Source organism: Marinobacter koreensis (assembly GCF_023156285.1).
Classification (GTDB): Bacteria; Pseudomonadota; Gammaproteobacteria; order Pseudomonadales; family Oleiphilaceae; genus Marinobacter; species Marinobacter koreensis.
Genome location: NZ_JAKZAJ010000004.1, coordinates 227,828 through 285,064 on the forward strand (window position 1 = coordinate 227,828; position 57,237 = coordinate 285,064).

The following is a 57,237-nucleotide window of genomic DNA, read 5'->3' on the forward strand; positions in this document are numbered from 1 at the left end:
GGTACCGGCGGCATTGGCCAGGCCATGGTCAATCCCCTGGTGGAAGCGGGCGCCCGGGTCATCGTTGCGTCCCGGCATCCGGAAAAGCTGGCCCACCGGGAAGGCGTGTCTCCGGTACACCTGGACCTCGCCGCCGCCGATCTGGACGGGCAGCTCCAGCGCCTGAGTGATGCCTATCCGGACATCGATGGTGTCATCCACTGTGCGGGCCAGAACCGGTTCGCCAGCCTGGAGCATATGACGGTGGCCGAACTGGACGCGCAAATGGCTGTGAATCTCCGCTCCGCGATGCTGGTCGCGCGTCATTTCGCGCCACTGTTCGAGAAGGCCGGTTCCGGCGCACTGGTGTTTGTGGGGTCAACGTTCGGCAGCATTGGCTTTCCCGGTTACACCGCCTACTGCGCCACCAAATTCGGACTGCGCGGATTTTCAGAGGCGCTACGTCGCGAGCTGGCGGACACGCCGATACAGGTGGTCTATGTCGCCCCCCGGGCCACTGCAACGGACATGAACCCGCAGGCGGTCAACGAGTTGAACCGGGCCCTTGGTAACACCATGGATGCCCCGGAGGCGGTGGCGGCACAGATCCTCAAGGCTATGGAGAAAGACGATCAACGACGTTTCCTGGGATGGCCGGAAAAGCTGTTTGTCGTTCTCAATGGCATCCTGCCAAGAATGGTTGACAAGGCAATGCTGAAACAGCTTCCGGTGATTCGGCGTTTTCTCAAGCCAGAGGCAATGTCCGGGTCCTGAGAGTTCGCTCGCTCCCGAACGCTGGACTAGACTGAATACAGGAAATCCAGCATTCGGGAGACGGTGCCCGCATGGCCAAATCCTTTGTTCCGGTCGCCGGTCCGGAAACACCCGACGAGTTGTTCGGGAAACTTTCCGCCGGGGTGCCGGGCATCCTGTTCTGTTACTGGCTGAGTGCCGACGGAGGGCAGCATTGTTTCCCTTTTGTCGGCGAGCAGATTACGGAACTGTTCGGGATTGAACGCAGCAGCCTGCAGACCTCTGCGGATCCCCTCTTCCAGCGGATACATCCCCAGGACTTCGCGTCTATTGAAAGCTCCATCATCGAATCTGCCACCCGACTCAATCCCTGGCGGTACCAGGCCCGCCTGTGTCTGAGTGACGGCAACTACCGCTGGTTTGAGGCGTACTCCCAGCCCGAGCGTCAGCCCGATGGCAGTACCGTATGGTACGGGGAGTTTCATGATATTCAGCATTACAAGGACCTGGAATCAGAGCTCCGTGAAAGTGAGGCGGAGCATGCGTTTCAGGCCCGATTCCAGAACCTGATTGCCCATCTGTCCGCGGAGTTTATCAATCTGGGGTTCGAGCATATCGACCTGTGTATTGAGGAACTGTTGAGCACCATTGGCGAATTCTTTGGTGTCGATCGCTCTTACCTGTATCAGTTCTCCGACGATTATCAATGGATGTACAACCGACACGAATGGTGTGCTCCCGGAGTTGATCGCAAGCGGGATTCGTCCCGTGCAATTTCCGTGACCGAGCTGCCGTGGTGGAACCGGCAGGTACAATCGATGATAGAGCAGAACCGGGTGATGTTCGTCGAGGACGTTGACGGTTTGCCTGTCGATGCCCCTGATGAAAAAAAGCTGCTTCAATCCCAGGGCGTCAGTTCACTGTTCTGTGTCCCGATCCGGATTCGGGGGCGGGTTTGTGGGTTTTTCGGTGTTGAGTCGCTCAGTCGCCGGAGTTGGAGAACCGACCAGGAAGACCTGTTGATGATTGTTTCAGGTCTGTTGTCCGGCGCGCTGGAACGAAATCGCCTGGAACAGGAGCTTCTGAACCAATCCATCAGAGACCCGTTGACGGGCCTTCACAACCGGCGTTACCTCATGCCCCGTCTGACCGAAATGCTGGGGCGCCGTAACCGCTATGGTGAGAGCTTTGCTCTGGCCATGTTCGATCTTGACCATTTCAAGGACATCAATGATTCCCTTGGCCACCTGGGTGGCGACTATATTCTGCAGCGTTTCGCCGAGGAACTGCGGGAGCAGACCCGATCTACCGATGTGGTCGCCCGGTTTGGCGGTGAGGAGTTTGTGGTCGCGTTCAGTGCGGTCAGACGGCCTGAAGAGGTGAGGGAGTTGGTTGAAAGAATCCTTCAGTCTATTGCGTCCACTACTTTTGCCTATAACGACAGTGACGTTCACCTGACGGCCAGCGCCGGCCTTGCCTGTATTAACGAGTTGTCCAGTGGGCCGGCATCACCGGACGCGTTGATTGACCTGGCGGATCATCGCCTTTACCTGGCGAAAAAGTCCGGACGGAACTGTCTCGTGGATGCATCAGGAACTCTGCGTATATGAGGAATTGGCATTTCCCTCAATATTACCTTTTACTATATCCTTAGATTAAATTTGTTCGGATAGATCTTCGGGGTGACTGTCATGCGCAATCCAGTGGTTCAACATTTTTTCGACGAGCCGACCAATACCTTCAGTTACGTGGTTCGGGATCCTGACTCGAATGCCTGCGCGATTCTCGACTCGGTGCTTGATTTCGACTATGCCGCGGGTACAACCGATGTGCGATCGGCAGATGAAATCATTCAGTACGTGCACGACAATGACCTGAAGGTAGAGTGGATTCTGGAAACCCATGTCCACGCCGATCATCTGTCTGCTGCTCCCTATCTTCACGAGAAACTTGGTGGCAAAACCGGCATCGGGGCGCACATCATTGATGTGCAGACAATTTTCGGCAAGGCCTTCAATGCAGGTACCGAATTCGCCCGGGACGGCAGCCAGTTCGACCAGCTTTTCAAGGACGGCGATACTTTCCTGATCGGCCAGCTTGAAGGCCGGGTCCTGCACACTCCCGGTCACACGCCGGCCTGCCTGACCTACGTCATCGGAGATGCAGCCTTTGTTGGCGATACCCTGTTCATGCCGGACTTCGGGACCGCCCGGTGTGACTTCCCCGGCGGTGACGCCCGTACGCTGTTCCAGTCCATTCAGAAAGTACTCGCGTTGCCCGCGGAGACGCGGCTGTTCATGTGCCACGACTACAAGGCGCCGGGACGGGATCACTACGAGTTCATGACCACCGTTGGCGACGAGCGCAAGGCCAACATCCATGTTCACGAAGGCGTCTCCGAGGAGGAATTCGTCAGGATGCGGACCGAACGGGACGCAACCCTTGAGATGCCGAGGCTGATTCTGCCTTCGGTTCAGGTCAACATGCGGGCGGGACACATGCCGCCGGCTGAGGACAATGGGCAGGTGTACCTGAAAGTGCCGGTCAACCTGTTCTGATTCGGGAATGACTGGCCTCAAACGGTATTTGCCCATCCTCCAGTGGGCATCACAGTATCGTCGTGACCAGGCCACCAGTGATCTGGTGGCCGCCATGATCGTTACCGTGATGCTCATTCCCCAATCGCTGGCGTACGCGGTTCTTGCCGGTTTGCCGGCTCAGGTGGGACTCTACGCCAGCATGCTGCCGTTGGTGGCCTACACCATCTTTGGCACCAGCCAGACGCTCTCCGTGGGCCCCATGGCGGTCACCTCGCTGATGACCGCAGCTGCCCTCACGCCCATTGCCGAACCCGGCACCGCGACCTATCTCACCGGGGCGTTGATCCTGGCCCTTCTCTCGGGGGTCATGCTGACACTGATGGGCGTCTTCCGGCTGGGATTCCTGGCCAATTTTCTCAGCCATCCGGTGATTTCCGGGTTCATGACGGCGTCGGCGATCATCATCATCGCCAGCCAGCTCAAGCACATACTGGGCGTTGAAGAGTATGGCCAGAACCTTCTGGTCATGGGTCGGTCTCTGCTGGACCATGTCGACAACACCAATCCGGAGTCGCTGGCAATCGGAATCGGCACGCTGGTGTTTCTCTGGCTGGCCCGCAGTCGTCTGGAGTCGTGGCTGTGTCGTTGGGGCCTGTCCGGGACCTGGGCAAGGGTGGTGTCGAAAACCGCGCCTCTGATCGCCGTCATCCTCAGCATCCTCGCCGGGTGGGGGCTCAACCTGGACGCCGCCGGTGTCCGTCTGGTCGGCGATATTCCATCCGGACTGCCATCGCTGGTCCTGCCGGACTTCGGTGGACCGCTCTGGGGCGATCTGGGGACGAGTGCGCTGCTCATCAGCATTGTCGGGTTTGTGGGATCGGTCTCGGCCGGACAGACATTGGCCGCCAAGCGTCGTCAGCGGATTGATCCGAACCAGGAGCTGATCGGGCTTGGCACCGCCAACCTGGCGAGTGGACTGTCCGGGGGCATGCCGGTTACCGCCGGCCTTTCACGGTCGGTGGTGAATTTCGATGCCGGGGCGAAAACCCAGGCGGCGGGTGCCTACGCCGCGGTTGGTATTGCGCTGGCGACCCTGTTTCTCACCCCCGCCATTGCCTGGCTGCCAAGGGCGACCCTGGCCAGTACGATCATCATTGCTGTGGTCACGCTGATTGACCTGAAAACCCTCCGGACCACCTGGCGCTACTCGAAATCGGACTTTGGCGCCATGCTGGCCACGATTGTGCTTACCCTGGTGCACAGTGTGGAGGCCGGCATCATTGCCGGTGTGGCCCTGTCGATCGGCCTTTTCCTGTATCGCACCAGCCGGCCTCACTGCGCCGTTGTCGGGCGGGTGCCGGGAACCGAGCATTTCCGCAATGTTCTGAGGTATGACGTCGAACTCTGCCCGAAAGTGACCTTTTTGCGGGTGGATGAGAGCCTCTATTTCGCCAATGCACGCTTCCTGGAGGAAACGGTGCTGGATCTGGTCAACCGGGAACCGGAACTCCGGGATCTGGTTCTGATGTGCCCGGCGGTGAATCTCATTGATGCCTCGGCCCTGGAAAGCCTTGAGACCATCAACGAGCGCCTCAGGGATGCCGGCGTGCGCCTCCATCTGTCTGAAATCAAAGGGCCGGTGATGGATCGCCTGAAAGAGACCGACTTGCTCGCCCATCTGGGAGGGACGGTGTTTCTCAGTACCTTTGATGCGTGGCGGTCGCTGACCGGCCACCGTCAGGCGCTGGACAAAACCGCCTGAGCAGGACCTTTGGTAAACTGTCCGGGTAACCCGCTATCATTGGGTTTCACGCACACGCACCGGACTCGGGAACCCGACTGCCATGGGGATGACGGAAAACCTGCTCTCAACCGGCCAGTGGCTGGTGACCGCTGTCCTGTTCCTGCTGGTGCTTGTCCAGGCAGCACGTTCGGTCGACTGGCGGGAATTCAGCCGGGACAATGCACTTCAGCACTCCTTCTTTGGCGCCGCCGTGGCCCTTGGCTTCCTGTGGCAGTTACGCGCGGGCATTTCCCCGGGCCTGGCCATCCATATCTTCGGAATGACCGTGATCACCCTGATGCTCGGCTGGGCGCTCGCGGTTTTCAGTGGCCTGCTTGCGTTGGTCATTACGGTGATCACCGGCCGGGAGCCGGCAACGATGTTTGCCGCCAACGGCTTGATTACCGTTATGGTGCCGGCACTGGTGAGCCACGGAATCATGCTGTGGGAGCGGCGTCGGAATTTCCGTAACTTTTTCGCCTACATTTTTTTCTGCGGCTTCTTCGGGGCCGGGTTGGCCGTCGCGGCGGCGGGAACCGTCATGTGCCTGTTGCTCTGGAGCAGCGGGACCTACGACTTCGAGGATCTGGTCAACGAATACATCCGGTATCTGCCCCTGTTCATGCTGCCAGAGGGCTTTGTGAACGGCACCATCGTGACCGGACTGATGGTGTTTCATCCGGACCGGCTGACCACGCTGGATCAGAATCGGTATCGTTAGATTCCCTCGCCGCCGGCGACCACGGGCGATAGCAGGTCGTCGTCACGGCTTTCACGCCGCTTGATCTCCCAGCCCTGGACCCAGTCGGAAAGGTCTGTGGCGGGCATGGGCCGGGCAATGCCATATCCCTGAACCAGGTTGCATCCCATGTCCCGTAGCAGTCGCGCGTGTTCCATGGTTTCCACGCCCTCGGCCAGGACCGGGTGGGCAAACCGCTGTGCCAGGAAAATCACACTCTCGACGATCGCCCGATCGTTGGCGTCCTCCAGCATGTTCAGCACGAAGCTCTGATCAATCTTGATCACGTCCACCGGCAGGGTACGCAGGTAGGTCAGCGAGGAGAAACCGGTGCCGAAATCGTCCAGGGCGACCTGCAGGCCCAGCGAGCGACACCGGTTCAACACGTTACTCGCCCGGTTGGTGTCCTCCAGGGCCGCCGATTCCAGGACTTCCAGGGTCACCCTCGAGGGATCCAGTTCCGGATGGCTGTGAAGGTAGCTTTCCAGGTAATCAACAAAGCTGCGATCCATCAGGTGGCGGGCACTGATATTGATGCTCACCGCCAGGGGTAAACCCTCGGCCTGCCACGCGTTCATCTGGTGTATGGCTTCCTTGAGGACCCACTGACCCAGCGGGACTTCCAGGTGGCTGTTGTCGACCGCCGGCAGGAACTGTGCCGGGCTGAGCAGGCCGTGGTCCGGATGCTGCCACCGGATCAGGGCCTCGACCCCGACAATGGCGCCATTGTCCACCTGTATCTGGGGTTGGAAGTAGAGTTTGAACTCGTCGTTTTCCAGTGCCCGGGTGATTTCAGTTAGCTGATTGCGCCGTTGCCGCCGGTGTTCGTCGAGCCCCGGATCGAAGAAGTGGAACTGGTTGCGGCCTTTTTCCTTGGCGGAATACATGGCCTGGTCCGCATGCCGGATCAGGCCTTCCGGGTCGGCGTTGTCGTCCGGATAGCGTGTGATCCCGAGGCTGGCCGTGAGAGCGACGTCCTTGCCACCGATCTCCATGACCTCGGAGACGGTCGCCAGGATGCGCTGGTATACGTGCTCACTGGCATCACTCTGCAGCATCAGGATGAACTCGTCACCGCCGATACGGGCCACGGTATCGCCGCTTCGGAGTGTTCGGGTGAGGCGTTCCGCGACGGTCCGAAGGGCCTGGTCGCCGGCGGCATGCCCAAGGCGTTCATTGACCGCCTTGAATCCGTCGATATCCAGGTAACAGACCGAAAGCGTCCGTTGCTGGCGGTCGGCGTGCTGGCTGGCGGTCCGCAGGCGGTCTTCAAGAAGTTGCCGGTTCGGCAGCCCGGTGAGATCGTCGTAGTTCGCGGCACGGTCCAGTTCCCGGGCATGGTTCTTCAGCGCGGTAATGTCTGAGAAGGCGGCGACGTGGTAGTACTGCCCCGGCTCCTCCAGGTGAACGCGACTGATCGACAGCAGTTCGACGTACTCCTCGCCGTTCTTGCGGCGGTTCCAGATCTCGCCGCGCCAGTGGTCGGTCTTTTCGATCGATTGCCACATGGAACGGTAATAGCCCGGCGAGTGGCGGCCGGAGCTGAGGATGGCCGGAGTGAGGCCAAGCACTTCCTCCCGGGCATAGCCCGTAATCCGGGAAAAGGCCGGATTGACATCGAGGATCCGGTTGTTGCGGTCGCTTATGAGAATGGCTTCGTGACTCTTGTCGAAGACACTGGCGGCGATCCTCAGCCCGCGCTCGCTGTGCTTGCGATCCGAGATGTTGTTCTGGATAACGATGTAACCCGGGGCGACACCCTGCTTCTCGCCGATTGGCATGCAAAAGGTGTGAACCCAGTAGGGTGTGCCCGAACGGGTGTAATGCAGGATGTCTTCTTCGAAAACCTCTCCGAGGTGCAGTTTCCGGTTGACCCGTGCGACGGTTTCCGGATCGGTATCGGGCCCGTAAAGAACGTCCTTTGGCTGCTTGCCCCGGATGTCTGCCAGCAGGTGACCGGTGTGCTCCTCGAAACTGGGGTTTACCCAGTCGATGCAACCGGCTGCGTCCAGGATAAGCAAGAGGTTGGGCGTTGCAGCGGCGACCAGGGCGAGTCGGTCGGCGTCAATACCCTCGGGAGATTTCAACAGGTCCGTCGATTTCGGCATCTGCTTTGCCTTTGGCCCTTTGCCTGGTTAGTGAAAACTGCGGCCTCCGTCCGACTCCTGGCCCTGAGTCTAACAAAGTACGGGGGAATGCCTCGAACAGCCGTCGACGGCGGGGCTTGTGCGTGGTTTCCCTGTCCAGATACTGCAACGGGCGCGTTATCTGAAGCATGCTACACGAAGTGGCCCGTATTGCCATTGGCGTTTCAGCGGAATTGTTTGATGAGAATCAAATTTGACTCAGTTGCGCCATCGCGAGTGCTTCTGCAGTTTTCGCTGCAGGGTCCGGCGATGCATGTTCAGCGCCCGGGCGGTCGCGGAAATATTTCCCTCGTGCTCGTTCAGTACCCGCTGGATATGTTCCCATTCCATCTCTTCTACCGACGGTGGTTCTTCCCGGAGCCCGGGAGGTGCCTCCAGTGCCTCGAAACCTTTCAGCAGCTGACTGACGGTGACCGGTTTGCACAGATAGTTGGTGGCGCCCCGTCGCATTGCCTCCACGGCGGTGGCGATGCTGCCATAACCGGTCAGCACCAGGATCTGGAGCTCTGGACGGCGTTCCAGCAATCGGGGTAACAGCTGCAGCCCGCTTTCACCAGCCAGGTTCAGGTCCAGGACGCAATAGCGGATCCGGTGATCGGAGAGCGCCGTCAGTGCCATGGAACCGGAGGTCGTGGTCACCGACTCGATGTCCTGCCGGGCGAGAGAACGTTGCAGAATATGGAGGAAGGCTTCGTCGTCATCAATAAGAAGCCAGACGGCGGAATCGTTCATGAAGGCTCTCCCGGGGAGTTGGCTGGCGGCAAGTCGATGATCATGGTGGTGCCCTGTTGGTCGGACTGCGCTTTCAGCTCACCGCCCAGCCGCTGGATGGTGGCGTTGGACAGAAACAGCCCGACGCCCAGTCCCTGCCGGGATTCGACAATGTCCTCGCCGGGCGCGCCATCCAGAGTCGTGCCGAGTCCGTCGCCACGATCCTCGACCACAAGCTCGACATGGCCATTGTCACCGTTTCTGGCGGTGACTCGCACCCATTCCGGACTGGCGGTAAGGGCGTTGGCCAACAGGTTCAGAACGGCCTGGTCCAGCGTCGCGTCAACGGCAATGGGAGTGTCCGGGAAGGTGGGTTGCCACTCGATGGGACCGGACGGCCAGAGCAGGGTGGCCGATTCCCGAAGTCGCTTCACCCAGTCTCCGGCCGCCACGACCTGGCGCTGTGCAGCTTTGGCTTCGATTGCGGCATGGGTTAACTGCTGGAGATGCTGTCCGCACAACTGGAGCTGCTGTTCCATGGTGTCCAGATCCTCCTCCAGAACCTTCGATGGTTCCGGTCGGGTGGCCTCGGAGCGGATCTCCTCAAGCAGGAGTGTCAGGGTGTTCAGCGGGGTGCCCAGGCGATGGGCAACAGCGGCGGCCGAGAGCCCCAAGGCAATGATCTGCTCGTCGCGGAGGCGGTTTTCGCGGAATTGCGCAAGCTGGAACTGCTGTCGCCGCAGCCGGCGGGACAGGGTTCCCACAATCAGAAGCAGGATAAGCGCGGTCAGGGCGAAGGTCGCCCACATCCCGACCAGATGGAGCTGCGCCAGCTGGGTGGCAACGTGTTTGTGGGTGAGCGGGGTATGCCACACCACCAGCGCCGTGTAGCCGCCGATGCCCGCAAGGGTCACCAGCATACTTTGCAGCGACGGCACCAGGATGATGGCAACCGCAATGGGAAGGAGCAGCAAGGACACCAGTGGATTGGTGTAACCGCCGGTCAGGAACAGCCAGAGCGCGATCAGGGCGATGTCCGCGACCAGTCCGCCACTGACCGCCAGGGAAGACGCCGGCGGTCGGCGCGTGAACCATATCCAGGCCAGCGTCGCCAGGACGCCATAGAGCAGGCTGACCAGCAGGGCCTCGGCCCGGTAGGCGAGGTGGATGAATGAATCCATGACCGCAATCGCGACCAGTTCGATCGCGATGATGGCCAGGCGCATGCCCAGTAGGTAACGAGCCGACTGCTGGTTGCCGGTTTGTGAGTGTGTGAGCCATTCCATGCAGGGATTCTAGCGGCGACCGTTGAGCGGGGGTACCCCTTTCGGGGTGCGGCATTCTGTCCCAAGCCGGCTGCAGGGGCAGTGTTTATCATGGCCCGCCTCTGATGCCCGTTTAAAATCCGTTGCCAAGGAATGTCTTACCATGATTGTTAAACCCCTCGCACGCAGCATCGGACTGATTGTCTGCGGATGCGCTGCACTTCCGGCTTTCGCCCAGATGTCCGACAACGGCGAGATGATTATTCGCGTTACCGAAGGCCAGTCCGCAGAACTTGAGCGGTTGTCGGACGCCGCACTGGCATCAGAACCGGTGTCCCGACTGGATTCCGACCCGGCGGTTTCGCTGTCCCGGCTGGGCGGCCGGGGACTGGATCCTGTGGTGCGGGGGCAGGGACAGGAGCGTGTGGATGTGTTGCTGGACGGTATGCGGGTGGAAGGCGCATGCCCCAATCGCATGGACCCGCCTACCAGTCGACTCAGCACAGCGCTACCCCAGATTCTCGAGGTGCGCACCAGTAACCGCACCTTGCGGTGGGGACCCATTGCGGGCGGTCAGGTCATTGCCACCACAGCGGATCCCGTATTTGGTGACTCCGGCACTACCGGGCACCTCACCGTCGGAGGTTCCGACAACGGCAATGGACGGCTGGTCAACGGCAGTGCCGCCGTGGGGAATGACGATGGCTTCGTTCGTCTTGCGGCCGGGTATGAGGAAGCGGACGACTACGAGGATGGCGACGGTGAAACCGTTCGCAGCGCGTTCAAGAATTCGGAAGGCCGGCTGGACGGCGCATGGCGCGCCGACAACGGGTTCCATGTGAAGGCAACGATCAGTCGTCAGGAAGAGCGCGACGTGAAATACGCCTCCCTGATGGATGCCCCGAAAACGGACACCGACATGGCCCGGCTCGAACTGGGCGCGCCGGTTGCCAACGGTGAATGGAACCTGATGACCTGGCGAGCCGATGTCGACCACACCATGGACAACTTCAGTCTGCGCGACGCCATGATGAAAATGCAGACCGACTCCGAAACCCGGACGCGGGGGGCGAGGCTGACTCTGGATCAGGCCCTCGATACCACCAAGGACATCGCCCTGGGCGTGGATGTCGAGAGTAATGACTGGGATGCGACCATGTATAACGGCATGGCACTGGACAACGTTGGCTCACTCTTGTGGCCTGGCGTGGAGCGTGATCGGGTCGGGTTGTTCGTCGAGGGTTTCCATCGGATCCGGCCGACGATCCAGCTGGGAGCCGGAGTCCGGTATGACCGGGTCACGATGGATGCCACCCGGGCGGAAGAGTCCTTCACCATGAAGCCGGGCATGATGGCGATGACGCCGGGGGGGATCTACCAGACGGTCTATGGCGTGTCCGATACCGAGGCCACCGACGACAATGTCAGTGGTTTTCTGTCCGGGGAATGGCGCTTCTCGGCGATCCAGACGCTGGATGTGACGGCCAGTCGCAGCGTTCGATCGCCCGGCGTGAATGAACGCTATGTGGTGAAGGGTACTGCCTGGGTCGGGAACCCGGACCTCAAGACCGAAAAGCACCACAAGCTGGAGCTCGGACTTACCGGCCAGCAGGACGAATGGCATTGGCGCCCGGCGGTCTGGATCGATGAAGTGGATGACTTTGTCCTGCGGTACGAGCCGTCTCCGGATGTGATTCGCTACACCAACGTGGATGCCCGGCTGATCGGCGTTGAAGGCCAGTTGGGCTGGAGCGACGGTACCTGGAGCGTGGACGGCAGGCTTGCCACGGTTCGTGGCACCAACCAGAGCGATGGTCGGCCCCTGCCGCAGATTCCGCCAGTCCAGTACACCCAGACCATCGGTTGGCAGTACCACGGCAACAGCATTCAGGCGGAATGGCGGCTGGCCCGACGCCAGGACCGGATCGACCCGGAATCCGGGCTGGATCCGAGTACCTCGCCCGGTTACGGCGTGGTCAATCTCTCCGGTCGTCACCCTCTGCTCGATAACCTCACGCTGAGCTGGGCGGCGGACAACCTGTTTGACAAGACCTGGGCGCCTCATGTCAGCCGTGAGGATGTGTTTACCGGCGACGCCTATCGGGTGAACGAGCCCGGTCGGACGTTCAAGGTGGCTCTGACTGCCCGATGGTAATGGGTGGTATGGCGGTCATCCGCTTCTCATAGCCGGCGGATGACATTCGGCCCTGCATGGAAAATGGGTTCATGCAGGGCATTTTTTTGTGGCAAGTCAAGGTGCCCGCATGCCCGTCTACTATGCTTGCAGTGGACGGACCGCCACGTTTAAGGCGATCGTTACCGCTGTTATGATGTGGTTATTAGCAAATAATCAAAAGGAATCAGCTGCCCATGTTGACTGCATTGCGTTCCTGGCGCTGGCTTGCCGTGCTCATTCTGTGGATGCCACTGAAACTCTGGGCCCAGACTTCGGATCTGTCAGTGACTCCGGTTGCGCGGGTGACCTTTGACGAAAACGTCCGGCTGGATGGTGTGATCGAGGCCGTCCAGCAAAGTACTGTGTCGGCGCAAACCAGTGGCACGGTTCAGAAGCTGCCTTTTGACGTGGACGATTCGGTCGCTGCGGGTCAGCTGATTGTTCAACTGGAGGACAGCGAGCAACGGGCAAGGCTGAATCAGGCTCAGGCGGGATTGGAAGAAGCACAGGCGGCCCTGGTGGATGCCCGCCAGCGATTCAAGCGTATCGAAGCGGTGCACGAACGGGGACTGGTCTCCCGGCAGGAATTTGATCAGGCCCGGAACAATCTCGCCGCCGCCCAGGCCCGGGTCGAGCGGGCCCAGGCCGGCGTTGACGAAGCGCAGAAACAGTTGGGCTATACCCGTATTGTCGCGCCCTACAGTGGCATTCTGACCGAGCGCCATGTCCAGATTGGCGAATCGGTTCGACCGGGCCAGCCGCTGCTCAGCGGGCTCTCCCTGGAACAGCTCCGGGTTGTGGTGAGCCTGCCCCAGAAATACGCCGATCTGGCCCGCTCCCAGCGCCAGGCAACTGTGACCCTCGGGGACGGCCGCGTGCTGCAAACCGGGGAAATGACCTTCTACCCCTACGCCGATCCCGCCACCCACACGTTTCGCCTGCGCATGCGACTGACCGAACCCAACGGCTCCCTCTTTCCCGGCATGCTGGTCAACGTCCGGGTGCCTGTCGGTAGTCGTGAGTCGCTGATGGTGCCGGCGGAGAGCCTGGTCCGGCACGGCGAGCTTCGTGCCCTATATGTGCTGGACGAGCAGGGCCGGCCCCGGCTGCGTCAGGTTCGCGTCGGAGCCCGCCAGGGAGACCGACTGGAGATCCTTTCTGGTGTCGGCGAGGGCGAAAAGGTGGTGACCGACCCGGCGGCCCTGGTAGGCAGCCCCTGGCTGGATAACGGTGAAACCGGGGAGGCACCACGGTGAGTGAAAAGCGCACTCCGGTGGGGCCGTCGGGCAGTATTGCCCGGGCGTTTCAGGACAGTCGCCTGACACCGCTCATGGCCATGCTGGCCATTGTCCTGGGGGTGTTGGCGGTGATTGTGACCCCCAAGGAAGAAGAGCCCCAGATCGACGTCACCATGGCGGATATCATGGTGGGCTTCCCCGGCGCCTCCACCCGCGAGGTGGAGAGTCTGATCGCCACCCCTGCCGAACAGGTGATGAGCGAGATTCAGGGCGTCAAACATGTGTATTCGGTCTCCCGACAGGGACAGGCGGTGATCACGGTTCAGTTCAAGGTCGGGGTTCCCCGTCAGGAAGCGCTGGTCCGGCTTTACAATCAGGTTTTTTCCAACCAGGACTGGCTGCCGTCAAACCTCGGTGCCACACAACCGGTAATCAAACCCAAGGGTATCGACGACGTGCCGGTGATGTCGCTGACGCTGTACGATCCGGCTCATGGTCATACCGGTGAAGAACTGACCCGACTGGCCCATGCCCTGGAAGTGGCGCTCAAACGGATCCCGGGTACCCGGGATGTCTACACGGTCGGAGGTATTCCGGACCGGGTGGACGTGCGTTTTGATCCGGCGCTTCTGGCCGGCTTTGGCCTGACGGTGAACGACCTCCAGCAGGCCCTGCAGTCTGCGAACACCAGCAGTCAGGAATCCCGGGTGACCCGGGACAACCTGTCGATTCCGGTACAGGTGGGCACCCTGCTGGAAACGGTCGAGGATGTGCGCCAGCTTGTGGTGGGCATGCATGATGGTGCCGCAGTGCGTCTGGAAGACGTCGCGGATGTGCGACGGGGTGGCACGGTGCCGGAGCAGAGCGTGATGGCCGGTTTTGGCCCGGGGGCCGAAGGCGAGGGCTCACCCGGGGAGGTATGGCCGGCAGTGACCCTGGCGATCGCGAAAAAGCCGGGTGAGAACGCCATCGACATTACTTCAGCCATCCAGAAGCGCCTGGGGGAATTGCGAAACCGGCTTCTCCCGGACGGCGTTGAAGTCCTCGTTACCCGGGATTACGGCCAGACGGCCTCGAAAAAGGCGCAAAAGCTGATCTCCGATCTCGTGTCTGCCACCCTGGCGGTCATGCTGCTGGTGCTGGCGGCCATGGGCTGGCGCCAGGCTCTGATTGTCGGTGTTGCGGTGCTGGTCACGCTGTTGCTCACGCTGGTTTTCTCCTGGGCCTGGGGCTTTACGCTCAACCGGGTGTCCCTGTTCGCACTGATTTTCTCCATCGGCATCCTGGTCGACGACGCCATCGTGGTGACCGAGAACATCAACCGGCGCATCCAGAGTTCCCACCAGCCGGTGGCCAGTGTCATCCCTATCGCCGTGGAAGAAGTGGGGACGCCCACGATCATGGCGAGCCTGACCATCATGGCCGCGCTGATTCCGATGGCGTTTGTCACCGGATTGATGGGCCCCTACATGAGTCCGATTCCGATCAACGCCTCGGCGGGCATGTTCATTTCGCTGATCGTGGCCTTCGTGGTCTCGCCCTGGCTGGCCTTCCGACTGCTCCGGCACCGCAAGGGTCAGACCGCCGGAGAAGGGGACGATGCGACCAGTGCTGCCGAAGGTGTCAGCCCCATTTCCCTGAAGATTTTCCGGCGGTTGCTGTCGCCGTTTCTCGGAGATCATCCCTGGCGTCGGCGGCTGCTGGCACTCGGAGTCGTACTGCTGACGCTGGGGGCGGCCTCGCTGCCGGTCTTCCAGTCCGTGATCCTCAAGATGCTGCCGTTCGATAACAAGTCCGAGCTGCAGGTCGTCGTGGACATGCCCGAGCGAACGCCCATGGAACAGACCCAACGGGTGCTGACCGAGATGGGTCATTACCTGGAAGGTGTGGATGAAGTGGCCAACTGGCAGGCCTATGCCGGAACCGCGTCTCCGATCAATTTCAACGGTCTGGTGCGCCAGTATTACCTGCGGCAGGCACCCTACCAGGGGGATATCCAGGTCAACCTGGTAGACGAGGAACATCGGGACCAGCAGTCCCACCATATTGCCCAGTCCCTGCGAGCACCCCTGACGGCGATCGGAGACCGGTACGGCGCCGAGGTCAAGATCGTGGAGGTGCCGCCGGGACCGCCGGTGCTGTCGCCGGTGGTGGCGGAGGTCTATGCCAGTGATCCGGAACATCGTGCGGCCCTGGCCCGCCGGCTCGAAAAGGATATGACCAATGTGAAGGGGCTGGTGGATATCGACACCACCCTGGAAGCGCCAACCCGTCAGTGGGAGGTGGTGGTCGACCGGGATCGTGCCGCGCGACTGGGTGTCTCCCAGGCCCAGGTCGTCGGCGCCCTGCAGACCACGCTGGGCGGTCGCGGTGTGAGCTTCCTGCACGATGATCACGCCAAATACCCAGTGCCCATCCGGATCATCCTGGGCGAGGGCGAGAAGGCCCAGCCCGAGGCCCTGTTGTCGGTGAAGGTACGCAGCCGTAGCGGTGAGCTGGTTCCCCTGGCCAGTGTCGCGGATGTCCGCGAGGCGGACTGGATGGGGGCGGTCTATCACAAGGACCTGTTGCCGGTTACCTATGTCACCGCCGACATGACCGGAGCCGTGGATTCACCGCTCTATGGCATGTTTGCCATGGTGGATCGGCTGGATTCCTGGTCGGATCCGCCGCAACAGTACTTCATCAACCCGCCGACATTGCCCAAAGACGGTGCCCTGAAGTGGGACGGCGAGTGGCAGATTACCTACGATACCTTCCGTGACATGGGCGTGGCCTACAGTGTGGGTATCTTCATGATTTTTGTCCTGCTGGTGGCCCAGTTCCGGTCCTACCTGCTGCCCCTGGTAGTCATGGCGCCCATTCCCCTGACGCTGATCGGCATCATGCCTGGGCACGCGCTGCTCGGGCGAGAATTTACCGCCACCAGCATGATCGGGATGATTGCCCTTGCGGGCATCATCGTGCGTAATTCCATTCTCCTGGTGGTGTTCATCCGGCAACTGGTGGACGAAGGAGTGGAGCTGGGTGAGGCGGTGATACTCGCCGGCGCCGTCCGGATCAAGCCAATAGCCCTGACGGCGATCTCGGCGATGATCGGTGCCTATTTCATACTGAGCGACCCGATCTTCAGCGGCCTGGCGGTTTCCCTGGTGTTTGGTCTGGCCATGTCGACCCTGTTCACCATTATTGTGGTTCCGCTTCTCTACTACACGCTGGCAAGGTGCAAGTGGCTATAACGCCCGGTCTGGCCCGCCTTAACGGGTGGGCCAGTAGCGTTGCATTTCCACGTACAGGAAAGACGCGCTCCAGGTGATCAGGACCAGACCGGTCAGGCCTTCGATGCCGGTGAGGTAGCGCAGCGGTCCGAGCGCTTCGATGTCGCCGTAGCCCAGGGTAGTGAAGGTGGTAAACGAAAAGTAGACGCAGTCCAGGAGCGTACCGCTGAAGTTGCCGATGAGCTGGCCCCAGCCATCGGCGTGGTGCATGTAAAAGTAGGCGGCGGCGAAAAGCCAGACCTCCACCGCGTGGGCGGCCAGGCAGCCAAGTACGGCGACGATCAGGCGAAACTGGTGGCGCAGGCGCATCTGGGCGAGAATGCCGCTCAGACGGATCAATACCTGATTGTGCAGCACCACAACGAGACACACGATGGCGATGTTCAGCAGGGTGACCAGAAGAAGATTGACGTGGTTTTCCATGAACATTGACTCCACCGTGCGAACTTTGACCCATTCCTCACGAAAAGGGGATCTGAAACCCGCCCCTGATTGTATAGTAGATTCACACGCTTCGCGCCGTGTTCCGGATTCACACTGATTGGCTACTCACTGATGCTTAAACGTTTTTTACCGATTCTGATTCTTGCAGTCGGCATTGCCGGTTTTCTTGTTCTGAAAGCGACGCGGCCCGAACCGGCCGAAGTCAGCCCGACGGAGCGGAGCTGGCGGGTGGAGACCGAAAACGTCGAACCCGGGATGCATACGCCGGTCCTTCCGCTCTATGGCCAGATTGTCGCGCCGGAGCAGGTGGATGTGTCGGCCACCCTGGCGGGGCGGATTGCTGAACGCCCGGTGTCCGAAGGTCAGCAGGTCCGGAAAGGGGATCTCCTTCTGGCACTGGACCAGGCAGACATCGAACCGGTGCTGGCTCAGGCGAAGGCCCAGGTTGCGGATCTGGAAGCCCAGGTCCGTTCCGAACAGGTGCGGTTCCGGAATGACCAGACGGCGCTGGACAGCGAAAAAGCGATTCTCGACAACGCCCAGAACCAGTTCGACCGGATTCAGTCCCTGATGAAGCGGAACCTGGCCTCCCGGGAAAACCTGGAAGCGGCCACCGATGGCCTGGCCCGGGCCAAACTGACCGTCAGTAGCCGGCAACGGGCTATCGAGGAACACCCCTCCCGGCTGCACAGCCTGCAGGCCCGGCTGGATCAGGCAAAAGCCAACCTCGCCTCAGTGGAACGGGACGGCGATCGGGCCCGTGTGCGGGCACCGTTCGATGGCGTTGTGACCAACGTGCAGGTTGCCCCTGGCGATCAGGTCGCCCGTAATGCGCCTCTGCTATCGGTATACCCGCTGGCGGGGCTGGAGCTGCGGGCCCGGGTGCCAGAGCGCTTTCAGGCTGAACTTCTGACTGCGCTGGACAAGGGAGCATCACTGATTGCCACCGCCCCGGAGTCCGGTCAACGATTTCGTCTGGTCCGGTTTGCCGGGCTATCGGATCCGGCGGGCGCCGAAGCCATCCTGTCGCTTCAGGGGGACCCATCAGGCCTTCGGCCCGGGGCGCTTCTGCCGGTGGTGTTGCAGCGTCCGTCCCGTGACCGGTCGGTGGTGGTACCGTTCAGTGCGTTGTACGGGGCAGATACCGTCTATCTGATGGACGATGACCACCGCATGCAACGGGTGGAAGTCGAACGGATCGGAGAAGTGCAGAACCCGGGTGGCGAACGGATGCTTCTGATCGCCGGTGATCGGCTGAAGAACGGTCAGCAACTGATTACGACCCATCTGCCCAATGCGATATCCGGTCTCAAGGTGGAAGTCGCCGCGCCGGCCGGGGAGTCAGGCCAATGAAGCGCAAGCAGGGCGTCATTGGATTTTTCGTCCATCACCGGGTTGCCGGCAACCTGGTGATGCTGGTCATGCTGCTGGGGGGCTTCCTGGCGCTGACACGGATGAATATTCAGTTTTTTCCCACGTTTGCACTCGATGTCGTCAGCGTTCGGGTAGTCTGGAGTGGCGCCTCGGCGGAGGATGTGGAACAGGGCATCACGGATCCGCTTGAACAGCGACTGCGCAGTGTCAACGGTCTGAAAAAAATGACCTCCACCTCGGCCCAGGGCGTCTCCTCGATTACCCTGGAATTTCATGAGGGCACCGACGCCATCCAGGCACTGGATGACGTGCGCCAGCAGGTGGCGGAGTTCAACAATCTGCCGGCCGACGCGGAGGAACCCCAGGTCACCCGGGTTGAGCGATACGAACCCGTAGCCCGCCTGCTGATCTATGGCGACGTGGATCGCAGCGAACTGCGGGAACTGGCGTATCGGTACGAGGACGAGTTGCTCGACCGGGGCATTGACCGGGTCAATATTCGCGGATTGCCGGAACAGCAGATCAGTATCGACGTGCCGGTGGAACGCCTGGAATCCCTGAATCTCTCACTGGAGCAGATCGCCGACCGGGTCGCCTCCATTTCGAGGGATCTGCCCGCCGGCCTTCTGGCCCAGCAGGACACCACCCGGGAGTTGCGATCCGTGGAACAGCGCCGCAGCCCCCAAGCCTTCGAGACCATTCCGGTGCTCAGTGGTGACCGCATCCAGCTCCGTCTCGGTGACATCGCTACCATCCGGCAGGAGTCCCGGGACAACCAGACCACCCTCGAGACCAACGGTCAGCCCGCGGTGGAACTCCAGCTTCAGCGGACCGAGAACGGCAACTCCCTGGACGCGGCCCAGGCGTTCTCGGAATGGCTGAAAGATACCCGACCGGTCCTGCCGCCGTCCGTCAAACTCAAGGTATACGACGAGACCTGGCAGTTACTGAGTGATCGCATCTCGCTGCTGGTGACCAATGGTCTGGGTGGCCTGGTGCTGGTGGTGTGTCTGCTCTACCTGTTCCTGCCCGGACGCGTGGCCTTCTGGGTGGCCGTCGGGATCCCCACCGCCTTTCTGGCGGCCATGGCGGTGCTCTGGCTGGTCGGTGGTTCCATCAACATGATCTCCCTGTTTGCGCTGATCATGGCGCTGGGGGTCATCGTGGATGACGCCATCGTGGTCGGGGAGGATGCGGACGCCCACGCCCGCATGGGTGAGGCCTCCATGTACGCGTCTGAGGGGGCTGCAAAACGGATGGTCTGGCCGGTACTGGCTTCGTCACTGACCACGGTGGCGGCGTTCATGCCCTTGCTGGTAGTCGGCGGCGTGATCGGCAATATCCTCGGGGACATCCCGATGGTAATGATCTGTGTGCTGGCGGCCTCGCTGCTGGAATGTTTTATCGTCCTGCCCGCTCACCTCCGGAATGCGTTCACGCCGGGCCGAAAAGCGTCTACCCGGGCAGACGGACAGCCGGCCAATCCGGTGGCGCGCCTTCGGAACCGGTTCGAGTCCGGCTTCGACCGGTTCCGGGATGGGCCGTTCCGGCGCTTCTCCCACTTCACGCTGAAGCACCGGGGTGCCACCGTAGCCGGTGCCCTGGCGTTATCCATTGCGACGGTGGGCCTGCTGGCCGGCGGTCGGCTGGGTTTCAATTTTTTCCCGACGCCGGAACCCTCGGTGTTCTATGCCAACGTCAGCTTTGTCGCCGGCACCGACGACGGCACGGTTGACCGGTTTCTGTCGCGGATGGAACGGGCGCTCAATGACACGGAGCAGGCCTTCGGCGGACACCTGATCCTGCACGCCGTCACCACCCAGGGCGCGACCCAGGGGGCGGAAGGAACCTCCCGCAATGGTGACGAACTCGGGTCGATGCTGGTGGAGCTGGTGCCTTCCGATCAGCGTTCCGTGCGCAATCCTGAATTCATCAAGGCCTGGCGGGATCGTCTCGACCTGCCGGCGGGAATCGATAATCTCACCATCTCCGAACGTCAGGCGGGTCCCCCGGGCCGTGACGTCAATGTCCGGTTGACCGGCAACGACGCCGAGACCCTCAAGAAAGCGGCCGGCGAGCTGGCCCAGGCGCTGGGTACGCTGCCCGGGGTACTGGACGTGGAAGACGACATGCCCTGGGGCAGGGAGCAGATGATCTATCAGGTCAGTGCCTACGGCAAAGCCCTGGGCCTGACCACCGCCGATCTTGGTCGACAGCTGCGGGCCGCGTTTGATGGCCGGGTTGCCCAGATCTATCAGGACGGGCGGGACGAGATGGAAGTCCGGGTCCAGTTACCCAGGGATCAGCGCGAACGTTTGTCCACGCTGTCGCGTATGACCATTCGCGTGCCCGATGGCCGGTTCGTGCCACTGACCCAGGTGATGAACCTGGATCACAGTCAGGGCTTCCAGGCCTTGCGACACGCTGACGGCAACCTGGCGGTGGAGGTCACCTCGGCCCTGAACACCCGGGTGGCCACCACGGACCAGACCCTGGAAAGCCTTCAGGCCGAGGCCTTGCCGGATATCGCCAGCCGTTATGGTGTCCGGTATTCGTTCGAGGGGCGTGCCGCCGACCAGAGAGAAACAATGGCGGACATGAAGACCGGTCTGTTCATCGGACTGGGGCTGATGTACGTAGTACTGGCGTGGGTGTTTGCTTCCTGGACCCTGCCGTTGATTGTGATGGCCATCATCCCCTTCGCTCTCGTCGGGGCTCTGCTGGGCCACTGGATCATGGGGCTGCAGCTCACCATTCTTTCCCTGTTCGGCCTTTTCGGGTTGTCGGGGATCGTGGTGAACAATGCCATCATCCTGGTGAGTTTCTACGACCAGCAGCGGCGCAAGGGGCTGGACATCACCGAAGCCCTGAACGAGGCTGCCGTACAGCGGGTTCGGGCGGTTCTGCTGACCTCCCTGACCACCATCGGGGGGCTGTTGCCGCTGATGTTCGAGACCTCGCTCCAGGCCCAGTTCCTGATCCCCATGGCCACCTCCATTGCGTTCGGCCTGGGGCTGTCCACGGCACTGGTGCTGTTCGTGATCCCGGCGCTGCTGTCGTGGCTGGAGCAGTTCCGGGAATGGCGGGCGCAGAAGCGGGGCGAGCATGCCGAACCGATAGGCAGCCAATCCTGATCATGGGGAGGGTAGATGACACCGCCGGTACTGGAGATAAAGGGTCTGTCGAAGTCGTTCGTCAGCGGTGCCGAACGGGTCGACGTCTTTTCCGGTCTGGAGATCTCCCTGGCCCCGGGACAGTCGCTCTCGCTGGTGGGGCGTTCGGGGTCCGGTAAGAGTACCCTGCTGAATATTATCTGCGGGCTTGAGGCGGCGGACAGTGGCACTGTCCGCGTTCTCGGCCAGCTGTTTGATGCCGGGCAAGCGGAGCCGCCACGGGCCCGGGAACGGCGCTGGGCCGGTCTCAGACGTCAGCGCATTGGCGTGGTCTTCCAGGACGCCAACCTGATGCCGGCGCTGTCGCTGGCTGATAACGTCCGATTGCGGGCAAGACTGGCCGGCCGGTCCACCGCCGACAGCCAGTATTGGCTGCAGCGTCTGGGCGTCGGGGAACTGGCAAACCGTTATCCGGACCAGGTGTCCGGTGGCCAGCGCCAGCGGGCGGCCATGGCCATGGTCTTCGCCATGCAGCCGGATCTCATTCTCGCCGACGAACCGACTGGCAGCCTCGATCGCCACACTGCCGACGACGTCGCCGACACGCTCTTCGCGTTACAGGCCGATGCCGGCGTCACCCTGGTCCTTGCGACTCACGACACGGAGCTGGCCGGACGGTGTGAGTCCACCGTCGACATGGCACACCGGAATGACACCGGCCCGGGAGGCTGATCTCCCATGAATGCAGCCGCCGCCCTGTTCAGTCACTACCGTCGCCATCCCCTGCAACTGGGCGCCCTGGCCCTGATGATCCTGATCGCGACCATGCTCTGGTCGGGCATGGACCACCTGACCGACCAGGCGCGGTCGAGTCTGGGGCGGGCCGAGCAGAGCCTGTCGGAAGGCTCACGGGTAATCCGCGAGGATGGTGCGCCGTTGACCGTGGCCGACTTCGCCCGCCTGCGTCGGGCCGGGCTCTGCGTGATGCCCTGGCTCGAAGTTCCGGATCCGGATGGCGTCGGGCGTCTGATTGGCATTGATCCGTTGGCCGCTGCCTGTTTCGCTTCCGGGTCACAGTCAGGCGAACAGCCGGCGCTGGATGGCGAGCCCTTCATCGATATCGCCCGGGCGGCCAGGCTTGCCGGCGCACAGGGTGACGGGGCCGGTTCCCTGGTTCTGCTGGCGGCAGACTCGGTCAGCGCCGATCGTCTGCCGGCAGGCTACGCCCTGGCGCCGTTCGCGCGGGGGCCTGACACCGGCGAACTCGGGGCCAGCTTCCTGCTGAACCTGGATGCCCTCGGGGTACTGGTTCTTCTGATAACGGCATTGTTGCTTCGGGCCGTCTACCAACTGAGTATCGTCCAGCGCCGGGACAGCTTTGCCCTGTTGCACCGGTTTGGCGTCCCCGGTGGACGCATCAACGGCCTTCTGATGATTGAGGTGCTGGTGCTTGCCGGCGTGTGTGTGTTACCCGGGGTATGGGCCGGTGCACAACTGGCCCGGGCGCTCGGGGAAGGCTTCGGACGCTCCCTGGAAGGGCTGTTTGACGTCACCCTCTATGCCGATGGCAGCCAGTGGTGGCGCCCGATCCTTGTCATGATGGTCGTAGTCCTGATCGCCTGCCTGCCCATTCGCACACGACGTCACTGGCTGCAACGGTCCCGAGGAGTCGGATGGCTCGCACTGGCCCTGCTTGCCATCGGAATGGTCTGGGTTGCAGGGTCGCCGGGACTGGTCTGGACCTTCGTGGCGGTCGGACTGGTGTTTGTCGGTGCCGGTGTCCTGGTCCCACGGCTGATGGCGGGCATCATGGCGGCGCTGTCATCGAGTGTCGATGATCCTCTCGGGCGATGGCGTTACCGGGAACTGGGCGTTATGGCCAGGCAGCTGGCATTGCCGGTAGTGGCATTGCAGTTCACCCTCGCTCTGGTGTTGGCGGTGCAGGCGCTGGTAACAACCTTCGAGGCGACGTTCGAGCAATGGCTTGATCAGCGTCTGGCGGCCCACTGGTATGTGCAGGTGCCGGAGGGCCGGAGCGGCGACCGGGCGGAAGACTGGCTCGCCCATCAGCTGACGTCGGACACTGCTGCCTGGCACCGGATCCTACGGGGAACCGTGATGGTCGCCACAGGCGCAGGATCCTCGCATCGTGTCGATCTGTTGGCAGTGTCGCCGGTCGGGCCCCTGATGAAGCAGTGGACGCTGCAATCGTCGCTGGCGGATCCCTGGCAACGTCTTGCGGGCAGTCAGGGGGTGCTGATCAACGAGCAGCTGGCGTTGCGCTACGGAGTCGGGGTGGGGGATTCGCTGGCGCTGACCTTGAACGGCCGGACGCAATCCCGGAAGGTCCTGGGTGTCTATGCCGACTATGGGCGACCGTTCGGAGAAGTGCTGGTGAACGGTGCAGATCTGCCTGCAGACTTCCAGCCCGAGTTCGAGAGTTTCTCGATTTCACCGGGAGGCCGGGGAAAAGCCTGGCTGGTGTCGGGATTGCAGCAGATCTGGCAGGTACCTGAGATCGAGATCCGCGAGAACAGTGACATCCGGACCATGGCAACGCGGGTTTTCCGGCAGACCTTCGTGCTGACCCGTGCCATGACGTTCCTGACTCTCACCCTGGCGGGCACCGCGCTGCTGATCATGGGGTGGGTGTTCATCACCAGTCGCGCCTGGTACCTGCAACTGCTGGTTACCTGGGGCTTGTCCCGTCGTGAGGCGCTCGGGGAGCTGATGCGGGTTTCCCTCGGGCTTACCACCACGGTATCCCTGCTGGCATTGCCCCTGGGCGTCTGGTTGACCTGGGTTCTGGTCCATCGGATCAACCCGCAGGCGTTTGGCTGGTCCCTGCCGATGGCCGTGTATCCGGGCTTCTGGCTGGAACTGCTGGCACTGAGTACGGTGATTGGTCTGGGTATTGCGGCGCTCATGGGGCGTCAGCTGCGTCCGGGAAGGATGGTTGCCTTGCCGGCGAACCAGAGTGGCGGAGGTGAACGTTGAACGCGCGAATTCTGGTGACCGCCATCTTCTTTTTTATGGCCGGATGCTCGGATTCCGGAGACGATTCTGGCTTTGCAGGGCTGGCGGAGTCGGTCCCATCGCCATCGGACAACGGCGGATTTCTCCAGCCGGGGCCGGATGTGGGGATATCCCTGCCTGAGGACTTCGGGCCGCACCCGCGATACCGGGTCGAATGGTGGTACCTGACCGCCAATCTCGTCACGCCGTCGGGCGCGCCGCTGGGCCTGCAGTGGACCCAGTTCCGGCAGGGGTTCCGGCCGCGCGACCCGGCGGAAGCCCCGGAGCCTGACTCCTGGTCTCTGGATGCCGCCTGGATGGCCCACGCGGCCGTCAGCTGGCGAGATCGTCACTGGTTCGCGGAGCGCCTGGCCCGTGCCGATACCGGGGCGGCCGGTGCCGAGGCGGCGCCCCTGGATATCTGGCTGGACGACTGGGAGCTGAAGGCGATGTCAGGAACGACCTGGCAGTTGAATGTCCGGAGCCACAAGCCGGCTGCGGCGTTCCGTTACGATCTGACCCTGACCCTCAGGGGGAAACCGGTGTTGCACGGCCAGAATGGTTTCAGTGTGAAATCCGACAGTGGCGAAGGATCCATGTATTTCAGTCTGGTGGATATCGATATTCGCGGTACGGTCACCATCGAAGACAACACCATCCCGGTAACGGGGCAGGGCTGGTTTGACCGGGAGTGGAGCAGCCAGTTTCTGAAGCGTGGCCAACAGGGCTGGGACTGGTTTGCCTTGCACCTGGATTCCGGGGACAAGCTGATGGCCTTCCGGCTCCGGGGGGAGGACCAGACGTTTGTATCGGGGACCTGGATACCGGAAGAAGGCAGCCCGCAGGCACTCGGCAATGAGGACCTGTCCCTGGCTATCCTCGACTCAAGGGATGGGTATCCCGTTCGCTGGCACATCGAAGTGCCAGGCCACAATCTGGATCTTCAGGTCGCTGCGCCCCCGGGCCGTTATGTAAACGAGGGGCGTTTCCCCTATTGGGAAAGCCCGGTGCAGGTGGAAGGAAACCGCACCGGGGTTGGTTACATGGAGCTGACGGGGTATTAATCCAGGGCGTTGGCGCCGATGCGGTGGATGGTCAGGTCTGCGCCGTTGAATTCTTCCTCTTCACTCAGGCGAAGGCCGGATATGGCCTTGATGACTCCGTAAACCACCAGGCCGCCTATAAAGGCAACCAGGACACCCGCAACCGATCCGATAAGCTGGGCCGCGAAGCTGACGCCGCCGAGTCCGCCGAGTGCACTCTGGCCAAAGATACCGCAGGCAATCGCACCCCAGACGCCACACACACCATGCAGGGGCCAGACACCGAGCACATCATCGAGACGCTCGATTTTGTCCTGTGCCCATTCGAACAGGTAGACGAAGAGGGCGCCGGCGATACCGCCGGTGATCAGTGCGCCAACGGGGTGCATGAGGTCAGAGCCGGCGCACACTGCGACCAGGCCGGCGAGGGGGCCGTTGTGGATAAAGCCCGGGTCCGTCCGGCCGAGAACCATGGTGACCAGGATGCCGCCCACCATCGCCATAAGACTGTTGACCGCCACCAGGCCACTGATGCCATCGAGCGTCTGCGCGGACATGACGTTGAAACCGAACCAGCCGACGGTCAGGATCCAGGCACCCAGAGCCAGGAAAGGAATATTGGAGGGCGCGAAAGCGACGACCCGGCCGTTGCGGTAGCGCCCGTTCCGGGCACCCAGGAGCAGAACGGCCGCCAGGGCAATCCAGCCGCCGACCGCATGCACCACAACAGAGCCGGCGAAGTCATGGAAGGTTGCACCAAACTGGCTCTCCAGCCAGGCCTGGAAACCGTAGTTACCGTTCCAGATCAGCCCTTCGAAGAACGGATACACCAGGCCGACGATCAGACCGGAAGCGATCAGCATCGGGTAGAACCGGGCGCGTTCGGCAATCCCGCCGGACACGATGGCGGGAATGGCTGCGGCAAAGGTCATGAGGAAGAAGAACTTTACGAGTTCGTAGCCGTTGTGAGCCGTCAGCTCAGCTGCGCCCGACAGGAAGGTGTTCCCGTACGCGATGTAATAGCCGACAAAGAAGTACATGACGGCGGAAATGCCGAAATCCGTCATGATTTTTACCAGGGCATTGACCTGGTTCTTGTGGCGTACCGTGCCGACTTCCAGGAAGGCGAATCCGGCGTGCATGGCCAGTACCATGATGGCACCGATGAGAATGAACAGCGTGTTGGCGCTCTCCGTCAGGGTTTGTACTGCACTCGTGATGTCCACGGGTTAGGGCTCCTGAGTTATCGGGTTCGATCTCTTCGGATCGTTGGGATGCATTAACGGGGTGCAGTAGCAGCAAGAAGTGTTCCAAATAGAGGCATTTCCTGAGCCGGCTGCAGCTTGGGCCAATGTAGGGGCCCGGAAAGCCGCGGCTTACGACGAAAAATGCACTGCAACTGTGCGTTTTTGGTGCGGGCGCACCAGAATGGAAGATTTACCAGGTGATGGAGCCGGAGTCCGATCGGGAGGATTCGATGCCCATATTGGAATCCCGTTCGTCGGCCTTGGTTTCAATCAGCTCACGTAGCCGGATTTCCTCTTCCTGCAGTGGGCCGGAGAGATCGATGATGATCTCGACCCGTCGGTTTTTCGCCCGGTTCTCGGCAGAGGTGTTGGGCACCCTCGGTTGGGTGTCGGCCAGACCCTTCACGGCCAGACGGGTGGGGTCTATGGCGCCACTGGCAAGCAGCACATTGGCCACCGCAGCGGCCCTGGCTGCTGAAAGGTCCCAATTGCTGTAGAAACGGCTGGTGTGGATGGGCAGATCATCGGTGTGGCCTTCAATGGTGAGTTTGCCCGGCATGTCGGCCAGCACTTTCGCCATATCCAGCAGTAGCCCCTCGAATTCCCAGGTCAGCTCCGCGGAGCCGGAGGGGAAAGAGCCTTTTTCTTCCACACGGATGACGATGCGCCGTTGATCCAGCGACACGTTGACCCGGCCGTCCTGGATGGCGTCCTTCAGGATGGACCGGATTTGTGCCAGGTCCTGCTGCAGTTTTTCGTTGATGGCGGATTCCACGGCCTGATCGGTGGGGCTCTTCAGGGTTTGCAGTTCGGGCTGCTCGTCCGTGGTGGTCTGCTTGACCTGGTTAATGACGGTGGGTTCGGGTGGCGCCGGGGAAAACTTGTCGAAGATCGGACTGGTGCCCTTGGGGATTTCCAGCGTCGGAACCTCCCGCTGAACACCAAAGGCCTTCGACAGTTCACCCGCGATCTGTTTGAACTTCTGGGCGTCAATTTCAGAGAAAGAAAGAAGAAGGACGAAAAAGCACATCAACAGCGACATCAGGTCGGCGAAAGTGACGACCCATGCCGGGATGCCCGGTTTTTCCTCCTCCGGTAACTCGTCCATGGTTTACCCGTTCGCCGGTTCTGCGGCGCCGTTCTTCTCCCGCTCTTTTGGCGGAAGATAACTGGACAGCATCTGTTCGATGATTCTTGGATTGGTTCCCTGCTGGATGGCCACGAGGGCATCCGTATAGAGCATCTGGAGTCGTGCTTCCTCGGTCATACGCAGGGACAGCTTGTCGGCAATCGGTGTCGCGATCATGGTGGCAATGACCGCACCGTAGAGTGTTGTAAGCAAAGCCACCGCCATGGCGGGACCGATGGATTTCGGATCTTCCATGTTGGAGAGCATCTGAACCAGGCCGATCAGGGTGCCGATCATCCCCATCGCGGGTCCCACGTCTGCCATGGCCATGAAAACCTTGGAGGCCGTCCGGTTATGGTCGAGGGTCATCAGACGCTCCTTGTCCAGGAGTTCCTTGATCGTCGCGCCGTCCTGGCCGTCCACCAACATCTGTATACCCTGCGCCAGGAACGGGGATTTGACGTCGCGCCCTTCGAGCCCAAGGACGCCCTCTTTTCGGGCGATGTTGGCGATGTCTACCAGCTCTTCGATGCTTTCCTGGGTGTCCGGCAGCTTGAATTTGAAGGCTCGGGCGGCCACTTTGAACGCCCCGAAAAACTGACGGATGCTGAATTTCGCCAGTGCAACCAGCAGGGTGCCGCCGACCACGATCAGCAGGGACGGACCATTGAGGAATACATCGGGCGAAACGCCCAAGATAATCGCAGAAGCAATGAGCAGAATGGCGCCAACGAGGCCAATAAGGGTGGCGAAGTCCACGATTTCTCCAGGGGGAAAACAACAAGACGAATTACGGGGCGCAAGATTACCCGCAGTTTATTAATTAATCAATTCTGTGCGTCGTAAGCACTTTCAGCATGTTCGTCATGGCAGGCTCTCCAGGCCGCGTAGCGGTGCAGGTCGGATTCCACCAGTTTCAGGCAGATGGCGACCACCCCGGCATCGTCGAGAAAGCCGAAACCGAAAATGAAGTCGGGAATAACATCCAGCGGATTCAGCACATACAGAAGCGTGCCTGCCACGGCAGCGATGGTTTTCCAGGGAACGCTGCGATAGTTGCCGTACCAGTAATCACGGATCATCGAAAACATCAGCTTGATGTCCGTACCAAAACGCTTGAGTTTGCCGCTGCTCTTCACTTTCTGCTCTATCGTTCGTTGTCGCTCGAGAAGCGTCTCCAGATCTGCCCGGTGTACTTTTCCCGCTTCGGATTCAAGCTGCTTTCGGGCGTTTTTTTCAGTGAACAGTGCCATGGACGTTCCTTATTGCGCCGGGACTGATGTGCCACCGGTTACCACCAGGCCTTGCCCCACATTTCCGGGTTGGCCCAATAGTCGGGGTTGTTCCAGGTTCGTTTGTGATTGTAGGTGTCGAGGTTATAGGTATAAAGCGTCTTTTCTGCCTCAGTACGCGAGGATGGCTGCCTCCGGAAACCGAGTGCAATGAAGTCCCTGAAGGTCCAGGGCGCACTGTCCGATACCAATACGGCGATCTGTCGGACTCCGAGGTTGCGCAGGGTTCCCAGTAACTGCTCACCCGCCTCACGGGGTATCTGTTCGAGCGTGTCGCTGATCAGGGCCAGGTCGACCGTTTGGTCAAAGCTGGCGGGGTCGGACAGTTGATCCAGCGTCAATGGAAGGTGGCACACATCATCTTTGCCAGCTTTTTGCCAAGTATCGCCTGCCCGATTGACGGACAATCCGATCGTGATCAGCGTTCGGGGATTTACCTGTTCGATCAAGCCCACGAGGGCTCTTTGCTCGTTATCCATACGTGCAGTATACCCTCCGCGGCAAGATTTCACGATTTTTTGCGAGTCACTCAAGTCATTGAAAAGAAAAAGGTTTGCTAAGAATTGTCGGATGGGTTGGCCGAAATTGACAATGGGTCTTGTCATTTAAGGCATTCTTGAAGCATTAATCTGAATGGTAACGTCAAGGGCGTTCGTCACGGGTTGGCACTGAAACTTCCGATTTTATTGATCCGGATCAATTCAGTGCGAAAAATATCATGACGCTCGGTAACAAAACGCCAAACAAAAGGGGTCGAAGCCCTTGTGACATGGCGCTAACTTGATGAGTAAGGCTTATGGGCAGTCATAAGTTTTGCTGATCACGACAACAATAATGAGGTGACCCATGATTCGTAAAGCCATCAATAATGTCTTTCTGAAATTACTCTCCAATCTGAATGCCCGTTCCGCGAGTGTTGCTTCAAAACAACGCGGCGCGTCGGCACTCGAGTACCTGGTCCTGGCCGGGGCTCTTGTTGCCATCATGGTGTTCGCCTTCTCCAACGACACCATCCGACAAACGGTCAGCGACATTTTCTCCGGCCTGTTCGACAGCGTTCCGTCACCGTAAGGCTTCAGCGGCTTCGGGAGGAAATGCCATGCGGCAGTCCAGAGGCGCTGTGGCGCTTGAATTCCTGTTCCTGTTTCCCTTTGTTGTCGGGATTCTCTATGCGGCCGCCAGTTACGGCATCGTGTTCTTCAGTAAATACGAAATGCAGAACGTGGTGGATCAGGCCGTCCAGGCGGCGCTCAGGGTTGATCGTAATCGCTTCTCGGAAGACGAGATCGAATCCCGGGTGACGACGGCGGCGTCGTCGGCACTGGAACAGGGATGGGCACTGTTGCCCGCCTCGCTCCAGGCCGGGGTCCAGGATGCGGGCTGTTCGGTCCTGTCCTCCGGTGGCGTCGATCTGCTTCGCTGCGCGGTTACCCGGGATAACGTGGATCAGCCGATCCTGCCTCAGGTGAGCTTTGGTTTTCTCGGCAGTTTTCCGCCGATGCCAACGCAGATGAGTGCAGCCGCGACCGTGGCCTTCTGACGGACTCCGTCACCTCCGGCCCGATCAATTTTCCCTTGCTTGTTGTGGATCGTGGACGATGAACAAACGAATACTGTACACGGCGCCGGCCATCGTGATTGCCCTTCTCGCGCTGGCCATGGCCATTGCCGGGCTTTGGCTGACGCAGGCGCCTGCGGAAAGCAAGCGCGCGGAGGACAGCCAGCCAACCGAACCCGCCTCGCCCCGGTTCGAATATCTGGTGGCCAAAAGTGCCGTGACGCCCGGTACGCCGATTACCCGGGACGCCTTCATGACGGTCGCGTCGGAATCGCCGGTGCCTGAGGCCATCGCAGCTTCGTCGGCGCCGTTCGGAGAGCCGGTCAAGACCGCCGTGTCAGCGGGTCAGATCCTGCGGGCGAGTCATCTGCGGTCTGACAGTGTTCTGGACAAACTCATCGAGCCCGGATTCCAGGCCATGGCGGTCCCCGTGGATGACCTGTCCGGCGTCGGAGGGCTACTCAGGCCCGGTGATCGGGTCGATGTCGTTGCGGCGTTCCGACGCTCCGACGAAGACACCCCCGCGGCGGTTCGGCTCCTGCGCAATGTTCTGGTTGTGGCGGTGCATGGGGTTCCCCATGTCGGGGAGCCGATCGAAGGCAATGACCAGAAACGCAACAAAACCGTGGTGCTTTCGGTTCCCACGGACCGGGTTTCCCAGCTGCTCCTGGCGTCCAGTGAGGGTCAGGTACGACTGGTGGCCTCTGGCGACGAGAATCGTGAGCCGGAGAAAGTGGCCGAGTCGCCGTCGAAAGACCGCGCCACTTACCTGGACGATCTCTTTCCGAAACCTCCCAGGCCGGCTCCGCGACACACACCGGTTCGGCAGGTCCGGACACAGGTAGAGGTCTATGAAGGCGCTGAATCAAGGAACGTCTATGTTCGCTGAACGATTGTATTTGCCACTGTGCGTGCTCTTCTGTCTCACCCTCGGGCTGGTTTCAGAGGGGCACGCCGATGCCCTGACGGCCGGGAAAGCGGTCAGTCTGGGCAAGGGGGAGCAGCGGGTTCTCGAGTTTGGGCAGCCGCTGAAACGGGTGGCCATTTCGGATCCGGACGTGGCGGCGGTATCTGTGTCCGACAAGCAGGAACTGCTGGTAACGGCAAAATCCGAGGGTACCGCGGTGCTGTCCGTCTGGTTGCGTGGTCAGGACCGACCATTACAGTCGCCGGTGGTGGTTTCCCGGACGTCCGGACAGCGTCTGTCCTTCGGCATGCAGGTGCAGACCGACATCCGGATCGTTGAAGTCAACCGGAACGAGCTGAATGAACTGGGCGCCTACTACTCCAAACTCTTCGATGGGGGCACGTTTGCCGCCAGTTTCGCCGGTGCGAATGCCACAGTTCCGGTGTTCGGAGGTATCCGGAGTGTTGCCAGCAGCGGCTTCAACTTTTTCCGCTTCGGCAGCACTTCCCTGAGCATCATCAACGCCATGGAATCGGCCGGGTTTGCCTATACCCTGGCGGAACCCTCGCTGGTCACGCTCAGTGGACAGAGTGCCACCTTCCTCTCCGGGGGCGAGTTCCCGATTCCGGTTGAAAGCGGCAATGACGGCGTCAAGGTGGTGTTCAAGAAATTCGGGGTCAGCCTGGGGTTAACCCCCACGGTGGTCAACGAGGACCAGATCATTCTCAAGGTGGCGCCGGAGGTCAGTGACCTGGATTTCTCCTCCGGTGTATCCACCGGCGGTGTCACCGTACCCGGCTTGCGAGTCCGGCGAACCGAAACAACGGTCTCCATGGCACCGGGTGAAACGTTCATCATCAGCGGGCTGGTCAGCCGCAATACGGTCAACAGCAGTGACCGCATCCCCGGGCTGGGGGACCTCCCTGTTATCGGTGCGCTGTTCCGGTCGGACCGGATCTCCCGGGACAAGAAGGAGCTGATCATGGTGGTAACGCCCCACATCGTGACCGCCAGTGATGCCCCGGGCGCGGAGCGGACAACCATCGCCCGGGATTACGACCGGTCCAGTATGGACTTCTTTGACATGGCGGCAGGCTCTGCGCCCGGCGACCGCCCCATCAAACATGGCTTCAGCTGGTGACCCTATGAGCGCGGACGAGATTCTGGTTTGTGTATCGGACGATATTGGCATTCGTACCTGGCTGGAGCGCTGTCTCCAGGGTGAGTGGCACATCGAGTTTGTCGGTTCGTCCGACCTGTCACGGATCAGCCGGCTGGTGGAGGCTGCCCGCACCCGCATGGTGATGGTCGCGGCAGACGATGCCGATCCCGAACGGGCCCTCCGGGTGATCCGCTTCATCGCCAGCAGTGATGAAGAGCTTGCGGTCGTGGGTCTGGTGCGTCGGGTCAGTCAGGATTTCCTGTTGCGCAGCATGCGGGCTGGCGCCCGTGACTGCTTCATTGCCAGTAGCGACGGTGAGGAGGCACGGGATCGAATTCGAGAGCTGTTGGCGCACACGCCTTCGCTGGCCCGTGCCGGTGGAGGACACGCCCAGAACCGGATTGTCCTTGTCACCGGGGCGCGTTCGGTGGTGGATTCCCGCTTCTTCGCCCAGAACCTGGTGTTCAATACCCATTTCTTTCATCCGGACGAGCAGATACTGGGGCTTGATACCGCCTCGGACGACCGGCACGCATTCTATCTCGACAGCAACAACCGACTGGCGTTGCAGGATCTGATCCGTAACCCGGAGTCCCTGGATTCGGCCCTGATCGAGACCGCGCTGGAAGAATACCTGCCCGGGCTGCGGTTCCTGGCCGGCCAGTTGTCGATCGGTCAGGACGGCGACCAGGAAAATACCGATCTGTTCATTGCCCTGAGCCAGCTTTCCGGCCTGTTCGACCGGATCATTGTGAATGTGGATGCCGCGGTGGCGGATTTCTGGATCAATACCGTCGGGATCCGGGCGGCCGAGCTGGTAATGGTCATGCACCCGATCGTCGAGCAGGCTCACGAAGCACGCCGGCGGCTTGATAGCTGGAAGGAGCGGTTGGCCCCGGATTGTCGTGTGTCCTTCCTGCTCGACGGCTATGAAAAGAAGGGTGTGCCCCCGGTTGGCGATCTTGAAAAGGCTGTGGGTGTGCCCATCCTCGGGACCCTGCCGCTGGATTGGGGAACGCGAATGATGGCCATGAATGCCGGGCTTCCACTGCACAGGCTGCCCGGTAAATCGGCTTATCAGAAGGCGTTGCAGAAGATCCTGCAGGAGCGTGTAGCCCGGGAAACCGAACGCTCAGGAGAGGGCGAGCGTCGAGTGGCGAAAGCCTGAGGGGTGAACGATGGCGGCTAGAACGGATCAGGAATACCAGAATCTGAAAAAGCGGGTCCACTTCGTCATGGTGGAGCGGCTTGACGAAGAAGGGATCGAAGTCGGAAACGTCAGTGACGATGTCCTGATGAGTTTCGTGCAGACCAATGTGTCGAACTTTGTGGCCCAGAACCGGATGCCATTGTCGGCTCATGACCTGACCACGCTGATCCGGGAAATCTACGACGAGGTCGCCGGATTCGGGCCTCTGGAGCCGTTGCTTGCAGATGATTCGGTCAACGACATTCTGGTGAACGGCCCGGAAGACGTGTTTGTCGAAATCGAGGGCGTGCTCCAGCGCGCATCCACACGTTTTATTGATGACGACCATGTGGTCCGCATCATACGCCGCATCCTGGCACCACTGGGCCGACGCCTGGATGAAGCCAGTCCCATGGTCGACGCCCGCCTGCCGGATGGTTCCCGGGTCAATGCCATCATTCCGCCCATTGCGCTGGACGGACCATCGCTCAGCATCCGGAAATTTACCCAGAAACATCTGACCGCCAAGGACCTCGTGGCCAGGGGCTCGATGACCAATGAATGCCTGGATCTTCTGACGCAGCTGGTCCAGGGTCGCCGCAATATTCTGGTCAGCGGTGGCACCGGCACCGGTAAAACCACGGTTCTGAATCTGCTGAGCCAGTTCATTCCCCGGGATGAACGGGTGGTTACCATCGAGGACTCGGCGGAGCTTCAGCTGAATCATCCCCACATCGTGCGTCTGGAAACCCGCCCGCCCAATACCGAAGGCTCCGGTCGCATTACCGCCCGGGAGCTGGTTATCAATGCCCTGCGCATGCGACCGGACCGCATCATCGTCGGCGAAGTGCGCTCCGGCGAGATTATCGAACTCCTGCAGGCCATGAACACGGGGCACGAGGGGTCGATGAGTACCCTTCATGCCAACACGGCCAAGGATGCCCTTGTACGCATCGAAACCCTGCTGGCGGTCAATGGTTACGACGCTGGCGAACGGGCCATCGGTCGGCTCATTGGTTCGTCACTGGACGTGATTGTTCAGCTGACGCGGCTACCCAATGGCCGGCGGCTGGTCAGTGAGGTGGTATCGATGCGGGGGGACAGTGATAACCCCTACCGCATGGACGTGCTGTACCGCGCCCCGGACGATGTCCAGACCCCGGAAACCCTGGTCAGCGGAGGTGCCTCGTTATGACCGCCCCGGCCTGGTTCCATGCGGCGATTGTATGCGGTGGCCTGGCCCTGTTCTGGCTCTGTGCGCAGTGGCTCTGGATCCGTAGCGCGGGCAAACGTTATGTAAAGCGGGCAACCCGTGAGCGCCTCCTGCCCCAAACGGAATCGGCATCGTTCGGCGGCGCGAGGATCGAGCTTGGCCCCGTCGAGCGATTGCTGGTCCAGGCCGATATCCAGTGGACGACCCAGCAATTTGCGGTCGTTGGTGCGGCCCTGGCGGGACTGCTGATTGTCCTGTTCGTGACCCGCGGTGCCATCGTCCTGCTGGTCACCCTCTTCTTTGTCGCGACCCTGGCTGGCGTTTTCTGGCGGGTCCGTTTCCAGAAACAGCGCCAGAGAATCCATGAAGAGTTGCCGGGCATCATCGATTCGACGCTCCGTAACATCGATGCCGGTCGTTCCCTGGAACAGTCCTTGATTGCATCCTTCAGCGAGGCCTCGCCGGTTTTCGAGCCCCTGCTGTTCCGGCTGCGCAATGCGGTGGGTTCCGGGCGGGAATACACCGGCCTGTTCGAGGGCTTCGCCGCCCTTTACCGGACACCGTCCCTGATTCTCGTGGCCATTGCCTTGCGTACCACCTCGCGGTTCGGTGCCTCCATCCGGCCGGTACTGCGCCAGGTAGCGGATTCACTGCGCTCCCAGCAGGAGTTGCGCCAGGAGTTCCTGGCGGCCACGGCGGAAACACGCTTTACCGCGGTGACCTTTGCTGTACTCCCGCCCGGGCTGGCCGCCTACATGGTCCTGATGAATGAGCAGTACTCCGATCTCCTGCTGAACACGGCGACGGGGCATAAACTCCTGATCATTGCCGCGGTCCTGCAGGTCATTGGCATGGGTGTGATCTGGCGAATGATACAGGGGGTGGGGCGTGCCTGAGCTCTGGCTTGGACTGTCGATCGTGTTTGCGGGCCTGGCGGTCTGGATTGCGGTTTATCTCGCTCCCCGTTGGCTGGTGCGGGCCCGTATTCGGGCGCGGCTCCAGAACATGGGGGAGCTCGATGGTCTGGACGATGGGCGGTCCTGGCTGCGTGAATTTGCCGAATGGTTTACTGGCCAGTCGGCAATCGAGGGCGATTTCGATGCCCTGCGGCAGGCACTGGAGACCACCGGGCGCAGCCGACATCAGGCGCAGTCGCTCTACATGCTCTGGTGCTGGTTGTTGCCGTCGCTGGTCATCGTGGCGGGTTTCCTGGCTCTGGGCCCTGTCGGGGGCGCATTGGTCGCCGCAGGCGCCTTCATTCTTCCACGGCGTTTCATCCGAACCGTCGGGGTGAACGCGGAGAAGCGACAGAACCTCGAGGCCATCGAACTGTGCCACATGACCCGGATGTTGATGGAGGCGGGGCTGTCGATTGAACGGGCGCTACGGCTGATCGCGGCCCAGGGTCGCCCGATCATGCCCGCCCTCAGTATCCGCCTGGACCGGTTCAACCGGGTGATGGAAAGCGGCGCGGATCGCACCCGGGCACTGGATGAACTGGGCAACAACCGTCGAATCCTGGTGCTGCGGCATTACGTCAATCTGATGAAACAGAGTGGCACCCTGGGTTCCGGCGTGTCATCAAGCCTTGATCAGATCATCCAGGAGGCCCAGCAGGGTGAGCGCAACCGCTTGAAGGAAGAAACCAACCGGATTGGCGCGAAAATGACCATGGTCATGATGGTGTTCATGCTGCCCGCACTGTTCATTCTGATCGGGGGGCCAGCGGTGCTCTCGATCGCGGAAACGCTGGGGCGCTGATTTTGGGGAACGGAAACGGCTTTTACAGAAGGCAGGCGAGCACAATGAATCGAATTCTGAGAGCGTGGGTATTGTTTGGCGGAGTATCACTGGCCGGCTGTGCCTCGCTGACGGGCCAACCAACAACGGTCGGCATGACGGGTGATGGCCCAGGCGGAAGTTGCCGCACTGATGTCCGCCCGGAAGAACAGCTGGAACTGGATGCGGTGGATGCCCAGATGAAACGCGACCAGCCATACGCTGCGCTCGCGAGGCTGGAGGAATCCAGCATGGGGGCCGAGCAACACTGGCTCCGGCTGGGACAGCTGTATGTCCAGACCGGTCAGCTTTCGAAGGCCGGGGATCTGTTCAGCCGCCTGTCTCAGCGTTGCCAGTCGGCGGACAGCTACCACGGGCTGGGCCTCGTGGCTCTCAAACAGGGGCGGCTCCAGGATGGGCTCGACGCCATGAAGACGGCGCGGGACAAGTCGCCCTCGTCCGTCGACATCCGGAATGACTACGGATACGCGCTGCTCAATGCCGGACAGAATGCCGAGGCGGTGTTTGAGCTGCGCACTGCGTTTGAACTGGCCGACGGCAAAGGAGCCGTTCGGCAGAACCTTGCGGCAGCCTACCTGATTACCAACGATCAGGCAGGACTGACCCGACTGAAGAAGCAATACGGTTTCTCTCCCGAGGAGCTGGCCTATGCCAGGCAACTGGCAGAGCACATTCGGAGGCTGCAATGAATCATCGTACCCTTCTGCTGTTGTCCGGTCTTCTGGTGACACCACTCGCGTCGGCCGGCGATTTCCCCGATTTCGGCCTGTCCGATACCGTGGTTCACGACAGCCAGGCGCAACCGGAGGATCAGGTAAGCGAGTTGTTGCGCAAGCAGGCGAAGTCCGATCCGGCCGGGCAGAGTGAATTGTCGGCCCAGATGTTCGTGGATGCCCAGGATCGGATCGCGGAAACCTTCCGTCGCCCGGTTCCGGATACCCTCAATGATCAGTCCAGTGATCAGTAGGACAGGCCCTTCCCGTCAACGGGGCGCGCTCATTTTCATTACCCCGATTGTGATTTCGGCGGTGTTGCTGATGATTGCACTGGCGCTCGACGGCGCCCGGCTCTATTCCCTCCGCTCGGAGATGCAGAGTCAGGTGGATGCGGCTGCCACCGCGGCGGCAGACGCAGCTCAGGCCTGCGGCGGCGATACCATTACCCTCGCCACCATGTCGCAGCGGGCCCTGGCAGCGGCACAGGCCCAGGGCTTTTCCGGGAATCCGGACGACCTGGTGGTTACGCCCGGGCTGCTGGAGGCTGGCAGTGGGGATGAAGTTGCGTTCCACGCCGTTCCGGATCTGGCCCAATCCAACGCAACGCATGTCCGGTATCAGAGGTCGGAGCCGATTTCACGACTGTTGCCGGAAAGTGTGCTCGGATCCGTGACGCTGGAAGCCTCCGCCGCTGTGCGACGGGAGGTGGTGGCCACCATCAGTGCTGCCGGTTCGACCGCCGGTGTCGATGGTGGGCTTCTGGGAGCGCTGCTTGGCGGTGTCCTGGGCCAGCCCGGCTACTCACTGGATGCCACCGATCTGGCCAGTATCGGCAATACCCTGTTTTCGGTGGGTGACCTGCTGGCGGATCTGGGCGTTGATCAGTTGGAAGATGCATTACCACTGGGGGCGGATGAGCTGGCGACCGCCATCCGCAATGTTGCCGGTGCCGCCACACCGGCAGGCGATCTGGCTGGCCGGCTCCTCTCGGCCAATGGCATCGAATCGGTGGCGGTGTCGGATGTGATTTCTGCCCTGGCCGATACCCGCGTGCCTTCAGATGCCAACGTCCGTGCCTATGACCTGCTGGTGAGCCTTGCCCTGAATGTGCTCCAACAGCAGCAGCTGCTCAGTGGTAATCCGCTGGTGCTCAACAATCTTGCGCCGCTGGGTTTGCCGTTGGTGTCAGCAATCGACGACAGCAGTCTGGAGATCCGGCTGTATGTGAACCGCCCGCCCACCGTGGCAATTGGGCCGGCTCGCCAGAACAGCAATGGTGACTGGCTGACAACTTTCCGGGCGCCGGACCTGAGTCTGGAGGTGGACGTTTCGGCCGGGCTTCCCACCATCAATCTGCTGGGCCTGGCCGAGTTCGGCATCGGTTCACTTCAGGTGCCACTTTCGGTGGATCTAGGCGGTGGGTCGGGTGCATTGGTATCCGCCCGCTGTGCGCGAGGCGGAACGAACAGTGTCCAGTTCGGGATGGCGCTTGAGCGGGATGCGCTCGAACTGGGTACCGGCCAGGTCGATACGGCTACCGGAGCCCTGGTTCCGGATACCCTTTCCGTGCAGGTTGGGCATCTGAAACTCCTGGCGGGTTTGCTGACCCTGGATCCGGCCTTGGGTGCGGACATTGTGGTGGACGGCAGTGTCGGCTCGGCTTCCACCGTATCCCAGGTGACACCGGCGTATCCGCTTTATTGCGGTCCGTCCGGTTGCGAGCGCATGGTCTACGATGCCTCCGGCGGGGGATTGTCTTCGGCGGATTTCTACGCCCAGGTCAGCGATCTTCAGGTGCTTGGCGCCAGCGTGGATACATCTCTTATCAATTCCCTGCTTGCCGTTGTCGAGGGCTTGGTTAACGATATAACGACAAGTGTTCTGAATTCGATCGTGAATCCGTTGGCAGAAGCGCTGGGGGTCGGCATCGGTGGCATGCAGGTCAGTATTGAGTCCGCGACGCAGCAGGGCAGTCAGCTGGTTGAGGGTGTGCCCATACTTCAGAACTGACAGAGGGAATTTCAGGGATGAGTCATGATGGACGCCTCGGTTGAAGCAGACTGGATCAGCCTCTTGAAACCGTTTTTGCTGTGGGTGTCCCCCTTTCTGGCACTGGTCTTCCTGGTGCTATTGGTGGTTTTCTGGCTTCGGGCACGACGGCTGGGCCGCCAGGTCTACGATCTGACGCTGGAGGTTGGCGCTTCGTCCCGGTCCCTGCGCACGGCCGACCGTGATCTCCAGTCTCTCTTTGACCAGTCCAGCATTGCGGTGTTCATTCTTGATCATCGTCGTCGAGAAATACTCTACGCCAACAATACGGCGCTGACGGCATTCGGTGTCAGCGATGCCGACGCACTGACGTCCCGCGTCATCCAGAATCCCGAGGCGTGGGAGGAATCCTCCTTTACCCTGCTGGAATTCGAAGCGCTGCTCGACAAGGTCACCCGTACCGGGCTGCAGGTCTTTGAATGGCGCTTGCCGGGTGGCGAACAGGCGCCCGAGTGGCTCGACTGCTCCCTGTCCTTCATTACCTATCTTGGCAACCAGTCGGTGCTGTTCACTGGCGTCAATATCACCGCCCGCAAGCGCAATGATGCACTGGAAAAATTCCAGCTCAGAGCCATGCGGGCAATCGCCAGCGACAGTCCGCTGAACCAGTCCCTGTCCCAGCTGGTTGCGCTGATTGAACGGCTGATTCCCCGCGCCCGGTGTGCGGTCTTCGTGCATGATGCCGAGCAGCGACGGCTGCGTTGGACGGCGGGCAGCAGCGATCTTCCATCGCCGTTCCAGGATCGTCTGGATGAGCTGCCGGTGGCTTTCGGGGCGGCAGGAGCCGGTACCGCAGCCAGTATTCGTGAGCGTGTGGTGGCACGGGATGTCCGCAGTGACCAGCGCTGGGATGCGTTCCGGGACCTGGCCGAGCAGGCGGGAGTCCGGTCGTCCTGGGCGGAACCGGTGATTGGTGCCAATGGCGAATTACTCGGCTGCGTGGAGCTCTACCACGACGAAGTCTGGACACCCTCGGAAGACGACGTCGATCGGCTGACGGCGCCGGTATCACTTGCCAGCCTGGCCATCGAACGCCATCACTGGCAGGCGAAGCTTGAACAGATGATTGTCTCGGAACAATCGGTCCGTCGCATCAGCACCAATCTGCTGACGCTGGATATGGAACGTGTGGACGAAGGGATCGTCGGAACCTGCGCGACCATGGGGGACTTCTTTCAGGCGGACCGGGTTTTCATCTGTCAGCTGGAGGAGGCATCCCACGAGATCTCTATCAGCCACGAATGGTGCATCCGGGCGCTGGCCAGACTGCGGCCGGAGACCGGCCGGAAGTTTCCGGTGATACCGTCGAGTCTGGGAGTGCTTTTCCGGGAGTCGTCACCCCAGGTCTTTGATGAAGAAAATCCACTGCCTCCCATGCTCGAATTTCTTGCGGAGCGTCTGGAGCGGGGTGCTGACAAGTCGGTCATCCTCGGGCCGATATTCCGGAACGAACGGCTGACCGGCTTCCTCGGGATCCAGAAAACCTCGGCCGGTCAGGCCTGGACTCCGGCGCGTACAGAAACGGCTCAGCTGATGGCCAGCCTGATCGGGGCGGTCATGACCCGGCAGGAACTGGTCAACTCCCTGACCTTCCAGGCCGTGCACGATCAGCTCACCGGTCTGTATAACCGGCACAAGCTCGAGAATTTCCTCAAGCAGGAAGTGGCCCGGTGCAACCGGTATTCCAGCGTCTTTTCACTGATCATCTTTGACCTGGACCGTTTCAAATCCATCAACGATCGCTTCGGACATAATGAAGGCGATTCGGTGCTGTCCACCGTCGCTCAGCTGGTAGACCAGAATGTCCGGGAGAGTGAAGTGGCGGGTCGCTGGGGCGGCGAAGAATTCCTGATCCTGCTGCCGGAGACCGGAACCGACAGTGCCATTGCCGTTGCCGAGCGGATTCGGGAAACCATCGCCCAACACCGGTTCTCCATTCCGGAGCCCGTGACCATCAGTGCCGGCGTCGCCACCTTTCGCGCCGGAGACGATCCCCACCAGCTTGTGCAGCGCGCTGATGCCGCCCTCTACAACGCCAAGGATGCCGGGCGCAATCGGGTGATTTCGGCGTTATAGTGGTTGCCGCCTAGAGTGGCCAGTCTGCCGCATCGACCGTGTGATTGCCCACGGGTTGGTCGGATTCACCCTCCCATTGGTCAACAAAGGTCCCGCAGGGATCGAACTGCCGGGCCTGTTTCTCGAGATTGAAATGCCGGCCGCCGCGAGGATCGGCTCCGACACCCGCCAGGTACTGCCAGTTGCCATAGTTGCTGGCGACGTCGTAGTCGATCAGTTGCTGTTCGAACCAGGCGGCTCCGTAACGCCAGTCCAGTTCCAGTTCGTTGACCAGGCAGCTGGCGACGATCTGCCTGGCCCGATTGCTGATGTATCCGGTTTCCCGGAGCTGGTTCATGGCCGCATTGACCAGTGGGTACTCGGTATTGCCCTCGCACCAGGCCTTGAAGCGGTGTCCGTAGAAGGTTGCCTGGTGTCGCTTGCGCTGCACGCCGTCCCGGCGGAACAGATTGGCTCCGTGTTTCAGCGCGTACCAGTAGAAGTATTCCCGCCACAGAAGCTCGAACCACAGCCAGTAGGTGGAGTCGTTGCGAGTCACGGTGCGCTCATATTCCGCAATCTTGGCTGCAACTTCCCGGGCTGACAGGCTGCCGTTCGCCAGCCAGGGGGAAAACTTGGAAGAGCTGTCCCAGTCGTCGAGGGCGTTGCGGGTTTCCTTGTAACGGTCGATATGGTGATTGGTGAACAGGTAATCCTGCAGCCGAGCCAGACCTTCATCTTCGCCACCGATGAAACGCAGCGGATGCACCGGCTCGTCGATGGCCGGACAGTCGCCGCGATTGTCCTCCGGAAAACCGGGAGCCGGCGGCAGTGCGCTGAGCGTTCGAATTCGCAACAGGTCGGAATTGGCATCGCTTTTCTGCTCGATCTGCTTCCGGAACTGCGAAAAGGTGGCCGGCAGATCGTTCAGAGGCATCGGAAGGGCGCTTTCCGGAAACAGCGAGAGGGTTTCGAACTGCTGAAATACGGTCTCGGGCAGGGCCTCCTTGAGTGTCCGCCATTGTTCTGCCTCCGCCGTGCCGGGCAAGCGAGATCGGACCACCCGGCCGATTCCATGGGCTTGCACCAGGTCGGGAATGATCCTTGCCGGCTCGCCAAAGGCAATGTGCAGTCGCTGGCCCATGCCTCTGAGGTTGCGCTCCAGCGCCATCAGGCTCTGCCACAGGAATCGCCACCGGTGACTGCCCATTGCTTTGCCCTGCATCGCGCCCGTGCGAAACCACTGGGGATCCACCACATAAACGCACAGCAGCACATCCGAGCGGGAGGCTGCCAGCAGGGCCGCGTTGTCGTGCAACCGCAGGTCTCGGGTAAACCAGTAAAGCGTATGCATTGTACCTATAGTCCGAATTTAGAGCCGGTAGTACCAGCATACGCCCCACACGGCTGAAAAGATTATCCAAAGCCCGTTTCAGGGAGGGTTACGGGTCAGGCATTGGCCTCCAGTTCTTTGAGTGTCGGATAGTCGGTATAGCCGTGTTCGTCACCACCATAGAAGGTGCTGTCGTCCCACTCGTTGAGGGGCGCGTTCTGACGGAAGCGCTCCGGCAGATCCGGGTTGGCGATAAACGGGCGACCGAAGGTGACCAGGTCACAGCGGCCCTGGCTGATACGGGTGCGTGCTTCTTCGGCGGTGTAGGCGCCGTTGGCGATGTAGGTACCCTTGAACGCCGTGCGGATGGCGTCGATCACCTCTTCCGGGCGGCCGTTGGCATGGTTACCCTGGAAGGAGTCTTCAACCACCTCGATGTAGGCGACGCCCAGCTCGTTCAGGTGCCTGGCAAAGGTGCCGAAGGTTTCGACCGGGTTCTCGTCATACATGGCGTTGAAGCTCCCGGTCGGGCTCACCCGAACGCCCACGTTGTCTTTACCCCACACATCGATGACCGCCCGGATCACCATCAGCGGTAAGCGCAGGCGATTTTCTACGGAACCGCCGTACTCATCGGTACGTTGGTTACTGCCGCTCTTGATGAACTGATCGAGCAGGTAGCCGTTGGCAGCGTGGACCTCGACACCGTCGAATCCGGCTTCCTTGGCGTTCTGGGCGCCCTGACGATACTGCTCCACGATATCGGCCATTTCCCCGGTCTCCAGCGCCCTTGGCTCTGGGACATCCACCATGCCGGAATCGGCGCTGATAAACGTCTTGGCACCTTCCGGCCTGATTGCGGAGGGCGCCACCGGTTGCTCTCCGTCAGGCTGCAGCGCCGGATGGGAAATCCGGCCCACATGCCACAGTTGCATATGGATTCGCCCGCCGGCCATATGCACCGCGCCTGTGACCTTTTTCCAGCCGTCAATCTGTTCCCGGGAGTGGATGCCTGGTGTAAAGGCATAGCCCTTGCCCTGGGGCGAGACCTGGGTAGCCTCGCTGAAAATCATCCCGGCGCCGGCGCGTTGCTGGTAGTAATGGGCGTTCATGTCGTTGGGAATGTCACCCGGCTGGCTTGACCGTGAACGGGTCAGGGGAGACATGAGTACCCGGTTGGGCAGGGTCAGATTGCCCAGGTTGAATGGCTCGAACAACGGATCATTCTGGTTCTGATTGCTCATCGTTTACTCCTTGCGAGTCGGGTGTAATTGATTAGACCAGTCTACTAGTTCTCAGGCGAAAAAATTTTCAGTTGATGCCCAGGCACTGCTTGAAGAATACCCGGACAAAACGCTCCATCGGCTCCGTTGACTTGAGCACCTTCGATCGCAGGATCGCGCCTTCCCAGCCGGACAGCAGGAAGCTGGCGGCGTCAGCGGGGTCAACGTGGGCATCAATGTCTCCGGCAGTCTGGGCTTCGGCTATGCAGCGTTCGAAGCGCTTCTCCCAACCGGAAAAGACCTTGTCGAGGCGGGTGCGGAAAGCTTCGCTCTGACCAGCCAGTTCCTGCCCGAGATTGCCGATCAGGCAACCGCGGGTGTACTCGCAGCTGGTCATGGTTTCGAAACCGGTATCGAAGTAGGCGCGCAGGCGGTCGACGCAGGATCGACTGCTGTCATTGAGAATCCGATCCAGCGTCGCATCGTATTCCTCTGCGAAGCTGTCGATGACTGCCAGGCCAAAATCGTTCTTGCTGCTAAAGTAATGATAGAACGACCCCTTGGGTACGCCGGCCGCCGTAAGCACGGCATTGATGCCGGTTGCACCAAAGCCTTTCTGGCCGATCAGGTCGGCCCCGGTCTCAATGATGTGATGACGGGTGTCGTTGGAAGCCATGGCTGGTATATTAGACCGGTCGTCTATTGGTCGTCAAAGATGTGGCGTACGAACTAGCCGAAATCCATTCCCCCAAAGGAGCCTTACAGTGATCAAATCTCGCGCTGCGGTGGCGTTTGAAGCCAACAAGCCGCTCGAAATCGTCGAAGTGGATGTCGAAGACCCGAAAGAGGGTGAGGTGCTGGTACGTATCGTAGCGACCGGTGTCTGCCACACTGATGCCTACACGCTCTCTGGTGCGGACCCGGAAGGGTTGTTCCCGACCATTCTGGGCCACGAAGGTGGCGGCATTGTTGAAGCCGTCGGGCCGGGAGTGACCTCTCTGGAGGTGGGTGATCATGTGATTCCGCTGTACACGGCCGAGTGTGGCAAATGCAAATTCTGTACGTCCGGCAAAACCAACCTGTGTGGTGCCGTGCGGGAAACCCAGGGCAAGGGTGTGATGCCCGATGGCACCTCCCGTTTCTCCTACCAGGGAAAGCCGTTGTATCACTACATGGGCTGCTCGACTTTCTCGGAATACACGGTCCTGCCGGAAATTTCACTGGCGAAGATCCCCAAGGAAGCGCCCCTGGACAAGGTGTGCCTACTGGGATGTGGCGTCACCACCGGTATTGGCGCGGTCCTGAACACCGCCAAGGTTGAGGAAGGCGCAACGGTGGCGATCTTCGGTCTGGGGGGCATCGGCCTCGCCGCCATCATTGGCGCGAAAATGGCCAAAGCCGGTCGCATCATCGGCGTCGACATCAATCCGGGCAAGTTCGACATTGCCAGACAGCTCGGGGCCACCGACGTGGTCAATCCCAACGACTACGACAAGCCGATCCAGGAAGTCATCATCGAAATGACCGATGGCGGTGCCGACTACACGTTCGAATGTGTGGGTAACGTCAAACTGATGCGGGCCGCTCTGGAGGCCTGTCACAAGGGCTGGGGTGAGTCGACCATCATTGGTGTGGCCGGCGCCGGCGAGGAAATCAGCACGCGTCCGTTCCAGCTGGTGACCGGGCGGGTCTGGCGCGGTTCCGCGTTCGGTGGCGTCAAAGGGCGTACCGAGCTTCCAGGCTATGTGAAGAAAGCCGAAGAAGGAGAAATTCCGCTGGATGTGTTCATTACCCACGAGATGAAACTGGAAGACATCAACAAGGCCTTCGACCTCATGCACGAAGGCAAGAGCATCCGGTCCGTCATCCATTTCTGACCGGTTTGTCCACCTGACCCTCAAACTGACCGACGATTACCGGTCGGTCAGTTTGAGTTCTATCCGCCGGTTCTTCTGAAGGGCTTCCGGTGAGGTGCCCTCGGCGACCGGGAAGAACTCACCGAAGCCGGCGGCCACCATACGCTTCTCAGGCACACCCTGAGCCGCCAGGTAGCGAACCACCGCCACCGCCCGCGCCGTCGACAGTTCCCAGTTCGACGGGAATTTCGGCGTGTTGATCGGAATGATGTCCGTATGGCCATCCACTCGCAGGATCCAGTCCACGTCGTCCGGAATCTTGTTGACCACATCCAGCAGCACGCCGGCCAGCTTGTCCAGCTCGCGTTTGCCTTCCGCCCCGAGTTCCGCCGATCCGGATGCGAACAGCAACTCCGAGGGCAGCAGGAACCGGTCGCCTACTACCCGGATGTTGTCGTTACTGGCCAGGATGTCCCTCAGTCGCGAGAAGAACTCCGACTGGTACTGCTCCAGCTGGTTCACCCTTTCGGCCAGCAGGGTATTCAGGCGTTGACTGACCTGTTTCAGTTGCGATTCCTTTTCGGCGGTCAGGTTTTTCTGGAGCTTCAGGGCCGCCGCGATTTCACGTAACTGGCCCTGGAGCGACGCGATCTGGTTCGACAGCCTGAGAATCATGGCCTGCTGGCTGGCGGACATCTCTTCCTTGTCGGCCAGACTCTGCTCCATGCTGGCAAGCCTCTCCGCCTGGGCATCGGCATTGGCCGTCTGTTGCATCAGCTGCTCGCGGGTGTTCTCGAGTTGGCTGACCAGCGCGTCATTGCGATTCAGGCTATTGCTGTAGTCATTCTGGAGCGACGCCATCTGCTCTTCCATGGCTGCCGTCTTGTCTTTCTCGAGCCCAAGCAGCTCGGACAGTTCACTGAGCCGGGCGTTCAGACGAACCAGCTGGGAGTTGCGATCGGAAAGTGTCTGGGAGAGATACAGCTGGCTGACCACATAGACCATCAGCACGAAAATCACGAGCATCAGCAGTGCGGACAGGGCATCGACATAGCCCGGCCAGACGTTGGTTGAACTGCGGGAGCGCCGGCGGGAACCGATCATGACAGGTCTTTCTCGTCATCCACCCGGTCCACCAGGTTGGTGACCCCGGTCAGCCATTCCTCAAGGCCGTCGTAGAAACGGTTCTGGGCATGCCCTGCCTGGATGTCCAGAAAGCCCAGAATCAGCGACCCTCCGAGGCCGAGCAGGGAGGAACTGAATGCCGTGCCCATACCCTGAAGCGGTGTCAGCAGCCCTGCCTGAAGGTCGCCAAAGACCTTGCCGAAGTCCTCCTGGCTCATGTCCAGGCCGGCGATCACATCGCCCACAGCGTTGATGGTCCCGAGCAGCCCCCAGAAGGTCCCGAGAAGGCCCAGAAACACCAGCAGGTTAATGAAGTAACGGGTGATTTCCCGTTGCTCGTCCATCCGGGAGTGGATGCCGTCCAGTACCGTTCGCAGTGACATCGTGGACAGGGTGAACCGATCCCGCTTTGCCTCCTCGCCCAGTTGCCTGGCCAGGGGCTTCAGCAGTCGGGGCTCCTGCAGCACCGATAGTCCCGAATGACCGGTACGGAACTGGGCAACCCAGCGGAGCTCCGGGAACAGTACGAACACCTGTCGATAGGTCAGGGCGATTCCCACGATCAGGACGCCGACAATCAGCAGGTTGAACACCCAGTTGGCCATGAACGCGGTGATCAGTGGCTTGTGAATAAGTGCGCCAACGATGACGACAACGCCCAGGAATAGCGTCATCCAGAACAGCGTATGCTTCGGATTGCTCATGACTTCGGCCAACCTTTTGAGGAATTCCCCAAAAACGTTAGCACAGAGTGGCGTTGAATGATGTGACAGTTGCGGATAGGAGGGGGTGTCTTTCGGGGCTCGGATCGCTGGTATGATGAACCCGTGCCGGTTCCGGTAAGGGGCCATGATCGACCAGAAACCAGTCAAGATGAGTAATGCCACATGCCTGAGTCCAGCGATATGCCTTTTCGTTTCCGATTTCGCGTGCGCTACGGCGAGTGCGATGCCCAGAGCGTTGTATTCAATGCTCGGTACGCCGATTTCGTCGATATTGCGGTCAACGAGTATATCCGGGTGCTGTTCGGGGATTACCAGAATTTACTGGATCAGGATCTGGATATTCAGGTGGTGAGCCTGACCATCAACTGGAAGGCGCCGGCGCGGTTTGATGACGTGCTGGAGGCCAGGATTCGGACCGGCCGGATTGGCCGCACCTCCTTCACGCTCCATCTGGAATTCTATCGGTTTGCCGATGGGCAATTCATTGCAGACGCCGACATCACCGACGTGATGATACAGCCGTCGATGATGGAAAAAGTCGTGATTCCGGATCGGATCCGGGCATTGCTTGAAGCCGGCGCTCCGGGCGTACTGCTCAGCCACGCCGGCGAGCAGCAGCCCGACTTCAGGACCGGATAACGCGGTTATCCGTTCCCGGGTTGCCTTCAGCCCTCCTGCAAGGTTTGAAGTACGGCTTTGGCCGCGCCTTCGGAGGATGCGGGATTCTGGCCGGTAATCAGCTTGCCATCGACAACGATGTGCGGTGCCCAATCGTCCCCGCGGGTATATTCTCCTGCGTTTTCCTTGAGCATATCCTCAACGAGGAACGGCACGATGTTGGTCAGCTGGACGGCCTCTTCCTCGGTGTTGGTGAAGCCGGTGACGGTGCGCCCGCCCACGATGTTCTGATCCGGCTTGATGAACACCTTCTTGAAGACGGCAGGCGCGTGACAGACGGCGCCGATCACCTTGTCCTGTTCATAAGCCGTCTTGATCAATGCAATGGACTTGTCGTCATTCGCCAGGTCCCACAGCGGTCCGTGACCACCCGGATAGAAGATGGCGTCAAAGTCGTTCATGTCGACATCGTCCAGCTTCTTGGTGCTGGCCAGCATCTCCTTGGCGTGCGCGTCGTCCATGAAGCGGCGGGTGGTGTCGGTGAGGGCCCCTTCGGCCTCACTGTTCGGGTCAACCGGGGGCTGCCCACCCTTGGGTGAGGCGATCGTGATATCGGCCCCGGCGTCCTTGAATACGTAGAAAGGAGCAGTGAATTCTTCCAGCCAGAAACCGGTCTTGTGGCCGGTATCGCCCATTTGGTCGTGGGATGTCAGAACCATCAGTATTTTCATGTCAGGCTTGCTCCGTTCGTTTGAAGATCGTTTGAATTGGATCCGGTACACAGGTGGAAATGGATCCGCGCCGGATGGAATTCAACCGTGATTACGTAAATCGTCGGGCAGCGGATTTGACGGAGATGTCTATAATAACGGGATATCCGGACGAAGGAGGTTCGGTACCGCACATTCACACGTTCAGGGAAAGGCCTGTCTATGCGGATGTTTTTGTTATGGTTTCTGGTGCTGTTGTCGTTGCCTTGCGCGGCCCAGCAGGGCACCGAAACGGTGCCGCCGTTAACGGTTACCGTTGGTGTCAATAACGCACCCCCCTATCGGATTATCGGGCCCGACCGGAACACCGGTCTCTATGTCGACATTTTCAAGGAAGTGGCGAGATTGCTGGGGTGGCAGGTCCGTTTCCGGGAGGCGCCGTTCCGACGCGTCCTGCTCATGATGGAGCAGGGCGAAGTGGATATCATGCTGGGCCCGTTGAAGACCCCGGAGCGGGAAAAGAAACTGGCTTATGTCGCTCCGGCCTTTCCCCCCGAGCGCCGGCTGTTCTTCTACATGAATACCAAAAACCGCATAGAGCGTTACTCGGATCTCTACGGCAAACGTATTGGTGTGCTGGATGGCGCAAGCTACTTCCACCAGTTTGATGAAGATGGTGATCTTCAGAAAGAGCCGGCCAAACGCTACGAAAACCTGATGCTGATGATGCAGAGGGGGCGAGTGGATGTGGTGATCGCACCGGAACTGGTGGGCCGGTACACCATAAAGAAACTGGGACTGGAAGCCCACGTTTCTCCGTTTTTTGTGCCCGGGGAACGCTCCTGGATTGCGGTGGCGAAAACCTCACCGGCCCTTCGCTATGCCGACGATATCCGGGCCGCACTGAAGCTGATGGATATGAAAGGGGAGCGGGAGGCGCTGCTTCTGAAATACCTGGGACAACCCCTCCCGTAAGGCCTTTGTCGCGGGCCTCCGTCCGGCATTTTTTCGTGGTGCTGAGCAAGCTAACCGGATAGACTCGTCTCCACTATCCGTCAAACGAAGACTCAGGAGACGATCCCGACATGGCAATCTGGACCCGCGAACCCAATCTTGAGCAGCTGTCTGCAAATAGCCGCAATACCGCCGTCGAGCATTTGGGTATTGAATACCTCGAAATCGGAGACGATTACGTCAAGGGACGCATGCCCGTCGATGAACGCACGGTTCAACCGTTCGGTATTCTCCATGGGGGCGCATCGGTATTGTTGGCAGAGACGCTGGGCAGCATGGCCGCGAACTGCTGCCTCAGGGATCCTGAAACTGTCGCAGTAGGCCTGGACATCAACGCCAATCACATCCGGCCGGTGAGCAAGGGCTGGGTCTATGGCACTGCAAAGGCCCTGCACATTGGCGGGGCTACCCAGGTCTGGGAAATCCGCCTGGAAAACGAGGACGGCAAAACCACCTGTATTTCCCGGCTCACCATGGCGGTAACCCGGCGGGCCTGATTCAGGCCTGGCCGGGCTCCGGCTCGCTATGGACGGTGATCCGGTTTCGGCCCCCGGTCTTTGATTCGTACATGGCCTCGTCGGCGCGAGCCAGCAGTGGTTCCAGGCGAGTATCCGTATCGGACATCATGGCCAGTCCGAAGCTGGCCGTGGGCGAAATTTTCACGTTCCGGAATGGAATGCCGCTGTTCCGGATCAGAACCAGCAAGCGTTCAGCCATGTCGCGGGCTTCCGCGAGTGTCGCGGTGGTCAGCAGGATGGCAAATTCTTCCCCACCAATACGCGCGGCGATGTCAGCTTCGCGAACCTTTGCTTTAAGCAGACTGCCCACACGCCTGAGGACCTCGTCGCCGGCTTCATGGCCGTGGGTATCATTGATGACCTTGAAGTGATCCAGGTCGAACATCACTGCCGCCATGGGTGTTTTGTTGCGGCGCGCCTGCTTCAGTGCCTGCATACCGAACTCGAAAAACGCCCGCCGGTTGTGAAGTCCGGTCAGTTCGTCCTCCAGCGCTGCCGCACGGGCTTTTTCGTGCGCCGCCTTGAGGGCGATTTCCATTTCCTTGCGGTCGGTGATGTCGGTGGCAATTTCCATGCGGACGAGGCGACCGTCGGTCCAGCGGATTGCCCTGTCGCGACACTGGTACCAGCGCTGATCCACCATATTCTGGAATTCCCAGATGTAGGGAGGCGTGGGATTGCCTTCGCTATCGACCAGCAGGTGATTGGTGCAGAACGAGCAAGGCCCGTTGCTGTCCTGAAGCACCTGCCAGCAACGGCGACCCTCGAATTGTCCCCAGATCTGTCGCCCGTAAGCGTTCATGTAAAGGAGTTCATGGGTCTGGAAATCGGATACGTAAACCAGTGCGTCCAGGTTATCGAGAACTGCCTGTAAACCCTGAGTGCTGGAAAGGAGCGAATCTTCTCCAACCGAATCGGATGCAATGATGTCGGAGGGTTCTGAGGTATTCATGGCAGACCCGGGCGCAGGGGGAAATTTGACCAGGCAGTATAGCAGCCACATTTTGAGAAAGCTGCATGATGCAAGCATTGCCGGCTCAGAGTGACATCAGACCTCGTATCAGTGCGGCGAGGCCTGCTGCGCCGGCAATGCCGAGGATGACCGGGCGCAACCCTTCAAACGGCAATCGGTTGACCAGCGTTCCGGATAGCCAGAAGCCGGCCAGAACCCCCGGAAACGTCACAATGAACAGGGTGGCCTGTGCGCTGCCGAGATAGCCGGAAACCGCCAGGGTCGCCACACTGAAAAAGCTGGCGACCAGAAAGAAGGCCGACATATTGGCGCGTACCAGCGGTCCCTTTTCATTCTGGTAGATCAGGGCGATCGGTGGGCCGCCGACCGCGGTGATCGTGCCCATATACGTGGAGGCGGCACCGGCGATCATGCTGTTGCGGGCATTCAACCGGGGCTTGAGACCAACCACGCTGAGGCCGACACCAATCAGAATGAGTGCGCCGAACATCAGTTCGAAGCCTTTGGGAGAAATAAGCGTCAGGGTAAAGCCGGCCAGCAGGACGCCAATGAAGCCGCCACCAATGGCAAAGCGAACCTGTCGGATTTCCACCGAGCCCCGGTTGCGGATCAGCATCAGGATGGTCAGCAGGGTGGCGTTAAGAATCAGCGGGGCCGGAAGCAGTACCGGACTGATCAGGAATAACAACGGTGCCGAAAGTGTGCCTATGCCGTAACCGGCCACGCCCTGAAGACAGGCTCCGGCCAGCAGCGCCAGATTGGCAAGAAGAATCTGAAACCAGGAGATATCGAGCACGGTCTGTCTGTTCCGTTAGGCGCCGTAATCGGTTCCCGGCGCGGAAGTTGGTAAACTGGCGGCTAACACCCATGTTGAAGCCGAATGCGACACTCTATGCCATCCGATGACCCAAAAGCCAACTGCCCCTGCGGTTCGGGCAAATCCTACGGGCAGTGCTGCCAACCGATGCATCTGGGCGACCCGGCGCCCACGCCAGAGGCATTGATGCGTTCGCGATTCGCGGCGTTTGTCCAGAAGCGACCGGATTACCTGAGGGCCACCTGGCACCCGGACACCCGCCCGGTCACGCTCGATCTGGACGATTCTCCCGACTGGACATCACTGCAGATTATCAGCAGCGAAGAACATGATCGCCGGGGGACGGTGCATTTTCGCGCCATTTACCGTGTGGGCGGCGAATGGGGCTACCTTGAGGAAGTGTCTGACTTCGTCAGAGAGGATGGGCAGTGGTACTACCTTTCCGGGGAGACCCGGGAGGGTATCCTGAAGCCCGGCCGCAACGAGCGGTGCCCGTGCGGCAGTGGTAAAAAGTACAAGGCCTGCTGTCTGTGATCCCGGTCTATTCGAACGCTGGCAGTTGCGGCTCGACGACGTCTTTACCGGCGTCCACCCAGGCGTCGAAACCGCCTTCGATGGACTGCACGTTGCGGTATCCCATTGCCTTGAGTGATTGCGCGCTCAAGGCCGCGCGACCAGACGTCTTGCAGTAGAGCACGATTTTCATGTCCCGGTTTTCCAGGGACGGATCATTGGAAAACTTGAATTCCAGCATGCCCCGGGAAATATTGACGGCGCCGGGAATATGCGCGCTCCGGTATTCGTCCGGGTCGCGTACATCCAGCAAAAGATCGGCTTGCCGGATCGCCTCGTCGGCCTTCTCCAGCGACACTTCCTGGATTTCTTTCCTGGCATCTTCCACCAGATCGTGGGCACTCTTCATCGGATTTCCTCCACCGGTTAGGTCAGGCCTTCAGGTTAGGACATTTGGCGAGCCTTCGTCATCCGGGCTGTGGTAAATTGACGCGCCTGGATAGTGAGGAACCTATGAAAGCGACCGGCAGCGAAGCAACCAGAGGTGTACTGTTTGGCCTGGCGGCCTACACCCTCTGGGGCAGTTTTCCACTGTATTTTTCCCTGTTCGAGGGCATTCCCGCCTACGAGGTGCTGATTCACCGGATCATCTGGTCCTGCCTGTTCCTGGCAGTGGTCATCACATTGCTGAAACGCTGGCAGCCGGTTCGCAATGCCCTGCGCCAGCCACAGCGACTGGGCTTTGTCCTTGGTTGCGCAGTTTTTATCGCCCTGAACTGGGGCGTGTATATATTCGCGGTCGAGACCCGGCACGTGCTCCAGGCGAGCCTGGGATATTTCCTGACGCCTCTGGTAAACGTGGCTATGGGGATGATTGTTCTCCGGGAAAGGATCTCCAGACTGCAGGGGCTGGCCGTTGTACTGGCGGCCTTTGCCATTCTCTACCAACTGTTCCTTCTCGGTGTCGTTCCCTGGATCACCCTGGTCCTGGCGTTCAGCTTCGGCAGTTACGGTCTGTTCCGGAAGAAGGTCGAACTGGATGGTCTGTCGGGCCTGTTCGTGGAAACCCTGTTACTGTTGCCCGTTGCCCTGATCGCCTGGGCCTGGCTGGGGCATCGGGATCTGTCCCATTTCTCGCAAAGCCCTGGCGGCCTTCTGTTGCTGCTGTCTTCCGGTGTGGTCACAGCGGTTCCACTGCTCGCCTTTGCCGGTGCTGCCCGCCGTTTGCGGCTGGCCACCGTCGGCTTTCTCATGTACATCAATCCGACGCTTCAGTTTCTGATTGCGAAGTTCGTTTTCGATGAGCCACTGAGCCCGGCCAAGCTGATGAGCTTTGTCATGATCTGGATTGCTCTGGCGATCTATTCCTGGTCCGCGTGGCAGGAGAGGACCTCCGCCGAAACCACATGATTACGAGGATGCCTTTCGGCACTGGCGCTCCTACAGGTCATGATGCCTTGCGTACTGACTTTGAGGTTGCATAGTATGAGCAGGCTCAAAATGTAAAAAACCGTAAAAACTGCGCCTGTCTTCTCCGTGTTTAACCGTTGCCTCTGTAACATGCCTGTCGCATTTCTCATGCACCAACACAAGGAAAAACAGGATGTTGAAAACAGGTAAGTTGTGGTCTCTCGCGGTGGTTGCCTCCACTTTTATCGGGCTTTCCGGTCCCTCGAACGCCGCAGATCGATACGCGGGCCTCAGTGCAGGGCAGGCGACGGTCAAGGATTTTTGCGATGGCCTGAGTGGTGATCTGTGTGATGATAAAGCGTGGACCGGTCGACTTTATGCCGGGGGCTTCTTCGACAAGTATCTGGCTTTTGAAGGGGGCTATCGGTACGTGGCTGATTCCTCCATCGAGATCTCGGACCCCGCATTGGGTCAATTGGCGCTGGACGCAAGCTACCATATGTTCGATGGGTCGTTGCTGGTATTCACGCCTGAATACAGCAATGTTCGGTTGTTTATGAAAGTTGGTGCTCAGTACTGGCGGCAGACACTGGACGCGTCCGTATCCACGGCGGGCTTCAGTGGCAGTGATTCCGATACGTCTAACGGTGTGTCCCTGCGTACTGGCGTTGGCGCAACTCTGGGTATTACAGAGCGTTTTGGTGTCCGGGTTGCCTGGGATTACATCAAGGACGTGGGCGATAATCGGGGAACCGACCTGAAGAACTTCAAGTCGGACATGCAGGTCTTTTCCATCGGCCCTGAAATCCGTTTCTGATACACGGCAAGCGTATTACCATGAAACAACCGATCACCGGTTATCACAAGGACGACGAAGATCACTGGGTCGCGCAGTTGGCCTGTGGTCACAACCAGCACGTGCGTCATGATCCGCCCTGGATCAACCGCCCCTGGGTGACTACCCGGGAAGGCAGGGCGTCGAGGCTCGGTGTCGAACTGGATTGCCGGAAGTGCGATGAGGGCGCTCCGCCCGATGATCGACCGGTCGGTTGAATCCTTATAAGGATCAGGCTCGCCGCTGGCCATACAAGGCAGCGGCTAGCCGATTTTGCATGCTCCGCAGGCGTATTTCCGCTGGTATCGTCGGTCCGCCCATCGCGCGTAGACTGGTGCCGCCAACTGGTAGATGCCTGGCCAGAGTAAAGGCCTGAACAGGAACCCCAGGGGCGTATGGGACCAGGCTCGAACCGTGGCATGGAGCCCGGTGACCCATTCGCCGGTCCAGGTCATCAGGTGCAGGCGCCGCAGCAGTGTTTCACGGTCTGGCAGCGCCTGGTTGCGCTGATCGTGGATATCGGCGAGCAGCAGTTGGCCCGTCTGCAGTCGTCTGAGGGTTCTCACCTCACGGGCACAAACCGGGCATTGGCCATCATAGAAGAGCGTGTCGTAGCGGGGCTCCATCAAGTCCTCCCAGAGCGAGTATCCGGCGTTTGACGTCCGCCTTCTGTTGCTCCAGCTCCGTCTTCAGGCCCTGAATGGCCCCGGGCCGGACATCCGGTGCACTGTCCCGGAAGGCATCGAGCAGTTCAATCTGCACGTGCAGATCCTGAAAGCGCCCATACATTTCCTGCTGTTTTTTCAGGATACCGAGGGCCTCCTGCCATCGAGGCCGGTCCAGTTCCATCAGGTAACGAATGCGCTTGATGCGTTTTCTCTGGCGATGGATAGGCTCGTCGGGCGATGAGTGCAACAGTTCGGCGTCACGCCTGTTGAACTCTTTGATACGTCGTGCGACCGCATTCCGGATGTCTTTCGATGTCATTCCACGGGTCAGCTTGCGGAACGCTCGGGCATGAATCCGGTTGCTCCACTCGTCCAGACTGTTCCGGTAGTGTCTGCTGTCCAGGTGGTGGACCAGATCGCTGTGGGATCTGTCGATGGCGGCCTCGGTCCACGTCGCCAGTGCAGCCGCCAGTTCTCCGTTGTCCTGACAGATTTCCGTCAGCTGCTGCCGGAATACGTGCAGGTCTCGCAGTCCACTGGTCGCCCGGGCGTGATGCTTGAGTGCCTTGATCGCCCGACTCAGGGATCGGTCCCGGGTCACTTCCTCGACAGACTCGGCAATGGCACGGCTGCGTCGGATGGCGACCCGGTATTGGTGTAGAAACTCATCGTCCACGCCAACCCGCACGCCCCGTTCCAGATCCCGGATGCGCCTGAGCTGTTGGTCGAGGGCGGCCACAATGTCCGGTTCGGGCGAGTCATCTTTACGACGTTTCCGGTTGAACTGCTCGTAGCTGAAATCCTTCGGCGTCAGCAAGGCTTCCAGGGTGCCTTTTCCGGCCTTCAGTTTTTGCCAGGGGCGGTCAGGCAGGGTGATATGAGCGATGGAGGCGGTTGGCAGCGCGTGGGGATCTGCCCCCAACAAGTGGCCTGCCAGATCGATCAGGGCGGGGTTGTGCCCGATCAGCAGCACGGTGTCTTCGC

General features: G+C 60.5%; 53 protein-coding genes (2 of these 53 only partly in view). 33 read left to right on the forward strand and 20 right to left on the reverse strand.

Annotated elements, in window-relative coordinates; genetic code table 11:
- From MLD04_RS12335 to MLD04_RS12355, 5 genes are all read left to right on the forward strand, one after another.
- On the forward strand, positions 1-753 hold the 3' portion of the coding sequence (locus tag MLD04_RS12335; RefSeq protein ID WP_248158762.1) for an SDR family oxidoreductase. 36 nt of this gene lie to the left of the window's left edge; 753 of the gene's 789 nt are visible here — the last part of the coding sequence; its start codon lies beyond the left edge, outside the window; it ends in the stop codon at positions 751-753.
- Positions 754-824: 71 nt separating this feature from the next.
- Positions 825-2,342, forward strand: a complete 1,518-nt coding sequence (locus MLD04_RS12340; RefSeq protein ID WP_248158764.1) for a sensor domain-containing diguanylate cyclase — start codon at positions 825-827, stop codon at positions 2,340-2,342.
- 81 nt (positions 2,343-2,423) lie between these two features.
- Positions 2,424-3,290: an MBL fold metallo-hydrolase gene (locus tag MLD04_RS12345; protein ID WP_248158765.1), complete on the forward strand. Its 867-nt coding sequence runs from the start codon at positions 2,424-2,426 to the stop codon at positions 3,288-3,290.
- Positions 3,291-3,297: 7 nt separating this feature from the next.
- Entirely contained in the window at positions 3,298-5,034 is a 1,737-nt protein-coding gene (locus MLD04_RS12350) for a SulP family inorganic anion transporter (protein ID WP_248158766.1), read from the forward strand.
- An 82-nt stretch (positions 5,035-5,116) separates the two neighbouring features.
- Complete coding sequence (locus MLD04_RS12355) at positions 5,117-5,776, forward strand: energy-coupling factor ABC transporter permease (protein ID WP_248158767.1); 660 nt, start codon at positions 5,117-5,119, stop codon at positions 5,774-5,776.
- Here the strand turns inward: MLD04_RS12355 and MLD04_RS12360 are convergent.
- The 3 genes from MLD04_RS12360 to MLD04_RS12370 form a co-directional block, all read right to left on the reverse strand.
- Complete coding sequence (locus MLD04_RS12360; protein ID WP_248158768.1) at positions 5,773-7,902, reverse strand: sensor domain-containing protein; 2,130 nt, start codon at positions 7,900-7,902, stop codon at positions 5,773-5,775. The genes MLD04_RS12355 and MLD04_RS12360 overlap by 4 nt on opposite strands.
- Before the next feature lie 237 nt (positions 7,903-8,139).
- A complete protein-coding gene (locus MLD04_RS12365) occupies positions 8,140-8,673 on the reverse strand; it encodes a response regulator transcription factor (protein ID WP_248158770.1) in 534 nt (177 codons plus the stop codon).
- Positions 8,670-9,938, reverse strand: coding sequence for a sensor histidine kinase (locus MLD04_RS12370; RefSeq protein WP_248158772.1), 1,269 nt, complete (start codon positions 9,936-9,938; stop codon positions 8,670-8,672). The genes MLD04_RS12365 and MLD04_RS12370 overlap by 4 nt, the downstream gene beginning before the upstream one ends.
- A 142-nt stretch (positions 9,939-10,080) precedes the next feature.
- Here MLD04_RS12370 and MLD04_RS12375 point away from each other — a divergent pair, with 142 nt between their 5' ends.
- The 3 genes from MLD04_RS12375 (at position 10,081) to MLD04_RS12385 (ending at position 16,570) form a co-directional block, all read left to right on the forward strand.
- Positions 10,081-12,072: a TonB-dependent receptor domain-containing protein gene (locus MLD04_RS12375; protein ID WP_248158783.1), complete on the forward strand. Its 1,992-nt coding sequence runs from the start codon at positions 10,081-10,083 to the stop codon at positions 12,070-12,072.
- A 215-nt stretch (positions 12,073-12,287) separates the two neighbouring features.
- A complete protein-coding gene (locus MLD04_RS12380) occupies positions 12,288-13,349 on the forward strand; it encodes an efflux RND transporter periplasmic adaptor subunit (protein WP_248158786.1) in 1,062 nt (353 codons plus the stop codon).
- Complete coding sequence (locus MLD04_RS12385) at positions 13,346-16,570, forward strand: efflux RND transporter permease subunit (RefSeq protein ID WP_248158789.1); 3,225 nt, start codon at positions 13,346-13,348, stop codon at positions 16,568-16,570. Before MLD04_RS12380 ends, MLD04_RS12385 begins: the two co-directional genes overlap by 4 nt.
- Before the next feature lie 18 nt (positions 16,571-16,588).
- On the opposite strand, the gene MLD04_RS12390 is transcribed toward MLD04_RS12385, so the two are convergent.
- Complete coding sequence (locus MLD04_RS12390) at positions 16,589-17,038, reverse strand: potassium channel family protein (protein WP_008940377.1); 450 nt, start codon at positions 17,036-17,038, stop codon at positions 16,589-16,591.
- Positions 17,039-17,164: 126 nt separating this feature from the next.
- Here MLD04_RS12390 and MLD04_RS12395 point away from each other — a divergent pair, with 126 nt between their 5' ends.
- Genes MLD04_RS12395 through MLD04_RS12415 form a run of 5 tightly spaced genes read left to right on the forward strand, consistent with a single transcriptional unit; the run spans position 17,165 to position 25,619 of the window.
- On the forward strand, positions 17,165-18,406 hold the full coding sequence (locus tag MLD04_RS12395; protein ID WP_248158791.1) for an efflux RND transporter periplasmic adaptor subunit: 1,242 nt from the start codon (positions 17,165-17,167) through the stop codon (positions 18,404-18,406).
- Entirely contained in the window at positions 18,403-21,561 is a 3,159-nt protein-coding gene (locus MLD04_RS12400; RefSeq protein ID WP_248158794.1) for an efflux RND transporter permease subunit, read from the forward strand. Before MLD04_RS12395 ends, MLD04_RS12400 begins: the two co-directional genes overlap by 4 nt.
- Positions 21,562-21,576: 15 nt before the next feature.
- Complete coding sequence (locus MLD04_RS12405; protein WP_248158796.1) at positions 21,577-22,272, forward strand: ABC transporter ATP-binding protein; 696 nt, start codon at positions 21,577-21,579, stop codon at positions 22,270-22,272.
- A 6-nt stretch (positions 22,273-22,278) separates the two neighbouring features.
- Entirely contained in the window at positions 22,279-24,537 is a 2,259-nt protein-coding gene (locus MLD04_RS12410; protein WP_248158799.1) for an FtsX-like permease family protein, read from the forward strand.
- The gene (locus MLD04_RS12415) at positions 24,534-25,619 is read left to right on the forward strand and encodes a lipocalin-like domain-containing protein (RefSeq protein WP_379883713.1); all 1,086 of its coding nucleotides are present in this window, start codon (positions 24,534-24,536) and stop codon (positions 25,617-25,619) included. The genes MLD04_RS12410 and MLD04_RS12415 overlap by 4 nt, the downstream gene beginning before the upstream one ends.
- Here the strand turns inward: MLD04_RS12415 and MLD04_RS12420 are convergent.
- The 5 genes from MLD04_RS12420 to MLD04_RS12440 all read right to left on the reverse strand — a co-directional run bounded on the left by MLD04_RS12420 (position 25,616) and on the right by MLD04_RS12440 (position 29,745).
- The gene (locus tag MLD04_RS12420) at positions 25,616-26,824 is read right to left on the reverse strand and encodes an ammonium transporter (protein WP_248158802.1); all 1,209 of its coding nucleotides are present in this window, start codon (positions 26,822-26,824) and stop codon (positions 25,616-25,618) included. The two genes, MLD04_RS12415 and MLD04_RS12420, sit on opposite strands and share 4 nt — an antisense overlap.
- Positions 26,825-27,035: 211 nt before the next feature.
- The gene (locus MLD04_RS12425; RefSeq protein WP_248158806.1) at positions 27,036-27,953 is read right to left on the reverse strand and encodes a flagellar motor protein MotB; all 918 of its coding nucleotides are present in this window, start codon (positions 27,951-27,953) and stop codon (positions 27,036-27,038) included.
- Between the two features lie 3 nt (positions 27,954-27,956).
- The gene (locus MLD04_RS12430; RefSeq protein ID WP_248158809.1) at positions 27,957-28,733 is read right to left on the reverse strand and encodes a MotA/TolQ/ExbB proton channel family protein; all 777 of its coding nucleotides are present in this window, start codon (positions 28,731-28,733) and stop codon (positions 27,957-27,959) included.
- 68 nt (positions 28,734-28,801) lie between these two features.
- Positions 28,802-29,227, reverse strand: a complete 426-nt coding sequence (locus MLD04_RS12435) for a YkvA family protein (RefSeq protein WP_248158812.1) — start codon at positions 29,225-29,227, stop codon at positions 28,802-28,804.
- Between the two features lie 38 nt (positions 29,228-29,265).
- Positions 29,266-29,745, reverse strand: a complete 480-nt coding sequence (locus MLD04_RS12440) for a DUF6231 family protein (protein WP_248158815.1) — start codon at positions 29,743-29,745, stop codon at positions 29,266-29,268.
- A 367-nt stretch (positions 29,746-30,112) separates the two neighbouring features.
- Between MLD04_RS12440 and MLD04_RS12445 the strand changes: the two genes are divergently transcribed.
- Genes MLD04_RS12445 through MLD04_RS12500 form a run of 12 tightly spaced genes read left to right on the forward strand, consistent with a single transcriptional unit; the run spans position 30,113 to position 41,936 of the window.
- The gene (locus MLD04_RS12445) at positions 30,113-30,337 is read left to right on the forward strand and encodes a Flp family type IVb pilin (protein ID WP_248158816.1); all 225 of its coding nucleotides are present in this window, start codon (positions 30,113-30,115) and stop codon (positions 30,335-30,337) included.
- A gap of 28 nt (positions 30,338-30,365) precedes the next feature.
- Positions 30,366-30,806, forward strand: a complete 441-nt coding sequence (locus tag MLD04_RS12450) for a TadE/TadG family type IV pilus assembly protein (RefSeq protein ID WP_248158817.1) — start codon at positions 30,366-30,368, stop codon at positions 30,804-30,806.
- Between the two features lie 58 nt (positions 30,807-30,864).
- Positions 30,865-31,713: a Flp pilus assembly protein CpaB gene (gene cpaB, locus MLD04_RS12455; protein WP_248158818.1), complete on the forward strand. Its 849-nt coding sequence runs from the start codon at positions 30,865-30,867 to the stop codon at positions 31,711-31,713.
- Positions 31,703-32,872, forward strand: a complete 1,170-nt coding sequence (locus tag MLD04_RS12460) for a type II and III secretion system protein family protein (protein ID WP_248158819.1) — start codon at positions 31,703-31,705, stop codon at positions 32,870-32,872. The genes cpaB and MLD04_RS12460 overlap by 11 nt, the downstream gene beginning before the upstream one ends.
- A gap of 4 nt (positions 32,873-32,876) precedes the next feature.
- Positions 32,877-34,061: a CpaE/TadZ family protein gene (locus MLD04_RS12465; RefSeq protein ID WP_248158820.1), complete on the forward strand. Its 1,185-nt coding sequence runs from the start codon at positions 32,877-32,879 to the stop codon at positions 34,059-34,061.
- A gap of 10 nt (positions 34,062-34,071) precedes the next feature.
- Complete coding sequence (locus tag MLD04_RS12470) at positions 34,072-35,277, forward strand: TadA family conjugal transfer-associated ATPase (protein WP_248158821.1); 1,206 nt, start codon at positions 34,072-34,074, stop codon at positions 35,275-35,277.
- Positions 35,274-36,191 (forward strand): type II secretion system F family protein, encoded by a 918-nt coding sequence (locus MLD04_RS12475; RefSeq protein ID WP_248158825.1) that lies wholly within the window; start codon positions 35,274-35,276, stop codon positions 36,189-36,191. The genes MLD04_RS12470 and MLD04_RS12475 overlap by 4 nt, the downstream gene beginning before the upstream one ends.
- Positions 36,184-37,056, forward strand: coding sequence for a type II secretion system F family protein (locus tag MLD04_RS12480; RefSeq protein WP_248158828.1), 873 nt, complete (start codon positions 36,184-36,186; stop codon positions 37,054-37,056). Before MLD04_RS12475 ends, MLD04_RS12480 begins: the two co-directional genes overlap by 8 nt.
- A gap of 44 nt (positions 37,057-37,100) precedes the next feature.
- Positions 37,101-37,784: a tetratricopeptide repeat protein gene (locus MLD04_RS12485; protein ID WP_248158831.1), complete on the forward strand. Its 684-nt coding sequence runs from the start codon at positions 37,101-37,103 to the stop codon at positions 37,782-37,784.
- A complete protein-coding gene (locus MLD04_RS12490; RefSeq protein WP_248158833.1) occupies positions 37,781-38,062 on the forward strand; it encodes a hypothetical protein in 282 nt (93 codons plus the stop codon). The genes MLD04_RS12485 and MLD04_RS12490 overlap by 4 nt, the downstream gene beginning before the upstream one ends.
- On the forward strand, positions 38,040-39,821 hold the full coding sequence (locus MLD04_RS12495) for a pilus assembly protein TadG-related protein (protein WP_248158835.1): 1,782 nt from the start codon (positions 38,040-38,042) through the stop codon (positions 39,819-39,821). The genes MLD04_RS12490 and MLD04_RS12495 overlap by 23 nt, the downstream gene beginning before the upstream one ends.
- A 24-nt stretch (positions 39,822-39,845) precedes the next feature.
- The gene (locus MLD04_RS12500; protein ID WP_248158837.1) at positions 39,846-41,936 is read left to right on the forward strand and encodes a sensor domain-containing diguanylate cyclase; all 2,091 of its coding nucleotides are present in this window, start codon (positions 39,846-39,848) and stop codon (positions 41,934-41,936) included.
- A gap of 10 nt (positions 41,937-41,946) precedes the next feature.
- Here the strand turns inward: MLD04_RS12500 and MLD04_RS12505 are convergent, their stop codons facing one another.
- The 3 genes from MLD04_RS12505 to MLD04_RS12515 form a co-directional block, all read right to left on the reverse strand.
- Positions 41,947-43,269, reverse strand: coding sequence for a DASH family cryptochrome (locus MLD04_RS12505; protein WP_248158839.1), 1,323 nt, complete (start codon positions 43,267-43,269; stop codon positions 41,947-41,949).
- Positions 43,270-43,364: 95 nt separating this feature from the next.
- Positions 43,365-44,492, reverse strand: a complete 1,128-nt coding sequence (locus MLD04_RS12510; protein ID WP_248158841.1) for an alkene reductase — start codon at positions 44,490-44,492, stop codon at positions 43,365-43,367.
- A gap of 67 nt (positions 44,493-44,559) precedes the next feature.
- Entirely contained in the window at positions 44,560-45,147 is a 588-nt protein-coding gene (locus MLD04_RS12515; RefSeq protein WP_248158844.1) for a TetR/AcrR family transcriptional regulator, read from the reverse strand.
- Between the two features lie 88 nt (positions 45,148-45,235).
- Here MLD04_RS12515 and MLD04_RS12520 point away from each other — a divergent pair, with 88 nt between their 5' ends.
- Positions 45,236-46,348: an S-(hydroxymethyl)glutathione dehydrogenase/class III alcohol dehydrogenase gene (locus MLD04_RS12520; protein WP_248158845.1), complete on the forward strand. Its 1,113-nt coding sequence runs from the start codon at positions 45,236-45,238 to the stop codon at positions 46,346-46,348.
- A gap of 36 nt (positions 46,349-46,384) precedes the next feature.
- Here MLD04_RS12520 and MLD04_RS12525 read toward each other — a convergent pair whose 3' ends face one another.
- Positions 46,385-47,431, reverse strand: coding sequence for a peptidoglycan -binding protein (locus tag MLD04_RS12525; RefSeq protein WP_248158847.1), 1,047 nt, complete (start codon positions 47,429-47,431; stop codon positions 46,385-46,387).
- Positions 47,428-48,156 carry a flagellar motor protein MotA gene (locus MLD04_RS12530; protein ID WP_248158855.1) on the reverse strand — a complete coding sequence of 243 codons (729 nt, stop codon included), beginning with the start codon at positions 48,154-48,156 and terminating at the stop codon, positions 47,428-47,430. Before MLD04_RS12530 ends, MLD04_RS12525 begins: the two co-directional genes overlap by 4 nt.
- Before the next feature lie 183 nt (positions 48,157-48,339).
- Here MLD04_RS12530 and MLD04_RS12535 point away from each other — a divergent pair, with 183 nt between their 5' ends.
- Positions 48,340-48,816, forward strand: a complete 477-nt coding sequence (locus tag MLD04_RS12535; protein ID WP_248158856.1) for an acyl-CoA thioesterase — start codon at positions 48,340-48,342, stop codon at positions 48,814-48,816.
- A 26-nt stretch (positions 48,817-48,842) separates the two neighbouring features.
- Here MLD04_RS12535 and MLD04_RS12540 read toward each other — a convergent pair whose 3' ends face one another.
- A complete protein-coding gene (locus MLD04_RS12540) occupies positions 48,843-49,526 on the reverse strand; it encodes a type 1 glutamine amidotransferase domain-containing protein (protein WP_248158857.1) in 684 nt (227 codons plus the stop codon).
- A gap of 201 nt (positions 49,527-49,727) precedes the next feature.
- On the opposite strand from MLD04_RS12540, the gene MLD04_RS12545 reads away from it, so the two are divergent.
- Together MLD04_RS12545 and MLD04_RS12550 are read left to right on the forward strand one after the other, a co-directional pair.
- Positions 49,728-50,480, forward strand: coding sequence for a substrate-binding periplasmic protein (locus MLD04_RS12545; RefSeq protein WP_248158859.1), 753 nt, complete (start codon positions 49,728-49,730; stop codon positions 50,478-50,480).
- 110 nt (positions 50,481-50,590) lie between these two features.
- On the forward strand, positions 50,591-51,016 hold the full coding sequence (locus MLD04_RS12550; protein ID WP_248158861.1) for a hotdog fold thioesterase: 426 nt from the start codon (positions 50,591-50,593) through the stop codon (positions 51,014-51,016).
- A 1-nt stretch (position 51,017) separates the two neighbouring features.
- Here the strand turns inward: MLD04_RS12550 and MLD04_RS12555 are convergent, their stop codons facing one another.
- Together MLD04_RS12555 and MLD04_RS12560 are read right to left on the reverse strand one after the other, a co-directional pair.
- On the reverse strand, positions 51,018-51,989 hold the full coding sequence (locus tag MLD04_RS12555) for a sensor domain-containing diguanylate cyclase (RefSeq protein ID WP_248158863.1): 972 nt from the start codon (positions 51,987-51,989) through the stop codon (positions 51,018-51,020).
- An 85-nt stretch (positions 51,990-52,074) separates the two neighbouring features.
- Positions 52,075-52,806 carry a sulfite exporter TauE/SafE family protein gene (locus tag MLD04_RS12560; RefSeq protein WP_248158865.1) on the reverse strand — a complete coding sequence of 244 codons (732 nt, stop codon included), beginning with the start codon at positions 52,804-52,806 and terminating at the stop codon, positions 52,075-52,077.
- A 96-nt stretch (positions 52,807-52,902) separates the two neighbouring features.
- Here MLD04_RS12560 and MLD04_RS12565 point away from each other — a divergent pair, with 96 nt between their 5' ends.
- Positions 52,903-53,361: a YchJ family protein gene (locus MLD04_RS12565; RefSeq protein WP_248158871.1), complete on the forward strand. Its 459-nt coding sequence runs from the start codon at positions 52,903-52,905 to the stop codon at positions 53,359-53,361.
- A gap of 7 nt (positions 53,362-53,368) precedes the next feature.
- Here the strand turns inward: MLD04_RS12565 and MLD04_RS12570 are convergent, their stop codons facing one another.
- Positions 53,369-53,749, reverse strand: coding sequence for a rhodanese-like domain-containing protein (locus MLD04_RS12570; RefSeq protein ID WP_248158873.1), 381 nt, complete (start codon positions 53,747-53,749; stop codon positions 53,369-53,371).
- A 104-nt stretch (positions 53,750-53,853) separates the two neighbouring features.
- On the opposite strand from MLD04_RS12570, the gene rarD reads away from it, so the two are divergent.
- The 3 genes from rarD to MLD04_RS12585 all read left to right on the forward strand — a co-directional run bounded on the left by rarD (position 53,854) and on the right by MLD04_RS12585 (position 55,803).
- Positions 53,854-54,750: an EamA family transporter RarD gene (gene rarD, locus MLD04_RS12575; RefSeq protein WP_248158874.1), complete on the forward strand. Its 897-nt coding sequence runs from the start codon at positions 53,854-53,856 to the stop codon at positions 54,748-54,750.
- A gap of 193 nt (positions 54,751-54,943) precedes the next feature.
- A complete protein-coding gene (locus MLD04_RS12580) occupies positions 54,944-55,567 on the forward strand; it encodes an outer membrane beta-barrel protein (RefSeq protein ID WP_248158876.1) in 624 nt (207 codons plus the stop codon).
- A 20-nt stretch (positions 55,568-55,587) separates the two neighbouring features.
- Positions 55,588-55,803 carry a DUF3565 domain-containing protein gene (locus MLD04_RS12585; RefSeq protein WP_248158879.1) on the forward strand — a complete coding sequence of 72 codons (216 nt, stop codon included), beginning with the start codon at positions 55,588-55,590 and terminating at the stop codon, positions 55,801-55,803.
- 45 nt (positions 55,804-55,848) lie between these two features.
- On the opposite strand, the gene MLD04_RS12590 is transcribed toward MLD04_RS12585, so the two are convergent.
- Positions 55,849-56,211, reverse strand: a complete 363-nt coding sequence (locus tag MLD04_RS12590; protein WP_248158881.1) for a thiol-disulfide oxidoreductase DCC family protein — start codon at positions 56,209-56,211, stop codon at positions 55,849-55,851.
- Positions 56,180-57,237, reverse strand: the 3' portion of a protein-coding gene (locus tag MLD04_RS12595; RefSeq protein WP_248158884.1) for a CHAD domain-containing protein. The gene runs 298 nt beyond the window's last position; the window shows 1,058 of its 1,356 coding nt (coding positions 299-1,356); the start codon falls outside the window, past its right edge; it ends in the stop codon at positions 56,180-56,182. The genes MLD04_RS12590 and MLD04_RS12595 overlap by 32 nt, the downstream gene beginning before the upstream one ends.

Coding starts and splice junctions, on each gene's coding strand:
- MLD04_RS12340 (WP_248158764.1), top strand. CDS start 825: ATGGCCAAATCCTTTGTTCCGGTCGCCGGTCCGGAAACACCCGACGAG.
- MLD04_RS12500 (WP_248158837.1), top strand. CDS start 39,846: ATGATGGACGCCTCGGTTGAAGCAGACTGGATCAGCCTCTTGAAACCG.
- MLD04_RS12515 (WP_248158844.1), bottom strand. CDS start 45,147: ATGGCTTCCAACGACACCCGTCATCACATCATTGAGACCGGGGCCGAC.
- MLD04_RS12460 (WP_248158819.1), top strand. CDS start 31,703: ATGTTCGCTGAACGATTGTATTTGCCACTGTGCGTGCTCTTCTGTCTC.
- MLD04_RS12525 (WP_248158847.1), bottom strand. CDS start 47,431: ATGATCGGTTCCCGCCGGCGCTCCCGCAGTTCAACCAACGTCTGGCCG.
- MLD04_RS12535 (WP_248158856.1), top strand. CDS start 48,340: ATGCCTGAGTCCAGCGATATGCCTTTTCGTTTCCGATTTCGCGTGCGC.
- MLD04_RS12435 (WP_248158812.1), bottom strand. CDS start 29,227: ATGGCACTGTTCACTGAAAAAAACGCCCGAAAGCAGCTTGAATCCGAA.
- MLD04_RS12470 (WP_248158821.1), top strand. CDS start 34,072: ATGGCGGCTAGAACGGATCAGGAATACCAGAATCTGAAAAAGCGGGTC.
- MLD04_RS12350 (WP_248158766.1), top strand. CDS start 3,298: ATGACTGGCCTCAAACGGTATTTGCCCATCCTCCAGTGGGCATCACAG.
- MLD04_RS12395 (WP_248158791.1), top strand. CDS start 17,165: ATGCTTAAACGTTTTTTACCGATTCTGATTCTTGCAGTCGGCATTGCC.
- MLD04_RS12375 (WP_248158783.1), top strand. CDS start 10,081: ATGATTGTTAAACCCCTCGCACGCAGCATCGGACTGATTGTCTGCGGA.
- MLD04_RS12390 (WP_008940377.1), bottom strand. CDS start 17,038: ATGTTCATGGAAAACCACGTCAATCTTCTTCTGGTCACCCTGCTGAAC.
- MLD04_RS12410 (WP_248158799.1), top strand. CDS start 22,279: ATGAATGCAGCCGCCGCCCTGTTCAGTCACTACCGTCGCCATCCCCTG.
- MLD04_RS12485 (WP_248158831.1), top strand. CDS start 37,101: ATGAATCGAATTCTGAGAGCGTGGGTATTGTTTGGCGGAGTATCACTG.
- MLD04_RS12590 (WP_248158881.1), bottom strand. CDS start 56,211: ATGGAGCCCCGCTACGACACGCTCTTCTATGATGGCCAATGCCCGGTT.
- MLD04_RS12570 (WP_248158873.1), bottom strand. CDS start 53,749: ATGAAGAGTGCCCACGATCTGGTGGAAGATGCCAGGAAAGAAATCCAG.
- MLD04_RS12550 (WP_248158861.1), top strand. CDS start 50,591: ATGGCAATCTGGACCCGCGAACCCAATCTTGAGCAGCTGTCTGCAAAT.
- MLD04_RS12405 (WP_248158796.1), top strand. CDS start 21,577: ATGACACCGCCGGTACTGGAGATAAAGGGTCTGTCGAAGTCGTTCGTC.
- MLD04_RS12505 (WP_248158839.1), bottom strand. CDS start 43,269: ATGCATACGCTTTACTGGTTTACCCGAGACCTGCGGTTGCACGACAAC.
- MLD04_RS12355 (WP_248158767.1), top strand. CDS start 5,117: ATGGGGATGACGGAAAACCTGCTCTCAACCGGCCAGTGGCTGGTGACC.
- MLD04_RS12465 (WP_248158820.1), top strand. CDS start 32,877: ATGAGCGCGGACGAGATTCTGGTTTGTGTATCGGACGATATTGGCATT.
- MLD04_RS12345 (WP_248158765.1), top strand. CDS start 2,424: ATGCGCAATCCAGTGGTTCAACATTTTTTCGACGAGCCGACCAATACC.
- MLD04_RS12555 (WP_248158863.1), bottom strand. CDS start 51,989: ATGAATACCTCAGAACCCTCCGACATCATTGCATCCGATTCGGTTGGA.
- MLD04_RS12380 (WP_248158786.1), top strand. CDS start 12,288: ATGTTGACTGCATTGCGTTCCTGGCGCTGGCTTGCCGTGCTCATTCTG.
- MLD04_RS12475 (WP_248158825.1), top strand. CDS start 35,274: ATGACCGCCCCGGCCTGGTTCCATGCGGCGATTGTATGCGGTGGCCTG.
- MLD04_RS12370 (WP_248158772.1), bottom strand. CDS start 9,938: ATGGAATGGCTCACACACTCACAAACCGGCAACCAGCAGTCGGCTCGT.
- MLD04_RS12425 (WP_248158806.1), bottom strand. CDS start 27,953: ATGGACGAGTTACCGGAGGAGGAAAAACCGGGCATCCCGGCATGGGTC.
- MLD04_RS12450 (WP_248158817.1), top strand. CDS start 30,366: ATGCGGCAGTCCAGAGGCGCTGTGGCGCTTGAATTCCTGTTCCTGTTT.
- MLD04_RS12585 (WP_248158879.1), top strand. CDS start 55,588: ATGAAACAACCGATCACCGGTTATCACAAGGACGACGAAGATCACTGG.
- MLD04_RS12580 (WP_248158876.1), top strand. CDS start 54,944: ATGTTGAAAACAGGTAAGTTGTGGTCTCTCGCGGTGGTTGCCTCCACT.
- MLD04_RS12365 (WP_248158770.1), bottom strand. CDS start 8,673: ATGAACGATTCCGCCGTCTGGCTTCTTATTGATGACGACGAAGCCTTC.
- MLD04_RS12510 (WP_248158841.1), bottom strand. CDS start 44,492: ATGAGCAATCAGAACCAGAATGATCCGTTGTTCGAGCCATTCAACCTG.
- MLD04_RS12540 (WP_248158857.1), bottom strand. CDS start 49,526: ATGAAAATACTGATGGTTCTGACATCCCACGACCAAATGGGCGATACC.
- MLD04_RS12495 (WP_248158835.1), top strand. CDS start 38,040: ATGATCAGTCCAGTGATCAGTAGGACAGGCCCTTCCCGTCAACGGGGC.
- rarD (WP_248158874.1), top strand. CDS start 53,854: ATGAAAGCGACCGGCAGCGAAGCAACCAGAGGTGTACTGTTTGGCCTG.
- MLD04_RS12545 (WP_248158859.1), top strand. CDS start 49,728: ATGCGGATGTTTTTGTTATGGTTTCTGGTGCTGTTGTCGTTGCCTTGC.
- MLD04_RS12565 (WP_248158871.1), top strand. CDS start 52,903: ATGCCATCCGATGACCCAAAAGCCAACTGCCCCTGCGGTTCGGGCAAA.
- MLD04_RS12400 (WP_248158794.1), top strand. CDS start 18,403: ATGAAGCGCAAGCAGGGCGTCATTGGATTTTTCGTCCATCACCGGGTT.
- MLD04_RS12360 (WP_248158768.1), bottom strand. CDS start 7,902: ATGCCGAAATCGACGGACCTGTTGAAATCTCCCGAGGGTATTGACGCC.
- cpaB (WP_248158818.1), top strand. CDS start 30,865: ATGAACAAACGAATACTGTACACGGCGCCGGCCATCGTGATTGCCCTT.
- MLD04_RS12530 (WP_248158855.1), bottom strand. CDS start 48,156: ATGAGCAATCCGAAGCATACGCTGTTCTGGATGACGCTATTCCTGGGC.
- MLD04_RS12445 (WP_248158816.1), top strand. CDS start 30,113: ATGATTCGTAAAGCCATCAATAATGTCTTTCTGAAATTACTCTCCAAT.
- MLD04_RS12440 (WP_248158815.1), bottom strand. CDS start 29,745: ATGGATAACGAGCAAAGAGCCCTCGTGGGCTTGATCGAACAGGTAAAT.
- MLD04_RS12490 (WP_248158833.1), top strand. CDS start 37,781: ATGAATCATCGTACCCTTCTGCTGTTGTCCGGTCTTCTGGTGACACCA.